Origin of the sequence: Pseudomonas sp. SWRI99, assembly GCF_014270125.1 — a bacterium.
In the GTDB taxonomy this organism is placed as follows: Bacteria; Pseudomonadota; Gammaproteobacteria; order Pseudomonadales; family Pseudomonadaceae; genus Aquipseudomonas; species Aquipseudomonas hamedanensis.
Map to the genome: position 1 here is coordinate 1 of NZ_JABWQR010000008.1, position 56035 is coordinate 56035.

Consider the following 56035-nt stretch of genomic DNA (forward strand, 5'->3'; position numbering starts at 1 on the left):
GTGCATCAGTCAACATAATTGCTATCTGTACCACCGCTTTCGCGAGCAGGCTCGCTCCCACAGGGGATTTGGGTCAGGCTCCGGATCGCGAAGCATGACCTAATCTGGTGCACAACGGCAGCCCTGTTTTATTTCAGGCTACCCGACAGAAACTGCTGCAAGCGCTCCGACTGCGGATTGACCAGCACTTCGCGCGGGTTGCCGCTTTCTTCGACGACGCCTTTGTGCAGGAACACCAGCTGGTTCGACACTTCACGGGCGAAGCCCATTTCGTGGGTCACCACAACCATGGTGCGGCCTTCCTGAGCCAGCGCCTGCATGACTTTCAGCACGTCGCCAACCAGTTCCGGGTCGAGGGCCGAGGTCGGCTCGTCGAAGAGCATCACTTCCGGTTCCATCGCCAGCGCACGGGCAATCGCCACGCGCTGTTGTTCGCCGCCGGACATGTGCCCCGGGAAGGCGTCCTTACGGTGAGCCACGCCCACTTTGTTCAAGTAGTACTCAGCCTTTTCGCGGGCTTCATACTTGGGTACGCCGAGCACATGCACTGGCGCTTCCATGATGTTTTCAATCGCGGTCATGTGCGACCACAGGTTGAAATGCTGGAACACCATCGACAGGCGCGAACGCATGCGTTGCAGCTGCTTCGGATCGGCAGCTTTCAACGCGCCGTCCTTGTTCGCCACCAGTTTCAGCTCTTCGTTGTTGAGCAGGATCTTGCCGGCGTGCGGCTGCTCGAGCAGGTTGATGCAGCGCAGGAAAGTACTTTTGCCGGAGCCACTGGAGCCGATGATGCTGATCACATCGCCGGCGGCCGCTTTCAGGGACACGCCCTTGAGCACTTCGTGACTGCCATAGCGTTTATGCAGGTCTTGGACTTCAAGTTTGTACATGCGGTCGGTTCTCACAAAAACAGTCAGTCAGTCGTTGAGCAAGCGCCCGTGACGCAGCGCTTCGCGCCCCGCCACCTTGGCCAGCCAGAAACCGGGTTGGGCATAGCGCAGCCGTTCAATGGCAAACAGCACCCCGGACGTACCAGCACACACCGTGCTGACCCGATCGGACACAGGGTCGATCACTTGAAAAATCTCGTCGCCCGCCTCGACCCATTCGCCGGGTTTGCGGGAAAAACTCACCACACCGGGGTGCGGTGCAAACAACAATTCGGTGCCTTCGAACGGCATGCCTTCGCACGGTTCGAAGGCCGGATTCGGCCACTCGCCGGTGATCAGGCCTTGCTCAGCGAGGAACGCCAGAATGCCTTCAGCATAGGCCTCGGCTTCGACGCGACCGGTGTCGGCCTGTCCGCCCAGTTCGATGGTGGTCGCCAGGCACGCCAGTGGAATCTGTGCATCCGGGAACTGCCGCGACAGGCGCAGCCACGGCAGCGAGCAGGCTTCGTCGAACGAACTGCCGCCGGAATCTTCCGCCAGCAAACCGACCTTGACGCTCAGATGCGCTGCCAGCGAACGCCACTGCGGCCAGTGCTGCGGCAACGCGTACATGTGCAGCGCGGCTTCGGCATCGCAGTGCAAGTCGAGCACGACGTCGGCGTTGCAGGCATGGCTGAGCAACACACGCTGCATGCCTTGCAACTGGCTGCTCGCCTCAGGCAATGCGGCCAGATGATCGGCCATGGCCTGACGGATCAGCCGCACATTGGCATGCGGATCATCACCGAGCTTGTCGCCCAGCGCCGCCGCAACCGGCGCACTGAGTTCGACGAAATCACGGTTGAAATTCTTGCCGCTGCCCGCCTCGAAACGACCCTGGAAATTGCCTTGCAACAATTGCCCAAGACCCAGCGGATTGGCGACCGGCACCAACTCGATCACGCCATTGAGCAGGCCTTGGGCTTCGAGTTCGCCCAAGCGCTTTTTCAGCTCCCAGGCGGTGCGCATGCCCGGCAACTCATCAGCGTGCAGACTGGCCTGGATATAGGCCTTGCGCTCGCCTTGTCCGAAGCGGAATACCGAAACCTTGCGTTCGCTGCCCAAGTGGCTCCAAGGCAATACATGATCGATGCGTTGCATATCAGTGCTTCCGTGGCGCGAGGTAGCTCAACCAGCGACGCTCGGCCAGCTTGAACAGCTTGACCAGAATAAAGGTCAGGCACAGGTAGAACACGCCGGCCGTGATGTAGGCCTCGAACGGCAGATAGAACTGCGCATTGACGGTACGCGCCGCGCCGGTGATGTCGATCAGGGTCACGATGGACGCCAGACTGGTGGTCTGCAGCATCATGATCACTTCGTTGCTGTACTGCGGCAGCGCCCGGCGCAGGGCCGACGGCAGCAGGATGCGCTTGTACAGTTTGAAGCGCGACATGCCCATGGCCTTGGCCGCTTCAATCTCACCGTTCGGCGTGGCCTTGAGGCTGCCGGCGATGATCTCGGCGGTGTAGGCGCTGGTGTTGACCGCAAAGGCCAGACACGCGCAGAACGTTGCGCTGGACAGCCACGGCCACAAGAAGCTTTCACGTACTGCTTCGAACTGCGCCAGACCGTAGTAGATCAGGAACAGCTGAACCAGCATCGGCGTGCCGCGAATCACGTAGGTGTACAGCCACGCGGCGCCGTTGACGATCGGGTTCTTGGACACGCGCATCAGGCCCAGCGGCAGTGCGGCGAGCAAACCGAAGAACAGCGACAGCGCGAGCAGTTTGAGGGTGGTCAGCAGCCCGCCGAAGTACAGCGGCAGCGCCTCCCAAATGACGTTGTAGTCGAAGATCATAGATCAGCCGCCCTTACGCCTACCGAGTAGCGCTTCTCAAGTTGACGCAGGATCAGCAACGACACGCTGGTGATCACCAGGTACATCGCCGCCACTGCGAGGAAGAAGGTAAAAGGCTCACGCGTGGCATCCGCCGCCTGCTTGGCCTTGAACATCATGTCTTGCAGACCGACCACGGAAATCAACGCGGTGGCCTTGGTCAGTACCAGCCAGTTGTTGGTGAAGCCGGGAATCGCCAGGCGAATCATCTGCGGCACCATCACCCGGAAGAACACCTGAAAACTGCTCATGCCGTACGCCACGCCCGCTTCGGCCTGGCCTTTGGGGATCGCCATGAACGCGCCACGGAAAGTCTCCGACAGGTACGCACCGAAGATGAAACCGAGGGTGCCGATACCGGCGGCCAGCGGGTTCAGGTCGATGTAGTCGTCATAGCCGAGCATCGGTGCGACGCGATTGAGCAGATCCTGACCGCCGTAGAAGATCAGCAGGATCAGCACCAGATCGGGAATCCCGCGGATCACCGTGGAATACAAATCGCCCAGCCACGCCAGCCAGCGCACCGGCGACAGGCGCAACGCGACACCGATCAGCCCGAGAACGATGGCCAGGGCCATGGACGACAAGGCGAGCTGAAGCGTCAGCCATGCGCCATCGAGGATGACAGCCCCGTAGCCTTTCAACATGATTCAGGTCCTCGAAAGTTGGGATGAAAAAATGGCGCAAACCGCAGAGATTCTGTTGCTTGCGCCATTTCGGACTTGTCGCAGAGACGTCTTACTTGCCGTAGATATCGAAGGCGAAGTACTTGTCCTGGATTGCTTTGTATTTGCCGTTTTCACGGATGGCCACGATGGCCGTGTTGATTTTCTCTTTCAGGGCGTCGCCCTTGCGCACTGCGATGCCAACGCCGTCGCCGAAGTATTTGACGTCGGTGAATGCCGGACCAACGAACGCGAAGCCTTTGCCAGCGTCGGTTTTCAGGAAGCCGTCGTCCAGCAGGGTAGCGTCAGCCACGGTGCCGTCGAGGCGACCGGCGGCGACGTCGAGGTAGATTTCGTTCTGCGAACCGTACGGCTTGATTTCGGCACCCAGCGGAGCCAGCACTTCGCGGGCGAAGCGCTCGTGGATCGAGCCGCGTTGTACGCCGATGTTCTTGCCTTTGAGCTCAGCCAGACCTTCGCTGACCTGAGTACCGGCCTTCATGACCAGACGTGCCGGGGTGTTGTAGTACTTGTTGGTGAAGTCGACCGACTTCTTGCGATCTTCGGTGATCGACATCGACGACAGGATCGCGTCGATCTTGCGCACTTTCAGTGCCGGGATCAGGCCGTCGAACTCTTGCTCGACCCACACGCACTTGACCTTCATTTCTTCGCACAGCGCGTTGCCGATGTCGTAGTCGAAACCGACGATGCTGCCGTCCGGCGCTTTCGAGGCGAACGGAGGGTAAGCCGCTTCGATACCGATTTTCACAGGCTTTTCGTCAGCGACGGCATTCAGCGAGAGCACGGACAGTGCCAGGGCGCCAAGCAGCACAAGTTTCTTCATCTTGGGACTCCATCGGTAAAGGGCAAAAACGGCAGAGTGAGCAACAGCCCAATATGCGAATGGTGAATCAGGAAATCGGTGCCGCATCGGTGGGAAATTTCCGATTGAAACCGAAGGAGGTTTCAACATCAGCCACGATGAGCGAGTGATCGGCATTCTAACGACAGGCCCGAAGCCGATATTTCTTCAATGCGACAACTAATTACAGATGCACCGAGAAAGCGACTTGAGCTCATTGACAGCCCTGCAATTTCATGCAAGAGCGAAAGACAGTGAACCGATCTATGCTGCAAATTGCGGGCCTATTATTCGCAAACCCTTCTAATCCGGCAAGCGTAGCGTTATGTCTAATTTTTCACCGGGAGGTTTAAGGCTCTAAAACGGGGCAATGCGTTTCCCTTTGCCCCGTTGCGGGGCGGGCGGTTACACATTGGGCCGTGCTGGGTAACAACGGGAAAGGTCCTGCAGCGCAGGTCGATAATTATTGGTTGGGCGGTTTCGGTTTCCTACAGGCGGCCACAGCGGTGTCTGACAGATTGCTATCGCGAGCAGGCTCACCCCTACAGTTGACGGCATTCCAACTGAAGAAACTCGATCCATTGTAGGAGTGAGCCTGCTCGCGATGAGGCCAGCCCAGCCACCATAAAACCCCCAGCCACAAAAAAGCCCCATCCAGCATCACCGGACAGGGCTTTTCTCCAAGCTACGATTTACGCCACATTCATCGTCTTGTGCGTATCAATCAAATGCTGCACCACACCCGGATCCGCCAGGGTCGAGATATCGCCCAACCCGTCGTATTCCGCCGTGGCAATCTTGCGCAGAATGCGCCGCATGATCTTGCCCGAACGGGTTTTCGGCAGCCCCGGCGCCCACTGGATCACGTCCGGCGAAGCGATCGGCCCGATCTCCTTGCGCACCCAGTTCTTCAGCTCCAGACGCAACTGCTCGGTCGGCTCCTCACCATTCTTCAAGGTCACATAGACATAAATGCCCTGCCCCTTGATGTCATGCGGCACGCCCACAACCGCTGCTTCGGCGACTTTCGGGTGCGCCACCATCGCGCTCTCGATCTCGGCCGTGCCCATGCGGTGGCCGGAGACGTTGAGCACGTCGTCCACACGCCCGGTGATCCAGTAGTAACCATCGGCATCACGACGCGCGCCGTCACCGGTGAAGTACATGCCACGGAAGGTCTTGAAGTAGGTATCGACGAAACGATCGTGATCGCCATACAGCGTACGTGCCTGGCCAGGCCACGAATCAAGAATCACCAGATTGCCTTCGGCCTCGCCCTCGATAATGTTACCGAGGTTGTCGACCAGCGCCGGCACCACACCGAAGAACGGCCGCGCCGCCGAACCCGGCTTCAGCGCGTGAGCACCCGGCAGCGGGCTCATCATGTTGCCGCCGGTCTCGGTCTGCCACCAGGTATCGACGATCGGGCAACGCGACTTTCCGACATTTTTGTAATACCAGTCCCAGGCTTCCGGGTTAATTGGCTCGCCCACCGAACCGAGCAGACGCAGGCTGCTGCCATCGGCGCCCTCAACGGCGGCCTGACCCGAAGCCATCATCGCGCGGATAGCGGTCGGCGCGGTGTAGAGGATGTTGACCTTGTGCTTGTCGATGATTTTCGCCACCCGGGTGATATCCGGATAGTTCGGCACGCCTTCGAACAACAGAGTAGTCGCGCCATTGGCCAGCGGGCCGTAGACGATGTAACTGTGGCCGGTGACCCAGCCGACGTCGGCGGTGCACCAGTAGATTTCGCCCGGGCGGTAGTCGAACACGCGCTCGTGGGTCATCGCGGCATACAGCAGATAACCGCCGGTGGTGTGCTGCACGCCCTTCGGCTTGCCGGTCGAGCCGGAGGTATAAAGGATGAACAGCGCTTCTTCGGCGCCCATCTCTTTCGGCGCGCAAACGGTGCCCGCAACTTTCATCAGGTCTTCGTACCAGATGTCGCGATGCTGGTTCCACTTGATGTCGCCACCGGTGCGCTTGCAGACAATGACTTTCTGGATGCTGCTGGTTTCCGGGTTGGTCAGCGCATCGTCGACGTTGGCCTTGAGGGAAATCTTCTTGCCGGCACGGATGCCTTCGTCAGCGGTGATCACCACTTTCGAACGGCAGTCGATGATGCGACCGGCCAGAGCTTCCGGGGAGAAACCGCCGAACACCACCGAGTGAATCGCGCCGATCCGGGTGCAGGCCAGCATGGCGACCACGGCTTCGGGGATCATCGGCATGTAAATGGTCACCACGTCGCCACGGTGCACGTCCTGACCGCGCAGGGCGTTGGCCAGTTTGCACACCTGTTCGTGCAGTTCGCGGTAGGTGATGTTGCGGCTTTCGGACGGGTCGTCACCTTCCCAGATGATCGCGACTTGATCGCCGCGCTCGGCCAGATGACGGTCGAGGCAATTGTAGGAAACGTTCAGGGTGCCGTCGGCAAACCACTTGATGTCGACATGGTGATCGTCGAACGAAGTCTGTTTCACCGTGGTGAAGGGCTTGATCCAGTCGAGACGCTTGGCCTGCTCGCGCCAGAAACCGTCAGGGTTGACGACCGACTGCTGGTACATGGCTTTGTAGGTCGCCTCGTCAGTCAGCGTGCTAGCCAGAACCTCGGGACGAACGGGATACAGAGAAGCCGCACTCATCTTTCCTACCTCGGTGTAATAGTTGTTTTTGTATAACCCCGTTGTAGCCGGGTGGGCCCCATAGAACCATTCGACGATGGTAGTAACAAGCCCCTACAAAATATCCAGACATCCACCTTTGCTGACTTGAAAGACCCTTTCGAGCCACACGCAATCCTGGTGGGAGCTTGCCTGCAAGCGATGCAAACGCCACGGCGTGTCAGACAAACCTACCCAGCCGATTATTACCAAATCTGCGAAAAGTGTTTATCAAAACCCGCTCTGTTTACCCTCGCCTCGTCCCCCTAAAATTCACCTCGCCAACAAGGCAAACGCGATTAACAACGTTACAGCCCCCACGAAGGCCGTTAATCCAGCTCTCCAAGTAACGCACCAACCATGAAGCTCCACACGCAACCCTAAAAAGGTTGCGTGACCCCACTCGACCTCAAAAAGGTGAATCAGAAATGAAAGCTTTATTAGTTCTGGCCCTCAGCAGTCTGTGCGCAACCGCCATGGCAGAAGAGGCCCAGACTGATGTCGCACAGCAACAGCCGGTTATCGAGCAATACACTTACTCCACACACCTGGACATCGCCAAAGTTGTATCGATGAGTGAAGTTCCGAATGTCTGCGAAGTAGTACCGGCAAAAATGGTATACGACGACCACAATGGCCAACGCCACATCCTGCGCTACAGCATCATGGGCAACGGCTGCACGAACTGAATCAGACTGCACCGAATCGGACCACTCAGCGCCACATTGAGGGTCGATTCCAGCCCGGCTTCGGTCGGGCTCAGTTGTGTCTGGAGTCGTTGAAAAGGCTTGCAAAACACAAGATATAGTGAAAAACGCGGTTTTTTGCTCATTTCTTGAACAACCGGGGCCCCACGAAAAAATTAATCAAAAAAATTTCTCAGTGGCCAATCCCAGTGAAAGCCCTGTAATCCCTCGCTCCGAGCAAAATCCCCCTGCCGCTTGACCGCCCTGCGCGCTTTCGCCCTCCCCCACACCCCCGATTTTTTCCCTATAATGCCGCCCTAATCGGGTCAGCAATATTCCCTTACAGGGAGGAAAAGCCAGTCTGAAGCCCCGCAGCCGCGTTTCACGTGATCTGCGCCCGTCAGAGGCTCTCGGAAAACCCGTACAAAATTCTGTTTTATTGCCTGCGTATAGCTGCTGCAAAAAACGATTCCTTAAGATCCAACGCGGTCTGTACGACCGTGTGAAAAACCAACCAATCAGGTTTCACACGGGCGACAGGCCCTCACGCAGGAGACGACACGTCATGCTGAGCTGGGACGAATTCGACAAAGAAGACAGTGAAGTAGCCGCAGTGAAAGGCGCCAACGCCGGCCACGCGAGCGAAGCCAACATGGACCGCCTCGACAACGCCGGCGGCGCCGCTGCGCTCGAAGCCCGCGCCGTGACCGCCGACGACTCGGCCGCCGTGGCCCGCGCCAAGGCTGCACTGAACTCCCTCGACGTCGCCGAAGGCCTCGCCGAACTCGAAGGCGCCTCCGCCCGTGTCGCCGTCGACGAAAAGCGCATGATCAACTGCCGCGCCGACCTCAACCAACTCGTGCCATTCAAGTACGACTGGGCCTGGCAGAAGTATCTGGACGGCTGCGCAAACCACTGGATGCCGCAAGAAGTCAACATGACCGCCGACATCGCCCTCTGGAAAAACCCGGAAGGCCTGACCGACGACGAGCGCCGCATCGTCATGCGCAACCTCGGCTTCTTCTCCACCGCCGACTCCCTGGTTGCCAACAACCTGGTCCTGGCCGTGTACCGCCTGATCACCAACCCGGAATGCCGCCAGTACATCCTGCGCCAGGCGTTCGAAGAGGCGATCCACACCCACGCCTACCAGTACTGCATCGAGTCCCTGGCCATGGATGAAGGCGAGATCTTCAACATGTACCACGAGATCCCATCGGTCGCAAAAAAAGCAGCCTGGGGCCTGAAATACACCCGCTCGATCTCCGATCCGAAGTTCGAAACCGGCACCCCGGACACCGACAAAGAACTGCTGCGCAACCTGATCGCCTACTACTGCGTTCTGGAAGGCATCTTCTTCTACTGCGGCTTCACCCAAATCCTCTCCATGGGCCGCCGCAACAAAATGACCGGCGTCGCCGAGCAGTTCCAGTACATCCTGCGCGACGAATCCATGCACCTGAACTTCGGCATCGACGTGATCAACCAGATCAAAATCGAAAACCCACACTTGTGGGATGCTGAAATGAAGGAAGAAGCGACCCAGATGATCCTGCAGGGGACTCAGCTGGAGATTGAATACGCACGAGATACCATGCCTCGCGGGGTGTTGGGGATGAATGCGGCGATGATGGAGGACTATCTGAAGTTCATTGCTAACCGTCGTTTGTCGCAGATTGGTTTGAAAGAGGAATATCCAGGGACGACGAATCCGTTCCCTTGGATGAGCGAGATTATGGACTTGAAGAAAGAGAAGAATTTCTTTGAGACACGGGTTATTGAGTATCAGACTGGTGGTGCGTTGAGCTGGGATTGAAATACCCTCACCTCTTTCTCATATCAAAAAGGCTGCCGTTCGGCGGCCTTTTTTTTGTCTCTCTGCATGCTACAAACAATGTCTTTGGATATTGATGCCATCATAATGGCATGATATAACCGATAAACCACTGATCCGGTAAGTAGGGATCTTATTTTTATTGCGACGGAGGCAGACTAGGTGGATCCATATAAATTCAAACCCCGAGCTCGCTTAATAAGAACAATTGGAGATAAATTAGTAAGTGGACCAATCGCAGCCGTCGTCGAGCTAGTAAAAAATGCTCATGATGCAGATGCAACACACTGCACAATAAAAATCATCTCCCAAAGAGATGAAGCTCCATGCGTTGAAATTTCAGATGACGGCCATGGCATGAGTTTTAACACCATAATAAACTCTTGGTTGGAACCCGCTACAGACCATAAGGTTGTAAGAAGCCACTCAACTCTAGGGAGGAAGTTGCTTGGATCAAAAGGGATTGGTAGATTCGCTGCGGCACGCCTTGGCGAACTGATGACACTGACTACGGCAGCAAGAGCAAAAGACAATACCAGCACAGAAGTAACAACTGTAAAAATTGATTGGAAAGATTTCGACGCTCAAAATTATCTAGAAGATGTCAGAGTTCAAATAAGAAGAAGCAGCAAACCAAATGACCATCCAACAGGAACCACCGTCCGAATAAAAGAGCTCAGAGACAACTGGATTTCAAAAGAAATAAGCGATTTAAACATAGAACTAAGAAGACTTATTTCGCCAATCAAAAAAGAAACAAAGTCCAACGAAGAGCAAATCAACAAGCAGGACGATTTCTCGATATTCCTTGACCTAAGTGAAAGCTTAGAAAGCTCGCGCCCCCTATCTTTCGATTATGATGCAACAGACAACATTCTTAAGGTAGAGCCAGCCCCAATACTCGATAGTGCAGACTATGAAGTAGTTGGCTCTTTCGATAATGAAGGTAATTTTAAGGGAGAAATGACTTTTCATTCGCTAGGGGAACCCTACTCTGAAACAATCAATGAATTTTTCCCAATTGATCTAAATCGCGGCGTGCTCCCATGTGGAGATTTAAAAGTGCGTCTTTTGATATTTGATAGAGAACCTGAGTCTATTGAGGCTTTGATAACACGGGCAGGCTTGCAAGGATATGGCAAAAGGGCAGCCAGACAAATTCTTGATGATATGACTGGTGTTGGCATTTATAGAGATGACTTCAGAATCCGTCCATATGGAGACAAGGATCAAGACTGGCTGGAACTTAGTAGACGCCGCGTTGACAACCCGTCAATGAGAATTGGATCCAACCAAATAGCCGGCTTCATAACTATTTCCGAGGAGAACAACAGCAATCTAATCGAGAGAAGTAGCCGAGAGGGCCTAGAATCAAATGGAAGTTATAAACGCTTACAGGAACTTATTACAAACCTCCTAGGCTCAGCAATTGAGCCCATGCGGAGAAAGGTAAGAGAAGGCACAGGTAAGGGAAAAAGAAAGCCTAGGCATGAGCAGTTTATTGAAGCTGCCGAATTCACTTGGAAAGAAAAAATACTCTCTGAAATTCCGGTACAAAAACGCGAAGCAGCGAGAATCACAATTGACCATGCGCAAGAAGAACTAAGAAAGCGAATTATCGAGCAAATTGAACACGAACGAATTCTTGAGGCGCGCGCCACGTTAGGAAAAATAATTGCGGAAGTTCTCCACGAATTAAGAAACCCTCTTAAATCGATGAGCAGCTTACTAAAACATCTAAAGTTTGATTGGAAAAAAATAACATCAACCGAACCTGAAAAAGACACCAAAGAAAAATATCTCTTTCGGACTGAAGAAAACATCAAGCAATCTGCAAGAATGGAAAAACTTTTATCTCAGCTTGATCCTTTAGCAACGAAAAGATCGGGACCACCCACAATACAAAATGCCTACAACCATATCATTTCGTCCATAGAAGTAATGAACAACAAGGCGGTTGATAATGGAATCTCAATTCATCTGGAAGGCGAAAAAAACCTAAACTATTTAGGCTATGGCGACGAGATACAAACAGCACTCATAAACTTAATCGACAACTCCATTTTCTGGCTAATAAAACAAGAAAATAGGACCCCGCGCATAAACATCACTACTTACAAGGAATCCGGCTACATTCTAATTCGGGTAGAAGACAATGGACCAGGGATCAAAGATAACTTTAAGGAATCAGTATTTGAGGCCGGCTTTACTACTAAAGTAAGCCATGGCCAAGGGCTTGGACTAGCAATTTCGAAAGAGTCACTCGCGAGAACTGGCGGCTCTTTAAAGCTAGTCAATGCAATCAACGGATGTACATTCGAAATAAAAATCAAGGAAGCCAGTACCCATGAATAACATCGTAAAAATACTCTACATTGAGGATGAGCAAAATCTTTGGGATGGCTTCCTTAAGGAGGCAGAAATTTACGGATCAGACGCCGAAAACAATATTTCTTTTGAAGTACAGTGCGTCTCTAGCATCCAAGAAGCAAAAGCAGCAATATCCTTTAAAAAATTCGACATAATTGTTACAGATCTCAAAATCGCGACCGGAATTCCTGGTAGTGATGCGGTGACAACGGGCAACCAATTCATAAGGGAGCTGAAAGAAATATCACCATGCCCTATTGCCATCTTGACAGGAAAACCAACTGACGTAGAAGACAAAACACTTGATCCAAGTTCGATGGCAAAATTCACTAAAGAAGCCGACGCTGAAACAAAAATTTTCGATTGGATCAAAACAAAACTTTTGCTAATCAAACTAATGCAGCAATCGTTTGAGCTATTAAACAAAGAATTGGCAACCTTATTTCATAGCGGGGTAGCAAGCCGTATATCCAAACTTGGCAATACGATACCTGCAGAGTCTTCGCTCAGAATGATTTTGGAGAACATTGCCGACCGAATACTAACCGTAAACAGCACTACGAAGTCACATCCACAAGAAAGCTATATCCACCCTGTTATCAGAACAAACATAATGACAGGAGACCTCATCAACATAGATAATTCTACTTGGGTAGTTCTGACACCTGCCTGCAACATAGTCAGATATAAAAAAGATGAGATTGTACTACTGGCCAAATGCAACGACCATCCAAAATACAAGCAATATTTGGCTCAAGCAGAAAAGGGCGACATCACCTCTCTAACGGGGCTAATCAATCAGGCCCACAATCTTTACACCCATTTCCTCCCTCCACTACATAAAGGAGAGCCTCCAAAGGTCGTAAACTTTGATGAATTGATAACAATTAAATACTCTGAATTAGATCCAACAAAAATCATTGCTGCAATTTCACCAAAATTTCTCCCAAACCTTATTCACCGTTTCTCGTCTTACATTGGTAGGCCTGGAGCGCCTGACATAGAGCCTAATCATTGCCTCCAGCATTCACTATAAACAAAACACGAGATAGTGCCACTCTGTGGCGCTATCTGTAAATTGCAACCATTACATGAGCAAAAAACTCCTAGACGACTTGATGAGTTTTTCGTCAAAAAATTCCTTAAAAGTTAAGACGTTGGTTTTTTTCTTATAACACGTACGATCGGAATCCTTCAAAGATTCTGGCACTACAAGAAAAATACCGTTATCTGACATATCAGCTATTGAATCAGAGGATACGCGATCATCTACAGTCGCAAGAAACAAACTACAGTTAAACTTCTCTAACGCCAGCTGCTTCCATCGTTCACGTAGAGTTGTTTTTGCTGACAGAACAATGGCCTCCTCAAACTTTCTTTTTTTGGAGCTCAAGACTACTCCATTAGGAACCACAAAATCAGGGCGCCGTCCTCCCGTTACGAACTGTTCCGAAAAATTCACTCCCGCATCGACAAACATCCTTGAGATATGTTTCTCAAAAGATCTTCCCGCTCGAGACTTGCGGTGCTGACTCGCGCTGAGAAAGGATGCATCAAGCATAGGAAATCCTCGAACTACGGAGGTTACAAGATCGTCACCACCGCCTTTAAGAATACGAACTATATCCGCAGCTCGGTGACGAAGCTCGGCTTGCTTGTACAAAGAAAACTCTATATCCCGGCTAATCTTCATTATAGCATCACCCGGATTCTGCATTATATACGGGTCAAGAGACTTCAATCCGTGCTCTTTTAAATATATAGCTTGCGCCCGACCTGCCAAAACCTCCGGACTTGGAAGCTTTGAAACTGAATTGACGAACTCCAATAACGAACCGTCTTGCAGCGCACGACCAAGCTCCAATATGAGCCTAGAGCTTTCGTCAATCTCATCAAAATGAATTAACTTTGGATCAAACAGCTCACACTGAAATTCTACATCCAACCCAAACTGTGTCTCTATCAACTCCGCCTCTTCCGAGACAGAATCTATAACTATAAACCAATGAAAAAAACCACCCTCGCTTTGTTTTAAAATACCACCTACCAATAAAGAAGCTGGCGAAAGACACGAAAACTCACTCTTCGGAATTCGCGTCATATGCGCTTCCGACCCTTTATTCGAAAAATGCTTTAATTTAGATAGCTTTACTTCGCCAGTGATCGGCCAGAATGTCGAGAATTCAGCTTCAAAAATATGAGGCTTTGAATTTCGCTGCTCAAGGGGAGGAAAGAAACCACTCATCCTTATATGGACGGGAATGTAAACGCCGCTCTGATGATTGTTCTTACAGTCTGCCCAACTACAATCGTTCCGAGATAACTTTTTAATGAGTACCTTTGAACTCTTGGCCATCCACTCTTGCAGCGAGTCCCACTGACTTACATCCTTCACCTTTCATCTCCGAGTTCAGCTTGAAACACTAACTTACTCTAATGCGCTTCGGAGTGCTAGGCCACTCCATGTATTTAAAATCGCCTTTTATAAAAACATCGATCTGACCGATATCATCTAAAGCATTTTTCGTGCCACACTCCCAAACAACTAGTACCCTCCATCCAAGCTCTAGCAGTTGGAGAACTTGAGATTCATCGCGCGCAGTATTTTTTGAAAACTTTAAAGACCAAAAGTCTTTTCTACTATTTGGTGCTGTAGCGTAAAAGCAATTTTTATGACGATGCCAAAAGCAACCGTGCACAAGAACTACCACTCCGTACCTTTTGAGTACGACATCGGGCCGCCCCGGTAGCTTATCTTCATGAATTCGAAACCTGAATCCCTTGGAATGAAGATATCGTCTCATCATTAATTCGGGCTTCGTATTCTTACCTTTTATTCCTGACATCATCCGTGACCTGGTAGCTTTGCTCACGATATCAATCAAAGAATCACCCTGAAATAATGCCTAAGACCCCACCAATTAAAGCGCAAAGCAAATATTTATGGATGGGACGGGGTTGATTCCCCATCCAACTCCGGAGCATCCAACTTCAAGATCAATTGATCAATGAAATTTCTAACTGTGCGCGCTCTTTGTTTTCATTTTTTTCTTTCGCAGCAATAATTCGGTCCTTCATAAGTCGTGCGACAGCTTCAAAAACGGGAACTGCTACCGAATTTCCAAACTGACGATATGCCTGAGTGTCAGATACGGGAATTATAAATTTGCTTTCCTTTGGTTTATCGAAGCCCATCAGACGTGAACATTCATGCGGAGTCAGCCGACGGGGGCGATTGAGTTGATTGAACTCACTGTTGAAGTCCAAGCTATCCAAAAACCCGCGATCAACGAGGATCTCCGAACCATCCTTGTGGTACCTAGCTGAAAGCGTACGGGCCACATCGTTAGGGCCTGTCAGGCCAAAACCAAAGCCATTCCCCTTCTCACGGTGCTTCGCGGCATAACGGTAAAGGTAGTCCCAAAGCTTCGGAGTTAGGATGTATTTTTCATCCACTTCTTTATCAAGCAGATCACCGAAGGTGGGTCGCTGCTTCGGTATGAGCTTGCTGATGTCGCTCAATGTGAATCCTTGGTGAACATTCAAGTCGCGACGAAAACCGACCAACACAATTCGCTCTCGATGCTGCGGCACAAAATGCTTCGCATCGATGACTTTGGGATCTGAGCCTTTTGGCGCATTAACATCTGCAACCTCATACCCCAGTTCATCCAGAGCTTCGCAAATGATCCGGAAAGTATTGCCCTTGTCATGGCTTTTCAGGTTTTTCACGTTTTCCAGCAAAAATGCGGCCGGGCGTTTTGCGGCGATAATCCGCGCCACGTCGAAAAACAGAGTGCCTTGGGTCTCGCACTCGAAACCGTGCTTACGCCCTAGGGAGTTCTTCTTGGAAACACCTGCAAGAGAAAACGGCTGGCATGGGAAACCTGCCAGCAGAACATCGTGGTCAGGAATTTCGCGATCAATGTTCCTGTAGGCTTCCTCGTCACTGATTTCTGGCTTGTCTGAAAGCGTGACCGAGCGGATATCCAGATTGAAGCGATGACGAGCAGGATCGCAGTAGTGGTTCGCCTTGTAAGTTTTAACGGCGTACTTGTTCCATTCGGATGTAAACAAGCACTCACCACCGATGGCTTCAAACCCTTTCCTGATTCCGCCAATGCCGGCAAAGAGATCGATAAAGGTAAATGAAGGTTTGTGGTTCAAACGCTTGGGCAAAAGATCCTTGAGACGAGTGAACTCAATATGGGAGAGCTTCGGGGAGGCCTTTCCCTTTATCCAGCGGTTGATGGTTTCGCGGCACCAGTGACTCGGGCTTACGTCGTTGAGAATTTCAGCCAGTTGCCCTTGGTCGTAGATTTCCAAGAGCTTGTGCAGCAGCGCTAGGTCAGTCAAGGGATGAGTATCAGGCTCGTACGAACCCGAGGTTGCTTCGCTCAAGGATTCAAAAGACGGTGTTTCAAAAAGATTCATGAGCCCGAAATTCCTCTGGGTCAAAGCTGTGACGAATGATCACCATTCTAGCCCACAAAACTTCAAAGTAAATGAAATTACCTGGATTCCGTGAGACGAGTCATGCCTACACGGAAGTGGGGAGCTGCGGGATTCGATGGCGACCAAACACTGGATATAAACACAGCGTAATTTACTCCGCGTCTTTGTCCAGGTTTCCTTTCGCCTCATGACCAGTAGGAAAAGTCGCTGGTTGACGACCATCCCTGATGCCCCTACCCTCAGCTCCGAGCCTAAGAAACTCTACAAACCAGAGCGGTCCTCCGCACCCGACAGTCATGCGGCTTTTTTTCGTCTGCGGTTTCCCTACGCCTGCGAAAAATCCCGTTATGTCGGGAGTGGGCGAATACAAGACCCGAAAGGGGAATATGTCCGGCCCGTCTCTGGTGGGTTTCTTAGCTCCCGACACCCTAACGAATGCCCTAAGAAAGCAGCCAGAGGTAAATGGAAATGCCTGGATATCAAACCTTCATGATGAAGGTAAATCGCTGTACTCGAACAACGCCCTCGTCGCTTCCGACCCCGGAGGCCTGCCATGTCTGATCCACTTCTACCGACTCGATTTTCTCGCAACAAAGCACACCTGCATGCCCTTCTGGTGGAGAACCAGGCTTGGTTCTGCGTCCCTGATCTGGGGCGATTGATGGGTAAACACCTTGATGCGCGCCAGTTGCGCAAACTCGACGCTGATCAGCGTCAGTTGATGTGCGTGGAGCTTTTCGGTGAAGCCGAAGAACAGTGGATGGTGAGTGAGTCCGGCGTGTACGCCTTGTTGATCTATCACTACTGTCCTGAGTACCGACAGCTTCGTGAGTGGGTGACGCTTCAGGTTGTGCCAACGCTGCGTGATGCTCGTCCGTCGAGCTCTGTAGAGCGGCCGACGTTGAGTGTTTTAAGCTGGCCGCAGATGTCGCTGAGTACTTTGCACTGGCAGGACGAGCCGTGGATTCGGTTGCGGGATATGCCTTGTTTGTTGGCGAGTGATCCGTTTAATCGTCCTGAGTCCTGGTGGCGTAAGGCTTCACGAATGTTGCGTGGGGGCTGACGGTTTAGAGTCCGCTGTTTGAGTTTTCAAGCAGCGGATTTTCTGTGTCTCCAAATGCTTGGGGCTGCTCCGCAGCCCAGCGGGAGCAAGCTCCCTCGCCACAGGGGCGATGTGTGGCCTGTATGGCGGGTAAGCATTGGAATCTGACACTCCCGCCGAGGATCACCAGCAGACTGCCTCCCACAGATTCCGCATCATCCTGAAAACAATCAGTGCAACCCACGCCACCTCCCGCTATTAATACCCCTCCCCCCACTCAAGGATCCGAGCCCCACCATGAAATTCGATCTCGCCTACTGCCTCAGCCTCGACGACAAGTTGTCGATCTATGACGTTCGCGATCTCAATTTCGATGAGACGGTGGCGTTTGACTCTGCGAAGGAACACTTCCAGTGCCCCAACGATGCCTGTCGTTCGGCGTTCGAGGCTTCCAACGAGTTGGGTACGTTCAACGCCAAGAACGTGAATTACGTGCGCACGCCGCACTTCAAGAATCTGCCCACTACGCAGCATGTGGCGGGTTGTCCGTACGCGAGTTTGAAGGCGTCGCCGTCTGGCGTTGATACGGCGGATGGCGAGGCGGATGACGCGCGTGAGGAACACTTTCCGTCAGAGCTGTTGCTTACCCGGCGTGAGTACGTGCGCAAGCCGGCTGCGCCAGCGGGGGCGGCAGATGTGTTGCGGGATGATCCGGTTCGGGTGGCGGCGGACGCGGGTAAAGAGTCGTCGGGGCGTGAGTCGGCGCCGGACAAGACCAGTGTGTTTGCCCATCCGGTGGAGTGTTTTGTTTCCAACTTCGCCGACAAGGATTTGCTCAAGCGCATGCCGTTGAAGATTGGCGAGCATACGGCGCCGTACAGTTCGTTCTTCAAGAAGATCGAGTATCTGACGGACAACAAGGGGCTGATTTACTGGGGGCGGATCAAGAAGATCGAGGATTTCCACAGTGCCAGTTTTCGTATCGATTTCGAGGACAAGGTCTGGTTCAAGAAGCCCGAGGACAGTAAGAAGAAGCCGTATCCGGTCAGCGTTTATCTGAACAAGAAGCTGATCGACAACTACCGCAAGCGCAAGGCGTTTCTGGAGGAGATCAAGCACGCGGTGGATAGCGACAAGGCGTTGTTCTGTTTCTTCTATGGGGTGACGCCGGAGTTGAAGCAGGTGCCGGGCAAGAAGAACCCCGAAAAGCCTTTCGAGGTCTTCAATGCCGATATCGAGAACCTGGATCACTTCATCATTCGTGAAGCGCCGGGTCTGGAGTGAGGGTTAGTTCAGGGCAGTTGCAGCTTGACGGCGCCGGGGTGTTGTTTGACCAGTGAGTACGGCAGGATTGACCAGTCGGGCGCGTCGCAGGCGCGGGCTACTCGGGCGAAATACGGGCTGAGATAGAGGCCGCTCTCGGTGAAGTACCAAGGTGAATACCCCCAAATGCTTTCATCGCTGTAGTCACAGGTGTTGTCATCGCCTTCTGTGGGCTTCTTCATTTCATTGGGGCGGAGTGTGGTGAACTGTTTGATCAGCCAAGGCACCAGCACTTCGCGCTGATACGTTGAGTAAGCATCGCTTTGCGCGGTGCTCAGCGGCTGGTCACCTGGGCTGTCGCGGTCGGCATGCAGAATTGGCGCGCCTTCTCCTGCCCATAACACGTCGCCCAGCGATAGCGGATGACCGGTTTTTACATCGATGTTGAGCGGTGAGTCACCAAAATCCGGATGCGCGCCACCGCAATAATAACTGGTGGAAACGTTCAGGCTGACCACTGCGGGGGAGATCAGTTTTGGTTCGACTTGCTGCAGGAAGTCGGTGTTGACGCCGCCTTGCATCAGGCAACCGTGATAACGGATAACCTCTTGCCAGAGTCTGGCGAGCAACTGTTGATTGACTTGCTGTCGCTCATCTTTGGGTAACCCGGACTCAATGCTGAACAGCGAGATCGTTGTTTCAGGTTCCGTCCACCACTGCAGTTCGTAACCCATGAAGTGCTCTTTCTTCGCGGCTTTGAGCTTGAGCCCCTGTAAGCGCAAATACTCGTACGGATTGCTGTGCTGCAACGTAGCAATGAACGGCAACGTTGTTGATGTCGGCGCAGGAACTTTGGCCTCGACCAACTTCACAGGGAGCTTCTTGCCCTTCGGACTTTGCCATTCGCCCTGCAAGCCATCGGCGGTCTCTTCCAGCTTTAACGTTGGCAGCGGCTGCTCTTCGCCATAGCGGTTTTCACCTTCTATCAGGCTCAGCGTGCCTTCATGCAAAGTGCCACTGAGGAGCAGGTCGCGATGGTATTTCTCGTAAAAGTAGCGACCGACGACTTCGTCCTGCTGCTGGGTATTGAGTTCGAGCACGATCGGCGTTTTTCCCAGCGTGCCGGTGAATACACGTTGACGGTCATCAGCGTGAGCGGTGTAAATCACCGAGAACAGCGCCGCGACGCAGAGCGCCTGGCGCCTCAATCCCTTGAGCATTGATCGATCCTTGAAAGAGGTAGGGCGGCCCCGACACTGGAACGTCGGGGCCGAAAATAAGGAAGCGGATTATGGCGAGGAGTTGTTCTGGAATCGAGCGCCATCACTCGATCAGTTCACACGCAACCCGTCCTCAAACGCACGAATCTCCCGCTTTGCTTCCGTGCGTCGAGCAAGCGCAGCCCGGACACCCGCGTCATCGACAGCACAGTACTGACGCAACCAGTGGGCGATCATTTCTTCATCCGGCCTGAAGTAACCCTTGCGCTCCTTGGTGTTTCGAATTTGCGCGTTCATTTGTGCATCGAAACCGATGGCAGCACGTTCGCCTTGGGGCAAACAGCCCCACTCCCCAGCGCAGTCCTCGAAAAACCAGGCGATTTGTTCGATGTGCTTTTGTGCACCGCGATGGCTGCGGCGATAAAAACGATGCTCTGCGCAGCTCGGCTCAAAACGGTCCGTCATCGACCCGGCATCAGCCCATTGCATGAGGTCATGATTGATCGCATCACGTATCAACCCTTCCCGCCAGCGCTCGATAAACCACGCCACAAACCCTTCGGCGTCAGCCCTTTTGGCATCGGCAAAGATCATGCAATAACGCGTTCTGACATGAATGACAAACAGCACATGCTTACGCTGGACGGTGATCGCGTGCACTAGCCACTGTTCGTCAAAGCTGTTCGGTTCATCGTCTTCTATAACTGGCGACGGCGGTTTAGCGCTCACCGGCGTGATTGTTTTGCCTTTATGGACACGGCTGAAAAACTTGCCGGCGGCTTCGGTGCAATTGAAGATCAACATACGGGTTCTCTTGGAAGCGCGGGTGGCACTGGGTCAGTCATCTCGAACAATCTCTTCTACCCATTCAATTTCGTATTGCCGACGTTCGATACCGGAGGTCAGTTTCTGCGTTTCTTCGCTCAGAATCGACAACTCCGCGTCGGTCAATAAGTCATGCGAGACAATGAGGGTCAGTTTCCACAACGCGGAGGAGCGAGCCAGGCCATCGAACATGCGAGCCATGTCGTGGTTTCGATCATTGATCAAGCCGTAAATCATGCCGTAACGGGCATGGGCCGACAGTGCACCGTGCTGGGTGATTGTCTTGGTGTCGGCGAGCACGCCCTGGCAAAAACGGTCGAGCGCGATCTTGCGCAATTGTTTGAATTTCTTCCAGTCACTCTCACTGATCGACATGAGTTTGCCCCCTGTTTTCTGTTTAACCTCGGGAATGGTTCCTCGGGTTAATGTTGAAATCAAGCGATAGCTCATCGTGTCCACATACCGAGCATCACTATAACCAGCAATCCAATATAGACCCGGGCATGTGTCCGGTCAGGTATCCGCCCTATCCACGGCGCAGCCAATTTGATGCCCAGTAACGAGCCAAGCGTCAGCGCCGCAAACGCCAGCGTGTCCACGTACCCGACATACCAGACACCCAGTTCAGGCCCGGTGAACCCGGCCAGCGCCATGTACGTCAACGTCCCGGCCAATGCCACCGGCACGCTCAGCGGATTGGCCATGGACGTGGCTTGCGACATGCTCAGCCCGCAACGGCGTAGCAGCGGCACGGTCATGACGCTTCCTCCTACGCCGAGGAACGTCGCGATGGCGCCGATGCCTACGCCGCCCGCGGATATTTCCGTTGCGCTCAATCGCCGTGGTACGACACCTTCGGACTGCGTTAGGAATCCGCGACGTAGCAAGCAGTCAACGATGGTCACGCTCAGGTAGGCGATGAAGGCATAGCGGATCACTGCACCGCTGACCCACATCGCGGCGATTGCACCGACGACTGCGCCCGCAGCGATGAAACCGCCCAAAGGCCACAGATAGTCAGCCATGAGATTACCCGCGCGGTGGTGTTTGCGCGTGGCGACCAGGGCGTTAACGGTCATCACACAGGTCGAGGTGGCAACGGCGATGTGCATCGCCGATTGCGCGATGGGGTCGTTGACGGCGTGGCTGGCGGTGAGCATCTGGTAGAGCAGCGGCACGACGACGAAGCCGCCGCCGAAACCGAACAGCACGGCGGAGATGCCGGTCAGGCAGCCAAAGAGCGTGAGCAAAAGATAGAACATGGTGAACGTCCGCGAATGGAGAGCGCACGACGATAGGCCGACAAGGGCTGGCCTGCTTCAGCAAGTCGGCCAATACTGTTTGCGTTTACGCCAATCGCTGGAAGCCGTTCGATGCGCAATATCTCTATCAATGAGTTGGACGACACGCCCCGCTCGGTCGTGGCAATCGGTACGGATTATTCCCACGGCCACCTACTCCCGTTTCATACGCATCGTCGGGCGCAATTGTTGTATGGCGCCAGCGGTGTGATGCAGGTCAGCACCCATGACGGTAACTGGTTGGTGCCGCCGCAGCGGGCGGTGTGGATTCCGCCGGGCATGGCCCATGAGGTGCTGATGCTCGGGGTGAGTACGCGCAGCTTGTACATCGAGCCTGAGACGGTGGATCTGGGTGGGCGTTGTCAGGTAGTTAGCGTGTCGCCGCTGCTGCGGCATTTGCTGATGGAAGCGGTTGAAGTGCCGTTGAACTATGACCTGGCGGGCCGCGACGGAGCGTTGATCAACCTGCTGTTACATGAGCTGAAGCGGAGTACGCCCCTGCCCTTGCACATTCCTATGCCGACCGAAGGAAAACTCCTCAGTCTGTGTCAGACCTTTCTGAACAAGCCCAGCGCCCATCAATCACCACAGCAATGGTCCGAGCAGTTACACATAAGCTTACGAACCTTTAACAGATTGTTTCGTCAGCAGACCGGGTTCAGCTTTCGCCAGTGGCGGCAACAAGCCTGCGTCGTGCAGGCGCTGGCACGGTTGGCGGCGGGCGAAGCGGTGACACGGATCGCGCTGGACTTCGGTTATGAAAGCCCGGCGGCGTTCTCGACGATGTTTCGACGGGTACTTGGTCAGGCGCCGTCCGTCTGGTTGGAGGCGGCGAATTAGGGCAAATCAAAAAATGCGTTTGATCCCGGCCAAAAACAACTGTACAAAAACACAGTACATTTTCAATCAGCACTTTTGAGCCCGGAGCACACCATGGCCTCTCTTGCGATGAACCACATTCTCGAACGCGTTGCCCTTTTCCAGTTCACCCCGACCCACTGTGTCCAGGCCCGAGCGATGCTGGGCTGGAGCGTGGAACAGCTATCGCGCGAGGCGCAGGTGCCGGTTGAAGACATTCAACGATTCGAGGCACAGCAGGAAGTCGCGGATGCAGCGCGGCTGGCGCTGGCCTATCGCTTCGAGGCGCTGGGGTTGGTGTTCTTTCCGGGATTTCGGCCGGGGCGTCGTGCAAGCTTGAACGAGGTGAATCCGGAATCAGTGGGGCGTGGAGAGTATGCGATGGCTGATTGAAAAGACGAGGTTGGTATTTATCCCTAAATAGGTATATTTTCGCATGAGTGCAAGGAAGCCGCTCTTGTGGGTCTGCAGTAGCAAGAAAGATCTCAAGCAGATGCCCACAGAGGTACAAGATGTTTTTGGTCACGCACTGGATCTGGCTCAATGTGGCTTGAGGTTTTCAGATGCAAAACCATTGAAAGGGTTTGGAGGTGCGGGTGTCCTGGAGTTGATAGAAGACTTCGACACTGACACCTACCGCGCCATTTATACGGTTCGTTTTGGCAGTGCTATCTACGTTTTGCACTGCTTTCAGAAAAAGTCGAAAAGCGGGATCAAAACCGCCCAGTCAGACATTGATCTGATCAAAAACAGACTTCGAGCCGCTCAGGAACATGCGAAAGGAACAGAAAACCATGGAGATTGAAGTAGGCAGCGCAAACGTCTATCAAGATCTGGACTTACCCAATGCAAGTGAAATGCAGGTCAAGTCGCAGCTCGCAGCAAAAATTGGCGCAATCATTAAGGCGCGTCATCTCACTCAGATTCAGGCGTCGGAAATTTTGGGGCTTCCACAACCCAAGCTTTCCGAAATGTTGCGTGGCAAATTTCGCGGAATCAGTGAGGCAAAAATGATGGAGTGCCTTTCTCGTCTCGGACGAGATGTGCAGATCGTCGTCAAATCGGCCCCCCGATCACGAAAAGAGGGCCGTATTGAGGTGGTATTCGCTTGAGGCGAACCCATCAGGCATTCTGAGCCACCACCTCACTTTCCCCTTCAACCGCCAACCACCAAGCGCTGCCGCGTTGCGGTTGAACAATGTTGAACGCCTCGCCCATCTGCGGCGTGGTGATGGCGACGCTGCGCTCCCACGCCAGTGCGAGGATGCGGTCGAACGGTTCATACCAGGCGTGCATCGCCAGGTCGAACGTGCCGTTGTGGATCGGGAAGAGCCAGCGGCCTCTAAGGTCGATGTGCGCTTGCAGGGTTTCTTCCGGCTGCATGTGCACGTGAGGCCATTCGACGTTGTAGGCGCCGGTTTCCATCAGGGTCAAGTCAAACGGGCCGTATTGTTCGCCGATGCGTTTGAAGCCGTCGAAGTAGCCGCTGTCGCCGCTGAAGAAGATGCGTGTGTCGGCGTCAATCATCACCCATGACGCCCACAAGGTGCTGTTGCCATCGAACAGGCCGCGGCCGGAGAAGTGCTGCGACGGCGTGGCGATGAAGCGGATGCCGGTGATTTCGGTGCCCTGCCACCAGTCGTACTGGCGCACCTTGCTGGCGTCGATGCCCCATTTGATCAGGGTGTCGCCGACGCCCAGCGGCGTCAGGAAGTAAGTCGTTTTGGCCGCGAGTTTGAGTACGGCCTCGTAGTCGAGGTGGTCGTAATGATTGTGCGAGAGGATCACCGCTTCGATCGGCGGCAGTTCATCAATGCTGATCGGTGGCTGATGGAAGCGTTTCGGGCCAGCCCATTGCACCGGCGAGGCACGCTCTGCAAAGACCGGATCGGTGATCCAGAATTTGTCGCGCATTTTCAGCAACAGGGTCGAGTGGCCGAGGCGATACACGCTGTGGTTTGGCGCTGCCAGCAGGTCTTCGCGGGTCAACGGCTGCACCGGGATCGCCGCAGCAGGTCGGGTGTTGTGTGGTTTGTGGAAGATCATGTTCCACAGAATCCGCAGCATTTTTCGCGCGCCTTCACGCTGCACGGGCGCGTGGTTGCGAAACGACCCCTGATCCTGACGAGAGGCTTCAGGCGTGGAAGTGTTATCCGGAACAGAGACTGGATTGGCCATGACTGAATGACTCCAGAAAAACCGTGTCACGCACGGTTTTTCACGCTGGGACGATAATAGGCCAAGCTGCACGCATCGGCCGAACTGCCCGGTTTTTAGACTGCTTGGATTAACGCAGCATTACACTGAGCGGTGTAGTTTCCTAGGTTGCATCAAAGCCGATGCCAAGTAAACTGCCAAGTGTAATTTCCTTTCCCCTGCCGAAGCCTGCTCATGACAGCCCCACAGCGACTCACCGACCGTAAACGCGAAGCCATCATTCAGGCAGCGATCAGCGAATTCCGCAGTCACGGGTTCGAAATCACCAGCATGGACAAGATCGCCGCCACCGCCGGTGTGTCCAAACGCACGGTGTACAACCACTTTCCCAGCAAGGAAGAGTTGTTCGCCGAGATCCTCAATCAGCTGTGGGCGCGGATCATTGCCGAGCCATCGGTCAGCTACAACCGCGAGCAGCCGTTGCGCGAGCAGTTGCGGCAAATGCTGCGAGAAAAAATGCAGATGATGGCCGATGAGAATTTCCTCACCCTGGCTCGGGTGGCGATTGCAGCGACCATTCATTCTCCGGAGCGCGCGCAAAACATGATCGAGCGCATGGGCGAACGTGAGGAAGGATTGACCGTCTGGATTCGCGCCGCTCAGGCCGATGGCCGCTTGCAGGCGGTCGATCCGGAGTTTGCCGCGCATCAGGTGCAGGGCTTACTCAAGACCTTCGCGTTCTGGCCGCAGGTGTCGATGGGGCGCGCGGTGCTTGATATCGAGATGCAGCACAGCGTGGCGGAATCGGCACTGGACATGTTCTTGGCGCGTTATCAGCGCTGAATCATTTTGTCGCCAAGGAAACGTCCAATGGTGTACAACTAAATTCGTAAAAAGTTATACAAGCTCGCGAAAAATTCCTTTCTTGTACAAGTTTATGAACTTTTGTATAAGTAGCCAACTGCCAGTAACGGAACGCTGGCATTGAGCAGTCATCGCCGAATGCCCTGTGCGCACTTCGGTCTGCCGGCGCAGGAATAGGGACTGAATCCTTCGATTTCCCCCACTTTCCGAGTATCGCAAGCATGTTTTTCAACCGTTACAAAGCCGCCCTCGAAGATCAGCAGCGCACCCTCACTGAGCAATCCGGACTGCTTGAAGCGATCAACCGCTCAATGGCGGTGATCGAATTCGATCTTGATGGCGTGGTGTTACGGGCCAATGACAATTTTCTCAAGACCATGGGTTACACCGCGGACCAAGCCATCGGTCAGCCGCACCGGCATTTCTGCACCCCGGAATTCGGACGCAGCGCCCAGTACAGTGAGTTGTGGTCTCGCCTGAAGAACGGTCAATTTCAGTCCGGCACGTTCGAGCGGGTCAACGGCAAAGGCCAGCCGATCTGGCTGGAAGCCAGTTACAACCCGATCAAGGATGCGGCAGGACGGGTGACGAAAGTGGTCAAGTACGCGATGGATGTCACCGCCAAGGTCCAGCAGGAAAACGAAGCCAATGCCAAGCTGCAGGCCATCGACCGGGCAATGGCGGTGATCGAATTCGACCTCGACGGCAATATCCTTACGGCGAATCAGAATTTTCTGACGCGCATGGGTTACACCCTGGCCGAACTCCGCGGCCAGCATCACCGCTTGTTCTGCCCAGCGGCAATGGTCAACAGCAGCGCCTACCAGGACTTCTGGCGGCGTTTGAATCTCGGCGAATTCTTCCACGGGCAATTCGAGCGCGTGGACAAACGCGGCCAGACCGTCTGGCTGGAGGCCAACTACAACCCGGTCTACGACGCCTCGGGGCGGCTGTACAAAGTGGTTAAATTCGCCTCCGACGTAACCACGCGCGTCGTCCAGCACGAACAGGACGCGCGCAGCGCCAGCGCCGCTTATCACATCTCGGTAGCGACCCGGAAAGTCGCCGAGCAAGGCACTCAGGTCATCCAGCAAGCCGCCAGCGAAATGCGCGAAATCGCCGACGACATCAGCCAGTCTTCAACCCTGATCGCGCAACTCGGCGAGCGCTCCGAGCAGATCACCGCCATCGTCAATACCATCCGCGCGATCGCCGACCAGACCAATCTGCTCGCCCTCAACGCGGCCATCGAAGCCGCGCGCGCCGGTGAACAGGGCCGTGGTTTTGCCGTCGTCGCCGATGAAGTGCGCCAACTGGCGGCGCGCACCAGCGGCTCCACGGCCGAGATATCCAGCATGATCGGCTTGATCCAGAGCGAAACCCGGCAGGCCATCAAAAGCATGGAAGGCACCCGCGAACGCGCGGCTGAAGGCGTGGCGCTGGCGAATCAGGCGGGTACGGTGATTCTGCAGATTCGCGATGGCGCCAGTGAGGCGGTGGATGCGGTGAGTATGTTTGCCAACGAGCGAGTGCCGGGCTGACGGGGCCTGGCTTGGGTTCGCAGGTGGGATCAAGAGGGTGGCCAGCGATGAACCGAGGTGCCGCCTTCGCGAGCAGGCTCGCTCCCACATGCGTTCACACATCCCCTGTGGGAGCTAGCCTGCTCGCGAAGAGGCCAGCATGAGCAACGCGCTTTATGGCAGGCGCAACGCCCGCCCCAGTTCATCAAACAGGGTCACCACCGAACGCAACGCCCGGCAATCGGGCCGAGTCAGCAGCCACAGCGCCGTGTCGTAACCGTGCAAGGGTTCGCTCAACGCCTGCAATCCGTCGTTGATCAGAAAGTCAGGCAATGCCGCCACGCCGAGGCCGGCGCGAACCAGTTGCGTCACGCTCAGCATGCTGTTGCAGCGATAAGCCGGCACCACCCCGGGCAGGTGCTGGCGCCGCCAGGCCACGGTTGGGTGATCCGGCAAGAACTCGTCCGGGGCAATCCAGGTAAGCGTCCTCAGATCCGCCCCCTCAACATTCTCCAGATAACGCTGACTGGCGCAGACCCGGTAGGAAATCTCCGCCAATTGCCGTCCGACCAGATGCTCCGGTGGCGTACGCGTCAAGCGCAAGGCAATGTCGGCATCGCGACGACTCAAGTTGGCGAAATCGTTTGAGGTACTCAATTCGATCGTCAGCGCCGGGTAGTTGGGCATGAACTGCGCCAGCGCCGGGAGCAACAAGCCTTGCAACACCGAATCGGTGCAGGTCAGGCGCACCGTGCCACTGACCACTTGCCCGCCCTGCTCAACCCCGATCCGCGCCGCTTCCAATGCCTGCTCGGCGCGTTCGGCCTGCTCGGCGAGCGCTTGCGCCAGGGTGGTCGGCAGGTAACCGGCGCGACTTTTTTCGAATAGTTGCTGGCCAAGCGCTGACTCCAGTCGGCGCACGGCGCGAAACACCGTCGACACGTCGACCCGCAGCAACTGGGAAGCGCGTGCCAGTGAGGTGCCGCGCACCAATGCGAGAATCAGCGCCAGATCGGCATAGTCGAGTCGATAGTGCGTCTGTGCATTGATCACTTGGGTAAACGCCAATATTGAGTGCGTGAGCGCCAATCTATAGTGAGCACCATCCATCAGCAAGCGCAGGGAAATCCCATGGAAAATCGCGCCATTCGCATCGCCCTGATTGGCGACTACGACCCGCAGGTCACCGCCCACCAAGCCATCCCGGTTGCTCTCGAACGGATCGCCGAAGATCTGCGGCGCACCGTGCAATTCGATTGGCTGGCCACCGATCAGATCCACGCCGACACAGCACTCGATCTCTACGACGGTTTTTGGTGCGTGCCGGCCAGCCCCTACAAAAGTGAACAAGGCGCACTGCGCGCCATTCGCTTTGCCCGCGAACAAGGGCGTCATTTCCTCGGCACCTGCGGCGGTTTTCAGCACGCGATTCTGGAATATTCGCGCAATGTTCTGGGTTGGACCGATGCGGTACACGGCGAAACATCGCCAAAATCAGATCGCGCCGTACTTACGCCGCTGGCCTGCTCGCTGGTCGAAGCCGTGGACAGCATCCATCTGCGGCCCGGTTCGTTGATCGCCAAGGCGTACGAAACGTCTGAAATCGAGGAAGGCTATCGCTGTCGCTACGGTGTGAATCCACAGTTCGAACAAACATTGTTGAGCGATCGGCTACATGCGGTCGGCCATGATTCAGCAGGTGATCTGCGCGCTGTCGAACTGAAAGATCATCCGTTCTTCGTCGCTACGCTGTTCCAGCCGGAACGCGCAGCACTGCCGGGACAAGTGCCGCCGCTGGTTCGGGCGTTTGTCGAAGCCTGCGGGCAGCTACGTTGATGACCGCTTGCTTTGCGGTGATTTTCACCTCGACCCGCACCGAGGGTGACAACGGTTATGCCGCAGCGGCGCAGCGCATGGCTGAGTTGGTGCGCGAGCAGCCGGGTTTTCTTGGCGTGGAATCGGTTCGAGGCGCGGACGGCCATGGCATCACCGTGTCGTATTGGCAGAGCGAGGCGGCCATTCTGGCGTGGCGGGATCATCCCGAGCATCAGGCGATTCAGGCGCGTGGGCGCTCGCACTGGTATTCGGCGTTTCATACGCGGGTGTGCCGGGTTGAGCGGGAATATGCATCCGGACAGTGAGGATGGCGGCGCCAACCAAGCCGCCTTCGCGAGCAGGCTCGCTCCCACAGGGATTGTGTGAACGCCACAGATCCAATGTGGGAGCGAGCCTGCTCGCGAAGAGGCCCGCATCCGCGCTACAAAACCTCAGCCTCGCACCAGACTGCGCACCGCAACGATCTGCGGCACCTCGACTTTGCTCATGTAAACCCGCAACGGCTCGGTGATGTTGATCCGGTCGTCGATGTGTTGGTCCAGCAATAACTGAATCAACTCACGCTTCAACGTCATGGTCGATGCCGAAACGGGCGCCCAGACAAATTCACTGGCCGCAATGATGCCGTCATCGGCCACGTCCATGCCGAACGAATCCTCGCTGAAGCGCACGATGTACTGGCCGGTCTTGCGGTTGAGGCCGACGAAGCCCTTGAGATCGTCGGCGGCCTGGCAGATGAGTTGGGAGGTGATGCGCATGGTAAACCTCACGAAAGATGATCGATGGTTTACACGCAGGGCAACTGCGGCGCGCCCTCTGCCGGGGCGTCTGCCGAGGCCAAGCGTACTGCAAACGGCACCACAAAAGTGCAGGAAAAATCGCTTTTAATACGTTTATGTCGGTCCTGCGCTAGCACGCCATCGATTCAGTTGTTAAAACGTACGTCTTGAAAAAACCTGCGAAAGGAACTCGACCATGCCTGCCACTTTTACCCAAAGCGCCTTGGTGCTGAGTCTGTTGCTCGGCCTCGGTCAGGCGCACGCCGACACCCATCCCGAACCCAAGGCCATCGCTGCGGCGCATGGCATCCCGCACCCGGCGGTCATCGCCCATCGTGGCGCGTCCTTTGATGCTCCGGAGTCCACCGCGGCCGCCTACCGGCTGGCTCGCGACCTCGGCGCTGACTATCTGGAGCTGGATTTGCAGCGCAGCAAGGACGGCGTGCTTTTCGCCCTGCACGACGACAACCTGCAACGCACCACTGACGTCGCCAGCAAGTTTCCAGAACGCAAGGACAGCCCGGCCACGGCCTTCACCATGGCCGAACTGAAAACCCTCGATGCTGGCAGTTGGTTCAACACCAAGTACCCGGATCGCGCGCGTGCGTCCTACGCCGGGCTGAAAATCCTCACCCTCGATGAAATCATCGACATCGCCCGCGCCAATCCGCAGCACAAGCCGGGCCTGTACATCGAAACCAAAGAGCCGCAACTGTTCCCCGGCATCGAACATGACCTGAAGGAAAAGCTGCAGGATCGCGGCTGGCTCAGCCCGGCTGGGTCCAAACTGGCGAAAAGCGCATTGGGCGTCGGTCAGGGCAAAGGCAAGGTGATCCTGCAGACCTTCGACAAGTCCAGCCTCGAACTGCTGGAAAAAGAAATGCCGCAAGTGCCGAAAATCCTCCTGCTGTGGGTCGGCGAAGGCAGCATCGAGCCGAAATCCAGCGTGACTTTTGCCGCGTCCGGCGAAAAGGACAAAAACGCGTTCTACGGCAAGCAGGAGCCGAAATCCGAAGCCGAGTTCAAGCAATGGATCGATTACGCCAAGGCCCAGGGCGCCATCGGCACCGGCCCGTCGGCGAAGCTGACCCATGGCGGCGATCAGAGCTACTCCGATCTGGTGCAACCGTGGATGAACCAGTACACCCATGACCAAGGCCTGCTGGTGCATGTCTACACGGTTGACGAGCCGGTGGACTTCGAGAAAGTCATGGCCGCCGGCGTCGACGGCATCTTTACTAATCGCGCCAGCGAACTGTTGAAGTTTTATAAGCGTCCCGCGTTTAGCAGTGTTGATCAGGTATTGAAGAACAACGGTTTCTGATCAGCAATCGAGTTGCCTGTTTTCGCGAGCAGGCTCGCTCCCACAAGAGCAAGTTGCTCGCGATGCCGGGATTAAGGGTGAATTAAGTTGCGCTGGTTAATCTGAACCCACTTACACAGATCAACCACTTCAACGCACAACCAAGGAATGACCCGATGAAAACTTTGACTGCCCTGTTTACTGCCGCTGCCCTGACCCTCACCGCCGGCCTGGCTCAGGCTGATGTTCGCATCGACCAAGTGCCGCAACTGGTCAAGGACGGCAAAATCAAATCGCTGGAATCGATGAACACCGAAGCGCTGAAACTGCACCCGGGCGCAACGATTACCGACACCGATATCGATAACCATTTCAACGGTTATGAGTACGAAGTTGAACTGAAAACCGCTGACGGCAAAGAGTTCGACGTGGACTTTGATGCCACCACCGGTAAAGTGCTGAGCGACAAGCAAGACACTTGATAGATCGCTGATAAAGAGCCGCACGATTTAATGATCGTGCGGCTTTTTTATGGCCGGCAAAAATCATTGTAGGAGTGAGCCTGCTCGCGATTGCGGTGGAACAGTCAATATTGATGTCGCTCAATTACCGCTATCGCGAGCAGGCTCACTCCTACAAAGGGTTGCGCAGATGCTTAGACTCGCAATCAAGCACTCAACCGCGCCGTCACCTCATTCAACTGCCCCGACAAACCGTGCAGATTCTGACTGGCACTCTCGGTGCGCTGCACGTTGTCCAGGTTAGTGCTGGCAATCGCGGTGATTTCAGTCAGGTTGCGCGAGATGTCCTCGGCCACCGAAGTCTGCTCTTCTGCCGCCGTGGCGATTTGACGGTTCATGTCGCGAATCGCTTCCACCGCCAGGGTGATGCGCTCCAGCATCGCTCCGGCCTGCGTCACCTGCTCGACGCTTTCATCGCTGCGCGACTGGCCGCTTTCAATTGCCTGCGCGGCGTCCACCGCCCCCGTCTGCACGTTCTGAATGATCTGGTTGATCTCAATGATCGACTCGGCGGTGCGCTGCGCCAGGTTGCGCACTTCATCGGCGACCACGGCGAAACCACGCCCGGCCTCACCGGCCCGTGCCGCTTCAATCGCCGCGTTGAGCGCCAGCAAATTGGTCTGCTCGGCGATGCCGCGAATCACTTCAAGCACCTTGCCGATACGGCCGCTGTCGGCTTCCAGACGACGGATGACCGTCGCGGTGTTGGCGATCTCGCCACGCATCTGTGTGATAGAGCGAATGGTGGTTTGCATGACCTTTTCACCCTGCTGCGCCGACTGATCGGCATCGTCAGCGGCACGCGCGGCATCGGCGGCGTGACGGGCAACCTCCTGGGCCGTGGCGGACATTTCGTTCATCGCCGTGGCCACTTGATCGGTGCGGTTGAACTGCTCGTTGGTGCCGCCGGCCATGGTCGTGGCGATCGCGTTCAACTCGCCGCTGGCGCTGTCCAGCTCGCTGGCGCTGCGCTGCAATCGACTGAAGGTATCCGCCAGGAAATCACGCAGGGTGTTCGCGGCGGCAGCGAGATTCCCCAGCTCATCGCGACGCTCGCTGACCACCCGTTCGGCCAGTTCGCCACGGCTCAATCGGCTGACGTAATCAATCAGTTTGCCGATCGGCTCGATCAGATTGCGGTTAATCAGCCACAGGCTCAGCAAACCGATCAGCAGACCCGACGCCAGCATCACCAGCAGCCCCAGCCACACCGTGCGATCAGCGTTGGCACTGATCAGTGCCGACTGCGCGGTGCCTTGCTTACGCAACTCGGCGACCAGTTCGCTCATTTGCTCGCTGGTGGCGCGGTCGAGGCCTTTGACAGCAGCGTCGCCGGCCGCCGCTTCACCACCGGCCGCCACGTAGGCGTCACGGCCCTTCTGGTAAGCGCCGCCCAACTGATGGTGCTCGTCACGCAGACGTTCGATGCGCGTTTTCAGGCTTGGGTCGATGCCCTTCTGGCTGGCGAGTTCGCCGAGCAGGTTCTGCACATCGCGCTGGCGTTCTTCGAACTGGCCCCAATATTTGGCCAGGTCCGCCGGCTGCTTGCCGCGCAACAAAACGTTTTTCCATTCCTGCACCTGCACCTTGAATTGCAGGTTGGCCTCATCGATGAGCTGCGAGGTGTGCAACGGTCCAGCGATCAACTGGCTATAGCTGTGTACGCCGCTGGACAGGAAATGAAAACAGGCCAGCGCGATCAACAGCACCGCCAACAGGCTACCGCTCAGCAGGGCGAGAATTTGCGCTCTCAGGGATTTTTGCAGCATTGCAAGGTACTCAAGACAGGGATGAGACACGCTTCGAACGGGCGTGAAAAAGGGCCGGACTTCCCTGTCGACGAACCTTGGCGAAAGCCAATGGCGCGCAACCTAACGCACCTGAAGTCGGCGCGCCAGAGCGCTTCTTGAGAAACTTCCGACAGTCGGTAACGCTTTGATTTGACGTCATTTTGTTGTCATGAAACGGTCATGTCAGGTTGCGATGATGCCGCACGGGTGAACCTGAAAATCCCGCACCAGACACCCTTCTCGCAGCGAGCCGCCATGAACCACAGCCTCGACATCAGCCATCGCGATCCGGACCTGTTTGGCTTGTTGTACGGCTTTCGTTTTTTGCCCGGCGAGCGTGGCCGTGAAATCGATTCGGCGACCGCGCTGCGCTGCTTGCAGGACGACAACGACCACGACAACGGCGAATTTCTCTGGCTACACCTGAACCTGGCCCATGCCGCGTGTGAGCGCTGGATGAAAAGCCATCTGCAATTGCCAGAGGAGTTCTTCGAAGCGCTGCACGAAGGGTCGCGTTCGACGCGCATCGAGCATGTCGACTCGGCCTTGCTCGCGGTGGTCAATGACGTGGTGTTCAACCTCAGCAGCATGGTCTCCTCGGACGTCTCGACGCTGTGGGTCTGTGTGCGCAGCAAGCTGATTGTCAGCGCGCGCCTGCAACCGCTGCACTCGGTGGACAAATTGCGTTCGTCGGTGAAGGCCGGCGAGTGCTTCCGTTCGCCATCCGAACTGCTCGTGCACCTGTTGCGCGATCAGGGTGAAGTGCTGACGCAGATCGTGCGCAAGACCAGCCTCAGCGTCGATCAGGTCGAAGACGAGTTGCTCTCCTCGCGCCTGTCGACCAACCGCGCCGAACTTGGCGCCAACCGCCGCGTGCTGGTGCGCCTGCAACGGCTGCTGGCGCTGGAGCCGGGTTCATTGCTGCGCCTGCTCAATCGCCCGCCGCCCTGGTTGCAGAAGGAGGACGTCAAGGAACTGCGCAAATCCACCGAGGAGTTCGCGCTGATCATCAACGACCTCACCGCCCTCGGCGAGCGGATCAAACTGTTGCAGGAAGAAATCGCCGCCAACCTCAACGAACAGAGCAACCGCACGCTGTTCACCCTGACCGTGGTGACGGTGCTGGCCTTGCCGATCAACATCATTGCCGGTTTCTTCGGCATGAATGTTGGCGGCGTGCCGCTGTCGCAGGATCCGCACGGGTTCTGGGTGCTGGTTGCGCTGGTGGCGACGTTCACGGTAATTGCCGGGCGCTGGGCGTTTCGCAAGCGTGGGGATTACTAGGGCAAAAACTGGCCTCTGTGGCGAGGGAGCTTGCTCCCGCCGGGGTGCGAAGCGCCCCCAAAAATACTATTTATCGGAAAAACCGTATTGGCTGGTTTTGCGACTGCTGCGCAGTCGAGCGGGAGCAAGCTCCCCGCCACAGGGGCATTCCCTTCAGATCAATGGTCAGACTAATCAGGCAAACACTGACCTGACGCAGTCTCTCTGTAACATTCTGCAACGATCATGGGCGACATTCCTTCCCTCGCTCAGGATTGTCCGCGCATGGCTACTCCCTCCCTGACCGCCAGCCCCGCCGCCAGCGGCAGGCCGGTCCTCGACAAGAAACCCGGTCCGTTCACCTATGTGGTGTTTTTCGCCGTGCTCGCCATGGGCATGCTGTTTACCGCTTACAGCCTGATGCACGACGTGCACGAACTGGGCACGGTGGTCACCACCTGGACGCCGTTTCTGCTGCTCGGTGTGGCGTTGCTGATTGCGCTGGGCTTTGAGTTCGTCAACGGTTTCCACGACACCGCCAACGCCGTGGCAACGGTGATCTACACCCACTCGCTGCCGCCGAATGTTGCCGTGGTCTGGTCGGGGTTCTTCAACTTTCTCGGGGTGCTGCTGTCGAGCGGTGCGGTGGCGTTCGGCATCATCGCGCTGCTGCCGGTGGAGCTGATTCTGCAGGTCGGTTCGTCCGCCGGTTTCGCGATGATTTTCGCCCTGCTGATCGCGGCGATCCTGTGGAATCTCGGCACTTGGTGGCTGGGCTTGCCGGCGTCGTCTTCGCACACCTTGATCGGCTCGATCATCGGCGTCGGCGTGGCGAATGCCCTGATGCATGGCCGCGACGGCACCAGCGGCGTGGACTGGGCGCAGGCGACCAAAATCGGCTACGCGCTGCTGCTGTCGCCGCTGGTGGGTTTCGGCTGCGCGGCGCTGTTGCTGCTGGCGTTGCGTGCGTTTGTGAAGAATCGCGCGCTGTACAAGGCCCCCGAAGGCAACACGCCGCCGCCGTGGTGGATTCGCGGTTTGCTGATCGTCACGTGTACTGGTGTGTCGTTCGCCCACGGGTCCAACGACGGCCAGAAAGGCATGGGCCTGATCATGCTGATTCTGGTCGGCACGCTGCCAATGGCCTACGCATTGAACCGAACCATGCCGGAAGAACAATCGCTGCAATTTGCCGCCGTGGCGCAAGTCACCCAACAAGCGCTGGTGAAAAGTGCCCCGCTGCCGGCGCCTGCCGATCCGCGTCCGATTCTCTCCGATTACGTACGCAGCAAGGAGCCCACGCCGCAACTGATCCCCGCCCTCGCCGCCCTGACCGGTCACATCGGCGAAGAAGTCAAAGGCTATGGTTCGCTGGCGAAAGTCCCGGCCGAAGCCATGGGCAACGTGCGCAACGACATGTACTTGGCGAGCGAAAGCATTCGCCTGATGGACAAAAACAAGGTCGGTAACTTCGACGCCGACACCGCCAACAAGCTGCAACTGTTCAAACAACAGATCGATAACGCCACGCGGTTTATTCCGCTGTGGGTGAAAATCGCCGTGGCCATCGCGCTGGGGCTCGGCACCATGGTTGGCTGGAAGCGCATTGTCGTGACCGTCGGCGAGAAGATCGGCAAGACCCACCTGACCTATGCGCAAGGTGCATCGGCGGAAACCGTGGCGATGCTGACCATTGGTGCGGCGGACATGTTCGGTTTGCCGGTGTCGACTACGCACGTGTTGTCTTCGGGTGTAGCGGGAACCATGGTTGCCAATGGCGGCGGCTTGCAGATGCGCACGATCCGCAATTTGTTGATGGCGTGGGTGTTGACGCTGCCGGCTGCGATTCTGTTGTCGGGCAGCTTGTACTGGCTGTTCACCCAGATTTTCTGACCCGGCGCCGGCCCCCTGTAGGAGTGAGCCTGCTCGCGATAGCGGTGTGTCAGACAAATTAATGTTGACTGACACACCGCTATCGCGAGCAGGCTCACTCCTACAATGGATTCACGTTGTTGATTAGAGCGTCGAACGAACGACATCGCTCAGCCAATCCATGAACACCCGCACCCGCAACGGCAAATGCCGTTGCCGCGCATACAGCAGCGAGATCGCCATCGGCGGCGCGGTGTATTGCGCCAGCACGCTCAGCAATTCGCCGTTCTCCAGATGCGGCTGCATGCCGGTGCGCGGCACCTGCGTCAGGCCGAAACCGCCCAGGCAGGCCGCTTCGTAGGCGTCGGTGCTGTTGACCGTGATGCTGCCGGCCATTGCCACCCGCCGCACCTCGCCCCCCGCCTCGTAGACGAAGCCTTCAGAACGTGAACCCAGCACGCCGACGTAATGCACCAACCGATGCTGCGCCAGGTCTTCCAGGGTCTGCGGCACGCCGTAGCGCTCCAGATACCCGGGGCTGGCGCAGTTGACCATCGGGAAATCGCCAAGATGCCGGGCGACGACGGATTGGTCAGGCTGCGCGCCGATGCGTAACACGCAATCGAAGCCCTCAGCGAGCAGATCCACGCGGCGATCGGTGCTGCTGATTTCCAGTTGCAGGTTCGGGTGACGGTCCATGAATTGCGGCAGGCGCGGCATGATCAACCGACGCGCGAGAATGTTCGGCATGTCGACGCGAATGCGTCCGGTCAATGAAGCTTCGTCCTGACGGAACAGCCCTTCGATCTCGTCCATGTGCGAGAGCAAATCCTTGCTGCGCTCATACAGCACCAAACCGTCCTGAGTCGCCTGCACCTTGCGCGTGGTGCGTTGCAGCAGACGCGTGCCGAGCAAGGTTTCGAGTGCCTGCACCTGCTCGGACACCGTGGAGCGCGGCAGGCCGAGGCTTTCGCCGGCCAGGGTAAAACTCGACAGTTCGCTGACCCGCACGAAGGTGCGCAGCAGTTCCAGTTTGTTCATGTGGGCCTCGGTGATTGTTCGGCCGAGCCGATCAGTGATTCCGCTTTCGCTGTGTTTATCACCTCAGGGCGGATAAATAAACTTCTTCCCATCGCCACTCACACTCGAGGAAGTCAGCATGAATCGCAAAATTGCATTGATCACCGGCGCCAGTCGTGGCTTGGGCCGAAGCGCCGCCCTGCACCTCGCCGCCCAAGGCATCGACATCATCGGCACTTACCACAGCCGCGCCGACGAGGCCCAGGCGCTGGTTGCGCAATTGCAGGCGCTCGGCGCCAGCGCGGCGATGCTGCAACTGGACGTCGGCCACAGCGAACACTTCGCCGCGTTTGCCGCACAGGTTGAAAAGACACTGGAGCAAACTTTCCAGCGTCAGCGCTTCGATTTCCTGATCAACAATGCCGGCATCGGCGTGCACGCGTTGTTCAGCGAAACCACCCCGGAGCAGTTCGACTTGCTGATGAACGTTCAGTTGAAAGGGCCGTTCTTCCTGACCCAGCAACTGCTTCCGCTGATCAATGATGGCGGCCGGATTATCAATATTTCCAGCGGCCTGACCCGCTTCAGCCTGCCCGGTTACGGCGCCTACGCGGCGATGAAGGGGGCGATGGAAGTGCTGACCCGGTATCAGGCCAAGGAATTGGGCGCGCGGCAGATTGGCGTGAATATCCTTGCGCCGGGCGCGATTGAAACCGACTTTGGCGGCGGTACAGTGCGCGATAACAGCGCCGTGAACGCGATGGTCGCCAGCAATACCGCGCTGGGTCGCGTGGGGCAGCCGGACGATATTGGCGGCGCACTGGCGTTGTTGTTGTCGCCGGGCGGACAGTGGATCAATGGCCAGCGGGTCGAAGCGTCCGGCGGCATGTTTCTCTGACTTTATGCACGATGACTAACCTTTGTGGCAAGGGGATTTATCCCCTCGCCACAGGTTTACCTCAGCTTTCACAAGCGCGGCGTGCCATGAAGCGCTCACGCAGCACGTCATAGCCCCAGTGATAGACATAGGTGTACGGCAGGAAAAACAGCAGCACGCCGATGTCGAGCAAAAACGCCTGCCACAGGCTGACCGACAGCCATGCGGCAATCAGCGGCACGCCCATCACGATCAACCCGCCTTCAAACAGTAACGCGTGGACCACGCGGACCCAGGCGTTATGCGCCACGTTCATACGCGCCAGCGCGCGGTCGAAAAAGCGGTTGAACACCACGTTCCAGGCCAGCGCCAGCAGGGCGATCAACACAGTCACCGCGCCCATGTCGAGCAACGGCTTTTGCATGATCCACGCCAGCAACGGGGTGCAGATGAGGATCGCGAGAAACTCGAAACCAACCGCCTGGAAAACACGTTCGGTGAGGGACTTTTGGGCAGTCATTGCCTGACTCCTTGCTGGAAGATGGTTGCCATGATCCACCCCTACCTCGATACTTCATAACCAATAACCATCGATCAAGGCGATAGTTCATGGCTTCGCAAGAAGTGCTGTTGGCGTTTGTGCAAGCGGCGACGCAAGGCTCGTTCTCCGCAGCGGCGCGTAAATTGGGGCGCAGCCAGTCGACCATCAGCGCGGCGGTCGCGAGCCTTGAGATCGATCTGGATTTGCAGCTGTTCGATCGCAGCAGCCGCAAGCCGACCCTGACGCCGGCCGGCCATGTGATGCTGCAAAAAGCCGAGGCGATTCTGGACGCCACCAATCGCCTGAAGATGAGCGCACGGCAGCTGTCTCAAGGCGTAGAGCCAAAACTCACCGTGGCGATTTCCGACACCTATCAGTCGTACCGCTTTGAGGCGGCACTGGTGGATTTCGAGCAGCGTTATCCGGAGCTTGAACTGGAATGTCTGATTGCCGAATGCGATGACTTGATCGAACTGGTCCAGCGCGGCCGCGCGCATCTGGCCTTTGCCGAGATGCAGGACAACTACCCGCCCGATCTGGTGACCTCGACGGTGGCCGAGCGCACGGAGATCGCCTTGTTCGTCAATCGCGAGCATCCGTTGGCGCGGCTTGAGCAGGTCGATCAACAGACCCTTGAGCAACATCGCGAGCTGCGCCTGGCGACCATCGTCAACCCCTACGACAGTCGCGGCAAAGGCCGTGTGTGGTCGGCGCCGAGCTATCTGATGTTGCTGGAAATGGCGGAAAAAGGCTTTGGCTGGGCGCCGTTGCCGAGGTGGCTGGTGCAGCGTTACGCCAACGATTTGCTGATAGAGCTCGATGTGCGCGGCTGGCCGAAACCGGTGTTTGTCGATGCCTTGTGGTCGCGGCTGTATCCGCCGGGGCCGGCGGGAAGCTGGTTGCTCAGCAAGATGCTTGAATGAGCGGCGCTGCCATTCGCGAGCAGGCTCGCTCCCACCCTTGAGTGCGATCACCAGTGGGAGCGAGCCTCCCAAAATTGAAATGCGATCAACTGTGGGAGCGGGCTTGCTCGCGAAGAGGCCGGCCCTGCAGTTAAAGAATTCAGATCAATCCAGTTCCCTCAGTCGCCCCTCGATAAACCGCCGCTCCGGCTCCAGCCGAGTCAGCTGCAACGCCCGCTGATACGCCGCCCGCGCCTCTTCCACCCGCCCCAACTGTCGACAAAACTCCGCCCGCGCCGAATGCGCCAGGTGATAATCCTGCAATTCTCCGCGTCCCAGAATCCCTTCAATCAACAACAACCCGGCCAACGCCCCATCACGCTTGGCCACCGCCACCGCCCGGTTCAATTCGATAACTGGCGACGGCAGCGCGCGCAGCAACACGTCATACAGCCCGACGATCTGCTGCCAGTCGGTTTGCGCCGCCGAAGACGCTTCGGCATGCACCGCAGCGATTGCCGCCTGCAAGCAATACGGCCCGAACCGCCGCGTGCTCAGTGCCCGTTCAACCAGTGCACAACCTTCAGCGATCAACCCGGCATCCCAGCGCGACCTGTCCTGGTCGTCCAGCAGCACCAGCTCGCCACTGGGTGAAGTGCGCGCCGGGCGACGCGATTCGTGCAACAGCATCAACGCCAGCAGCCCCATCACTTCCGGTTCTGGCAGCAGCTCCATGAGCAAGCGCCCCAGCCGAATGGCTTCGCGAGTCAGCTCATCGCGGGTCAGTTCGGCGCCGACCGACGCCGAATAGCCTTCGTTGAACACCAGATAAATCACCCGTAACACACTGTCGAGACGCTCCGGCAGTTCGCTCAGGCCGGGGACTTGATAAGGGATTTTCGCGTCGCGAATCTTGGCTTTCGCACGGACGATGCGCTGGGCAATCGCCGCCGGTGCCGAGAGGAAAGCCCGGGCAATTTCTTCGGTGGTCAGGTCGCAGACTTCGCGCAAGGTCAGCGGCACCTGCGCATCCGCCGCCAGCGCCGGGTGGCAGCAGGTGAAGATCAGCCGCAAGCGATCGTCTTCCACATCCTCACCACTCCAGTCGGCCTGTTCGAGCTCTTCCAGTTGCGCCAGCAACAACGGCTGCGAAGCCTTGAACCGCGCCCGCCGACGCAACACATCAATGGCCTTGAACCGTCCCGTGGAGACCAGCCAGGTACGCGGATTATCCGGCACGCCGTCGCGCTGCCAACGTTCGACCGCGACGAAGAACGCCTCGTGCAAGGCCTCTTCAGCAAGGTCGAAATCACCGAGCAGGCGAATCAGTGTCGCCAGAATCCGCCGCGAGTCTTGGCGATAGACCTGCTCGACTCGCGCCCGGACCTCAGACATTCAACTGCCGCACCGGGCGTACTTCAACGCTGCCGACCCGGGCCGCCGGAATGTTGCCGGCGACCTGGATGGCTTCGTTGAGATCCTTGGCGTCGATCAGGTAGAAACCGGCCAATTGCTCCTTGGTTTCGGCGAACGGGCCATCGGTGATCGACAGCTTGCCGTTACGCATCCGTACCGTGGTCGCGGTCTGCACCGACTCCAGCGCTTCGGCGGCGATCATCCGCCCGCTGCCCTGGATCGACTCGGCATAGGCCCAGCACTCGGCGTCTTCCGGGCTGTCGGGCGAGGTGTGCAGCAGGCGCTCGTCACTGTAGACCAGGCATAGGTATTTCATGGCGTTCTCCTGATTCGAACGGATCAACTATGGCTGAAGATCAGGGTTGCACATCGAACAGCGTCGCGCCGCTCATCGGATCGAACGGTGCCGACCAGTGCTCATGGACGATTTTCCACGCTCCGCCAACCTGCCGATAACAGGCGGTGACGCGCATCCAGCAGCTCTGGGTTTCGCCCTTGTCGTTGGTGCCGCCGCAGTTGGCGACCCAATGGGCGAAGGCGATGTTATCGGCGCTCTCGATCGCCATTTCGTGGAACTCGAAAACGTGCGGGCCGGGGCACATTTCCATGCAATCGACCCAGTGCGCGCGATAGGCCGCCTTGCCCTTGAATTGCAGGGCCTTGATCGCGTCGAACGAAACGATGTCGTCGGCGTATAGGGCCATGACTTTTTCCACGTCCTTGGCCATCACCGCTTCGCGGTACGTATCGATCAGGGTCTGGATTTCGGTGTGTGCGCTCATGGTGTTCTCCGTGGTTTTTGTTGGGAAGACACCCTTAGTCGTTTGCCCTTCTTGCGGATCGACAGGCCAAACAAAATAAATTCGCGCGGGACAAAATCGCTAGAATCCGAGGCTCACTCTCTGTAGGAAAAAGGAAATTCCCGTGTCAGCCCAACTCGTGCCCTACGACAGCCTCAGCCCGTTACAGCGTCAGCAAGTCGAGGCGATTGAAATCCACGCCGAGCAGATCAAATTTTCCGGCGATATCCACGGCGCCTTACACACGCTGCTGTCGAAACCCGGCCCCGGCGTGAAAGGTTTTGCCTTGTTGGCAGAAGACGTGCCGGTGGCCTTTCTGCTGCTCAAGCGCCCGCCAGTGTTACCGGAATGGGCCAACGAGCACAGCGCCACATTGCATGCGTTGCAGGTCGATCGCCGGGCGCAGGGCAAGGGCTATGGCAAGGCCTGCCTGCAAGCGCTGCCCGAGGTTGCGCGCGCCGCGTGGCCGGAGATCAAAGGACTGGAATTGTCGGTAGACGCCGACAACGAAGCGGCGATTGCGCTGTACGCCAAGCACGGCTACGTCGACAGCGGCGAAGCGTACAAGGGGCGAGTCGGTTATGAACGGCGCATGGGCCTGTTTTTCCCTGCCGTCGAGGGAGGCGCGGATGATTGATTCGATTCAAGCGCTGGAAGCCATTTACGGCTTGCCGCATGAGCGGGCGATGCGCAAGCAGATCGGTTTTCTCAACGAGGATTATCAGGCGATGGTGCGGCTGTCGCCGCTGGTGATCGTCAGTTCAGTGGGGGCCGACGGCCTGGACAATTCGCCACGCGGCGACAAGCCCGGTTTTGTCCGGATCCTTGATGAGCGCACGCTGGCCCTGCCGGACCGCCCGGGCAACAACCGCATCGATACCCTGCGCAATGTGCTGCACGATCCGCGCGTGTCGTTGCTGTTCATCATTCCGGGAATCGGCGAAACGTTGCGGGTCAATGGCACGGCCGTGATCAGCGATGATCCGGCATTGCTTGAGAGCTTTGCAGTGAACGGCAAACCGGCAAAAACCGTGTTGCTGGTGACGGTGGAAGCGGCATTCTTTCATTGCTCGAAAGCGTTTGTGCGCTCGGATGCGTGGAATCCCGAGACGCACGTACCACGCTCCGCCCTGCCCTCTGCCGGCGCGTTTCACAAGCGCCTTAATGACGGCGAGTTCGACGCAGAAAGCTACGACCGGGAAGCGCCGAAACGGGTTATCGACTCCCTTTACTGACCCACCACAATCCCTTGTAGGAGTGAGCCTGCTCGCGATAGCGGGGTGTCAGTCAACATTGATTTGTCTGGCACCCCGCTATCGCGAGCAGGCTCACTCCTACAGTTTTGGAGCGGCGCTGTGGTTCAGAGGGTCAGGATCATCTCATGCCACGCCATGCCGCCATGCTCGGACTCGGAGGGTTTGATGTAGGCAAAGCCGAACCCGGCATACAACGGAATATGCTGTTCCTTGCACATCAAATGAATCGTCGCTTTATCCATCCCGCGCATGCGCTCGATGAACTCGGCCAGCAAACGCTTGGCCAGACCTTGCCCTTGATAATCCGGATGCACCACGACGGACATGATCACCACGTTCGGGCCTTTCGGGTCGTGGCCGATCAGCTCCTTGAACGCCTCGTCGGACATCTGCACATCAAACGCCGCGCCTGAATTGATAAAACCAGCCACCACGCCGTCCACTTCGGCGACGATAAAACCGTCCGGCCAAGTGGCAATGCGTGTGGCGATCTTTTCGCGGGTGGCAGCTTCGTCGCCTTCGTAGGCGACGGTTTCGATGGCGTAGCAGCGGTCCAGGTCGGCGGCGCTGACGTTGCGGATAACGGTGTTCATGGCAACTCGAAAATCGGCGAAGTTAAGACTGCCAAGCATAAAGCAGAATAACCGGGGCGGACATGATCCGCCTCGATTCGCGCTTCCATCAGGCCTTGATCGGCAACCAGATTTCCAGGGTGCCGGTGTTGAGTTTCGGGTTGAAGTCTTCGCTGTAACGCTCGAACTCCGGCGCGTCTGCCGCTTCCTGCCCCGACTGCGGCAGCCAGGTATTCCAGATGTACTGGAAGGTGTCGGGGAGTTGCGTCAGTGGCCCTTTGTGCTCGAACACCGCATATTTTTGCGGCTGAATTTCAACCCAACGGTATTTCTCGGGCAGATCGTCGAGCTTGTCGATTTGCACACCGGCGATGTATTCGAATCCGCCCTCGCCGTCCGCGTTGCAACACACGCCGTAGGTCACTTCACCGACCTGGGCGGGGATTCTCCCCAGATGCGGAATCAGCTTTTCCCACAACGCCGGGATGTCTTCGGTGGTGTCTTGGGTAAATCGTCCACCGAACCCGGCGATCAGCAGAAACTGACCATGTTCGAAACGAGGTTCGGCCACTTCGACGCGTGTTTGCTCATCCATGACGCGACTCCTTTGTTCAGAAAAGTGGATTCGGCTGGGAGTATAGAAAGCCGAAGCCGTTTCGCACGGTTACAGCGAATGCAACTGCTCGACGGCGCCTGAGCCGACAAACTCGTTATAGCCCGATACGATCACGTACACCGCGAAATAGCAGAAGATCGCCGCTGATGCCAGATAGGAATAGCGCAGCAGCTTATCGCCCAGCAACTTGCCGCCGTGGCTCGCGGCAAAGCACAAACCGGCCGACCACAGCAGACCCGCGCAGAGAAAACCACCGAGAAACAGCGCCGAACTCAACGGGCCACCGCCACCGGAACGTGCAATCAACGTACCGCCGACAGCGGCAAACCAGAGGATCGCGCTCGGCGACGACATGGCGAGAAAAATGCCGCGAAAGAACTCCTTGCGATGGGAGTTCTGCCCCACTTCCGCCGTTTCCGCCAGCAGCGCTTCATGATGAATCGCCGAATAGATCATCTTCGCTGCAAAGTAGATCAGCAGCGCCGAACCACCGATCCACAGCACCCAGCGTACGCTTTCGTATTGCAGGAGGACGGTCATGCCGGCCAGCGCCAGCACCGCGTAGATCAGGTCCCCGACGCAAGTGCCGAGGCCCAGTGCGAAGCCCTGAAAATAGCCGCGCTGCATCGCCAGGGTGATCATCGCAATGTTGGCCACGCCGATGTCCAGGCACAGCGAAAGGCTCAGCAAGAAGCCGCTGGTGAATTCCATTGACCGATTTCCTTCGGAGAAAAATGTTTAAAAGCGCGCTGGACAGTATGCCATCACCACCGCTATCTTCCGCCACAGGTCACCGCAGTGACCAGCGTCGCTCGGACGGTTCCGGGCGCTTACGTTATCCGAGGCAACAATGGCCGAACAAGGTTCGCCGCGCCGCTTTGCGCGCATTGATCGACTCCCCCCTTACGTTTTCAACATCACCGCCGAGCTGAAGATGGCCGCGCGACGTCGTGGTGAAGACATCATCGACCTGAGCATGGGCAACCCCGACGGCGCCACGCCGCCGCACATTGTCGAAAAACTCGTACAAGTTGCTCAACGCGAAGACACCCACGGTTACTCGACGTCCAAGGGCATTCCGCGCCTGCGCCGGGCGATTTCCAACTGGTACAAGCAGCGCTACGAGGTCGACATCGACCCGGAAAGCGAAGCCATTGTCACCATCGGCTCCAAGGAAGGCCTGGCGCACTTGATGCTGGCGACCCTGGACCAGGGCGACACGGTGCTGGTGCCGAACCCGAGCTATCCGATTCATATCTACGGCGCAGTGATCGCCGGCGCCCAGGTGCGTTCAGTGCCGCTGGTGCCTGGCGTGGATTTCTTTGACGAACTGGAACGCGCCATTCGCGGCTCGATCCCCAAGCCGAAAATGATGATCCTCGGTTTCCCGTCGAACCCGACCGCGCAATGCGTGGAGCTGGATTTCTTCGAACGGGTGATCGCCCTCGCCAAGCAATACGACGTGCTGGTCATTCACGACCTGGCTTACGCCGACATCGTCTACGACGGCTGGAAAGCCCCGTCGATCATGCAGGTGCCCGGGGCCAAGGACATTGCGGTGGAGTTTTTCACCCTGTCCAAGAGCTACAACATGGCCGGCTGGCGCATCGGTTTCATGGTCGGTAATCCGGAGCTGGTCAGCGCCCTGGCGCGGATCAAGAGCTACCACGACTACGGCACCTTCACCCCGCTGCAAGTGGCGGCGATTGCCGCACTGGAAGGCGATCAGCAGTGCGTGCGCGACATCGCCGAGCAGTATCGTCAGCGCCGCAATGTGCTGGTCAAAGGCCTGCATGAACTGGGCTGGATGGTCGAAAACCCGAAGGCGTCGATGTATGTCTGGGCAAAAATTCCCGAGGCTTATGCTCACTTGGGTTCGCTGGAATTTGCCAAGAAACTGCTGGCCGAAGCCAAGGTCTGCGTCTCGCCGGGTGTGGGCTTCGGCGAGTATGGCGACGATCACGTGCGCTTTGCGCTGATCGAAAACCAGGACCGGATTCGCCAGGCCGTGCGCGGGATTCGCGGGATGTTCAGGGCGGATGGCTTCAACCCGAAATCCAACTGACACACTGCACAACTGTGGCGAGGGAGCTTGCTCCCGCTCGGCTGCGCAGCAGTCGAAAATCCGGCTCACTCGGTTTACCTGAACATTGGCGCGGGATGGTTTTGGGTCTGCTTCGCAGCCCTGCGGGAGCAAGCTCCCTCGCCACAGTAAACCGCGCAACCACGTAATGTTCACCCACAAAAAAACCGCATCGCTGCGGTTTTTTTGTGTCTGCAACGTGCCGCTTAAACGAACAGCGACAGCAGCAAGATAAAGCCCAACGCGACGATGGACAGGATGGTTTCCATCGCGGTCCAGGTCTTGAACGTCTCGGCCACGGTCATGTTGAAGTACTGCTTGACCAGCCAGAAACCGGCGTCGTTGACGTGGGACAGGATCAGCGAACCGGCACCGGTGGCGAGCACCAGCAGTTCACGGTTGACGCCCGGAATCATGCCAACGACCGGCACAACAATACCGGCGCCAGTGATGGTCGCCACGGTGGCAGAACCGGTCGCGATACGGATCACCGCCGCCACCAGCCACGCCAGGAGGATCGGCGAGATCTGCGCGCTGACCGCCATGTGGCCGATCACGTCGCCCACGCCGCTGGTCACCAGCATCTGCTTGAAGCCACCGCCGGCACCGATGATCAGAATGATCGCTGCGGTTGGCGCCAGGCTTGCGTCCAGCCATTTGAGCATCTGGTTGGAGCCGATGCCCTGCTTGTAGCCAAAGGTGTACAGCGACAGCAGCAACGCCAGCAGCAGTGCGGAGATCGGGTGACCGATCATGTCCATCCACAGGCGGAAGAAATTGCCGTCCGGCAGCGCCACGTCAGCGAAGGTTTTCAGCAGCATCAGGAACACCGGCAGCAGCACGGTCACCAGGGTAATGCTGAAGCTCGGCAGGATGGCCGAATCGTTTTCGCGGGCCAGTTGATCGACCAGTTCCTGATTCGGGTGACCGGGAATATGCTTGGCAATGAAGGTACCGAAGATCGGACCGGCAATGATGGCAGTCGGCAACGCGACGATCAGACCGTAGAGAATGGTCTTGCCGATGTCAGCGCCGAACACGCCGATGGCCAGCAGCGGACCCGGATGCGGTGGCACCAGACCGTGCACGGCAGACAAGCCGGCGAGCAGCGGGATACCGATCTTGATGATCGACACACCGGTGCGGCGCGCAACGATGAACACCAACGGAATCAGCAACACGAAACCAATTTCGAAGAACAGCGGAATGCCCACCAGGAACGCGGCGAACATCATCGCCCACTGAACCTTGTCTTTACCGAAGGCGCGGATCAGGGTCTGGGCGATCTGATCGGCCCCGCCCGATTCGGCCATCATTTTGCCGAGCATGGTGCCCAGCGCGAGGATGATGCCGACGAAACCGAGCACGCCACCGAAGCCATCCTGGAACGCCTTGATGATGGTGTTGATCGGCATGCCGGAAGTCAGGCCGAGGAACGCAGCGGCGATGGTCAGGGCAATGAAAGGGTGAATCTTGAATTTGGTGATCAGGATAATCAGGCCGATTACCGTGACCACTGCATCGAGCAGCAGGAACGTCTCGTGGGACATGCCAAACATGGGGGGTGTCTCCTGGATTGTTGTTGTTATTAAAGCGGGTTGAACAGAAGTCGGGAGGACAGCGCTGTCTTTTTCAACATACTCATACCGCCTGTTTCAGGCCGTGGGCCTGCCACCAGACGTGAGCCTGCAAGGCCAATTCCTCAACGCTGTGTACCGAGGCGTTGAGCGCAAGGGTCAGCGGCTCGCCCTTGGGCGATTCGAGGGTGGCGAACTGGCTTTCGATCAACGTCGCCGGCATGAAGTGGCCCGGGCGGTGCGATACACGCTCGGCGGCAACTTCCGGGGTCAATTCAAGAAACACGAAGCCCAGGCCCGGCAAGGCACTGCGCAGACGCTCGCGATAACTGTGTTTAAGCGCCGAGCAGGTCAGCACAGGGCGTTGACCGTCGGCATCGACACGACGCAGTTCATCGCACAGGCTGTCGAGCCAGCCGGCACGGTCGTCGTCGTTCAGGGGGATCCCCGCGCTCATCTTTTCGATGTTCGCGGCCGGATGAAAAGTATCGCCTTCAATGGCAGTGGCGCCGCTCAAATGGCACAGGGCCTGGCTGACGCACGTCTTGCCGCAACCGGCAACGCCCATGATGACCAGGGCGGTGATGGGATGACTCATATAACACCTCAGCGCGCAGACAGCGCTACCTTTGCTAGCTATGACTCTAGTGCACAGGCAGAAGTTGCCGACGCCTTCTTGTCGTTTTTTTGGGTTGCAGCAGGTTTTGTTCCCGATGCCAAAAAGCGAAGATCAGGCAGGACCTCGCTCACGCATTTGCAGCTGCATCAGGACAGCGCTACCTTAGTGCCTTGATTTTTGTTTGGCAAGCCACCCGATGACCACCCCTAAAAACGATAAAAATACCCGCACCACTGGCCGCCCCACCCTCAACGAAGTCGCCCGCCTGGCCGGTGTCAGCCCGATTACCGCCTCGCGCGCCTTGCGCGGCGTCAGCACCGTGGCCACCGAACTGGTGGAGAAAGTGCAAAAAGCCGCGCTCGAACTCAACTATGTAGTCAACCCTGCCGCGCGCGCGCTGGCCTCGGCGCAGAGCCATTCGGTGGTCGTACTGGTGCCGTCGCTCTCCAACCTGCTGTTCATCGACACGCTGGAAGCCATTCATCGGGTGTTGACGCCCAAGGGCTTCGAAGTGCTGATCGGCAACTTCCATTACTCGCGCGACGAAGAAGAAAACCTGCTGCGCAATTACATGGCTTATCACCCGCGCGGGTTTCTGCTGACCGGGTTTGATCGCACGGAAAGTTCGCGGCGAATGATCGAGGCGAGCAATATTCCCTGCGTGTACATGATGGAGCTGGACAGCGCTGCCGGGGTCAATTGCGTGGGCTTTTCGCAGCTCAGCGCCGGAGAAACGGCGGCCGAGCATTTGCTCTCCCGTGGACGCAAACGTCTGGCCTATATCGGCGCACAGCTCGATCAGCGCACCCTGCTGCGCGGTGAAGGGTTTCGCAAAGCGTTGCAGAAGGCCGGCCGCTACGACCCGGATCTGGAAGTGCTGACGCCGCGTTCTTCGTCGGTGGGATTGGGTGGCGAATTGTTTTTGCAATTGCTGGCCGCGCATCCGGACGTCGACGCGATCTTCTTTGGTAACGACGACCTCGCCCAGGGTGCGCTGCTGGAGGCCTTGCGCAATGGCATCAAGATTCCCGAGCAAGTGGCGATTCTCGGGTTCAACGATTTGCCGATGTCCGAACACATGGTGCCGCGTTTGAGCAGCATCAACACCCCGCGCGAAGCGATTGGTCGGCGGGCGGCGGAACAGATGCTGACGTTGATGGCCGGCAACAAAGTGGCGCGGCCGGTTGAGGACATGGGGTTTGAGCTGAAGGTTCGCGAGAGTACCTGACCCGAGATTCCTGTGGTGTTCATAAATGCTGGTTGAAACACTCCCCCTGTGGGAGCGGGCTTGCCCGCGAAGGCGTCGTGTCAGTTGGCATTCGCTTATCTGACACACCGCCTTCGCGAGCAAGCCCGCTCCCACAGGGAATCCCTACCAAATTCAGTGGCTGAGCAAGTCAACCAAGGCCTGCGCGCCCTTCTGCAACGGCTGGCTCTTGAGCCACACCGCATGCACCGGCATGACCAGCCCATTTTCAATGTTGCGAAAACTCAGCCGTTTCAACCGCCCGGCCTCCAGCCATGGCTGCACCACCGACAGCGGAAAGTTTCCCCAGCCCAACCCCGCCTCGACCATTTCCATCGCCGTCTCCAGGCTGTCCGTGCGCCAATACGATTCAGCCACCAACGGCCGGGTTTCACTGATCGGCAAGTCACGGCTGGCGACGATGATCTGCCGCACTTGAACCAGATCCTCCAGAAACACATCCCGCCCCTGCAACAGCGGACTGTCCGCCGCCAGTGTGGCGATCATGCGTTCGCTGCCGACGAACTGGAACTGCTCCAACACATTCACACTCAACCCGGCAAAGGCCAGGCACACACTGACCCGGCCGCTGTGCAACATCGCCAGCACATCATCTTGCGGGGCAGTCAGCACTTCGATGTCGAGCAACGGATGACGCTCGGCGATCAACTTGATCGCGAGCAGCAACCGCCGCCGATCAATGTCCGCAACCACGCCAATCGACAACTTGCTTTCCAGCCCCAGCGACAACTCCACCGCATGCACTCGCAACTGCTTGAGCTGCTCGGCGATCAATCGTGCGTGAGGCACCAGTGATTGCGCCATGGCGGTGGGCTGGGGTTCGCGATGGCTGCGGTCGAACAAGGCGTAGCCAAGCTCGGCCTCCAGGTTGGCGATGCCCATGCTCACCGCCGACGGCACTTTGCCCAGCTGCCGCGCGGCAGCGGAAAACGAGCCGCGTTCAATCACGGCGAGGAACAATTCGATGCTGTCGCTGTTGAAGCTCACACTCACCACCTATCAATAAAACTGAAAGCTACCGACTTTTTCTGTCAGCGCTATTGAAGCTATCTTTCGTCGCCTCCGCCAGCCCGGCTGGCCAAATATTCAGCAAGAAAGAGGCAAACCTGCATGCAAGGCGTGAAACGCAAACTGGTCTACGTGTCGCTCTACGAAGTGATCGGCATGACCTTCTCGGCCCTCGGCCTGGCGTTGTTGTCGGGCACATCGCCGGGCAGCACCGGGCCACTGGCGGTGATCATCACCACTATCGCCGTCACCTGGAATTTCATCTACACCTCGTTGTTCGAACACTGGGAAAGCCGCCAGATCTCACGCACCCGCACGGTGAAACGGCGTATCGCCCACGCCGTCGGTTTCCAACTGACCTTGATCGTGTTCCTGATTCCGTTGATTGCGTGGTGGATGAACATCAGTCTGGTGCAAGCGTTCCTGCTGGACCTGGCGCTGATCATTTTCATCCCGTGCTACACGTTTGCGTTCAACTGGCTGTTTGACCGGGTTTTCGGATTGCCCGCCTCGGCGCTGCCGGATGAGGCGGCTGCGGCCTGATGACCGGCAGGCACGACCAGGCGGCCGGTCTTGAGCACCTGCGGCCAACGGCTGCCGCAGGCGGCAAGCGCCGCCTCCCCCCGGCAGCCCTCTGCAGCTCCATAAGCTATTGAAATAAAAGACGTTGCGCATCAGGCACAGTAATTGCTCCGCAACTGCCACCCGCAATTACCTACAGGTCTACTCCTATGTTGGTCAGTGCCAAACAACAACAAATCATTCACCTGCCCAAAGCGTTGAACGACGATGCAACGTCCACGGCGGCGGCCGGTCTGCAAGGTGGTTTGCATGGGGCCATGCTGCAAACCCTGCAAAACCAGATACAGACACAAAACACCGAAACCAGCACCAAAGTGCAGGACTCGGCCACGCAGATCGCCACACAGCAAGTCAGTGAAGCCACGCGAATCAGCGACAACGTCGACGAAGCATTCGCCAAGACCCGCGTTGGCCTGCAATCGACTGACACTACGGTTGCCGCACGAACCGCGACTGATGAATTCAAGGATTACATGAGCAAGACGCCGGAACAGCGGCTGCGCGACAGCATCCTGCAAGAGTTGGGACTGACCGAAGACGATATCAAAGCCATGCCGCCAGAGAAGCAATTGGCGATCGGTAAAGAGATCGCCGAGCGCGTGCAGGATAAGATGAAGTTGGCACAAGCGGAAAAAGACAATGACGTGAAGGACAGTGACAAGCAGGCGGACAAGTTTCTGGCTGCGCTTTGATCTTTGAGTAAACCTTGAATCAATTGTGAGAGCGAGCCTGCTCGCCAACGTGCTGGATCAATCAACGTTGGTGTTGAATGCGCCGCCGTTTTCGCGAGCAGGCTCGCTCCCACAGGTTCTTCGCCGATCGGTAAGGATCAGTTCAACTGCAACGTCTCATTGAACTGACTGATCGCATCCACCACGTGCCGCGATCCCTGCTGGATCTCCAGAATCACCTCCCCCGCCTCGTTCGCCAGCTCCACGCCCAGCCCGGTGCGGCTCAGGCTCGATTGCATGCTCGACACGGCGCTCAGCGACAAGTCATGGTTCCTGCGTACCACATCGACAATTTCCAGGGTGGCCTGACTGGTTCGCGCCGCCAGGCTGCGCACCTCATCGGCCACGACGGCGAAACCGCGCCCGTGCTCACCGGCCCGCGCGGCTTCAATCGCAGCGTTGAGCGCCAGCAAATTGGTCTGATCGGCAATGCCGCGAATGGTCTGGACGATGCTGCCGATGATGTCCGACTGTTTGCTCACCGCATCAATGCTCACCGCCGCTTCATTCAGATCGCGGGAAATGTCCTGAATGATCTGTACGGTCTGCTGCACGACCTGTGAGCCTTTTTGCGCGCAGGCGTCGTTTTGTACCGAGGTGCTGTGGGCCGATTCCGCAGCATTCTGCAACGTGGTCATTTGCTGGGTGATGTCACTGGCGAACTTCACTACTTTGTACAACCGGCCCTTGGCGTCGAACAACGGGTTGTAAGACGCTTCGAGATAAACCATCTGCCCGGCCTTGTTCTTGCGCTCGAAGCGGTGCGAGTGATATTCGCCGCGGTTGAGCGAGGCCCAGAACGCCTTGTAGTGCGCTGATTCGGCTTCGGCGCGATGGCAAAACAGACTGTGGTGCTGGTCGACGATTTCGTTGAGCGAGTACTGCATGGTTTGCAAAAAGTTGTCGTTGGCCGTGATGACATTGCCTTGCGGGGTGAACTCGATGACGGCCATCGAGCGGCCGATCGCCGCGAGCATGGCTTCCTCTTCGTGTTGTTTGTTGATTCGCGCGGTAATGTCCGCTGCGACCTTGATCACACTTCTGACTTGCTTGTCGGGGCCATAGACCGGCATGTAACTGGCCTCAAGCCAGATTTCCCTGCCGCTCTTGTTCAAGCGCAGAAAAGTCCCGCTGAGTGGCTCGCCGCGGGCCAGATCGCGCCACAACCGGGCATAGTCTTCACTGCGATAAAACCCTTCTTCGCAGAATATCCGGTGGTGTTTGCCGCGCACTTCTTCGGCGCTGTAACCCATGGTCTTGCAGAAGTTTTCATTGGCATCCAGAACGATGCCTTCAGGGGTGAATTCGATCATCGCCATGGAACGGCTGATCGCCTCCAGCTTGGCGTTGGCCTCGGTCAAGGCGCAACTGAAGCGTTCAATCTGCTGCAAGTCAGCCTTGTGATGTAGGTTGAACATGGTTCTATCACCTTTCGCGCGATCTTTGGTTTGATGAAAGTGCGGGTCTTTCAAGATCTACCACTACGTTCCACAGAACAGGCACACGCCTTCCTCCACGGGGAGGAAGTTGTCAGGTGATAAATGATGATCAATCGGAGAGTCCATGCAGCGACGCTCTAATCAAGACATCCTTTTCTTGATAGCCCGCACGCGGGCCAGCCCTAACGCGTTGAAGAACTTCCATGTCAGAACCGCTCCTTGTTGGTTCAGTGTCGGTGCCTTGATTGCGCACTCTGCCAGCATGAATTCACACCAACCTGCGCACATGGCATGCCATGACGGTCGACATGGTTAGTTACCAGCAAGCATAGCCAGCCCGACGCCGGGCGCAAGGCCACTAGTCGGCCACTATCTGGCACTTTTTGCACAAGAAACGGTTCAGCGCAGCGGAGAAAAGGCTGCCGGGGCAGGCGCTTTCGCGAGCAGGCTCGCTCCCACAGGGGAAACGCATTCCGAATGTGGGAGCGAGCCTGCTCGCGAAGGCGCCATAAGAAGCGCTAGAAAAGATCAGAAACAACCTACAAGCCTGCAGTCACCCTGGCCGCCACTTCCCCCGGCACCCAAGCCGTCCAGACCTGCGGCTGATCACGCAAAAACGCCTCGGCCACCGCGCGCGGCTGCAATCGTTTTTCGCTCATTTTCGCCAAAGTCTGGTTCAACAGATCAATCGGCAGGTCGACTTTCTCGAAGACCGCGACCAACTCCGGGTACTGCGCCTTGAACGGTGCCGATACGCCAATCGCCAGGCTGGCCGGCATCGACCGCGTGCCCCGTGGATGGGGGTGGTTGGCATCGGCCAGGGTTTTCCACGCCTCGGCGTCGAAGGGCGGTTCCTCCAGCTTCACCAATTTGAACCGACCGAGCAGCGGCGTCGGTGACCAGTAATAGAACAGCACCGGTTTGCCGCGCTTGATCGACGATGCCACTTCGGCATCCAATGCCGCGCCGGAACCGGTGCGGAAGTTGACGTAACTGTCGGTCAGGGCATACGCCTTGAGTTTCTGGCTGTTGACGATTTCCGACGTCCAGCCGGTCGGGCTGTTGAGAAAACGCCCGCGTGAGGGATCTTCCGGGTCGCGGAACACGTCCTTGTAGCGCGGCAGATCAGCCACCGATTTCAGCTCTGGCGCGAGCGCTTTGATGCCGCGTTCGGGGTCGCCCTTGATCACGTACTCCGGCACCCACCAGCCTTCGGTGGCGCCTTTGACCGTGTCACCGAGGCCAAACACCTTGCCCTCGGCGGCCGCTTTGACCCACGCCGGACTGCGCCCGGCCCACTCCTCGCCGATCACCTGGATATCGTTTTTGGCCAGGGCCGCCTCGAGGCTGACGGTACTGCCGGGCAGCGTATCGGTCGGATAGCCGTAGCCTTTTTCGACGATCAGACGCAGCACTTCGGTAATGAAACTGCCGCTCTCCCAGGTGATATCGCCGAAGTGGATCGGCGCGTTTTTGTCTGCCGCTGAAACAGCGCCGACACTCAGGCTCAGCGCCAGCAGCGTACGGCCAAGCAGGGTTTTGATCGATCTCATGCGGACCTCTTTTCTTCCAGGAATTGATTGGTGCTGTGCCGGTCGCACAGCGCTTGAGAACGGGCCATGTACACGCTGACCGAACGCTGCGAGATGCCCAGTTCGGCAGCGATTTGCGGGTAGGTCAGGCCATCGATGCGCGCCAATAGAAAGGTCGAACGGACCTTGGCCGGCAAGCGATGCAGGCTGCGGTCGAGACGATCAAAGGTTTGCGAAAGTTGCACGAGGTCTTCAGGCGACTGGGCGAAATCGATATCAATCTGCTGCCGATACCGTCGCTCCAGCGCCGCACGCCGCCAGCGCTGATAAAGCAGGCGTTGGGCGATGGTTGTCAGCAAGGCGCGGGGTTCGCGAATCGCCGTCAGCGTCGGCGCTTCAAGCAATTGCGCGAAGGTCTCCGCGGCAATGTCTTCAACGCTGGCGGCGTCCGGCAGATGCCGGCGCAAAAA

Annotated in this window: 57 protein-coding genes (1 of these 57 cut by a window edge); 26 read left to right on the plus strand and 31 right to left on the minus strand. The window is 57.1% G+C overall.

Annotated features, from left to right (window positions below; all coding sequences use genetic code 11):
- Positions 1 to 128: 128 nt before the first annotated feature.
- From HU743_RS08385 to acs, 6 genes are all read right to left on the minus strand, one after another.
- Positions 129 to 893 (minus strand): ATP-binding cassette domain-containing protein, encoded by a 765-nt coding sequence (locus HU743_RS08385; RefSeq protein WP_007912705.1) that lies wholly within the window; start codon positions 891 to 893, stop codon positions 129 to 131.
- Positions 894 to 920: 27 nt separating this feature from the next.
- Entirely contained in the window at positions 921 to 2033 is a 1113-nt protein-coding gene (locus HU743_RS08390) for a succinylglutamate desuccinylase/aspartoacylase family protein (RefSeq protein WP_186648071.1), read from the minus strand.
- A gap of 1 nt (position 2034) precedes the next feature.
- On the minus strand, positions 2035 to 2733 hold the full coding sequence (locus HU743_RS08395; RefSeq protein ID WP_101155916.1) for an ABC transporter permease: 699 nt from the start codon (positions 2731 to 2733) through the stop codon (positions 2035 to 2037).
- On the minus strand, positions 2730 to 3419 hold the full coding sequence (locus HU743_RS08400; protein WP_186551461.1) for an ABC transporter permease: 690 nt from the start codon (positions 3417 to 3419) through the stop codon (positions 2730 to 2732). The genes HU743_RS08395 and HU743_RS08400 overlap by 4 nt, the downstream gene beginning before the upstream one ends.
- Before the next feature lie 91 nt (positions 3420 to 3510).
- A complete protein-coding gene (locus tag HU743_RS08405) occupies positions 3511 to 4284 on the minus strand; it encodes an ABC transporter substrate-binding protein (RefSeq protein WP_186551462.1) in 774 nt (257 codons plus the stop codon).
- Positions 4285 to 4994: 710 nt separating this feature from the next.
- Positions 4995 to 6950, minus strand: coding sequence for an acetate--CoA ligase (acs, locus tag HU743_RS08410; protein WP_186648072.1), 1956 nt, complete (start codon positions 6948 to 6950; stop codon positions 4995 to 4997).
- A gap of 446 nt (positions 6951 to 7396) precedes the next feature.
- On the opposite strand from acs, the gene HU743_RS08415 reads away from it, so the two are divergent.
- The 4 genes from HU743_RS08415 to HU743_RS08430 all read left to right on the plus strand — a co-directional run bounded on the left by HU743_RS08415 (position 7397) and on the right by HU743_RS08430 (position 12894).
- Positions 7397 to 7657 (plus strand): DUF2790 domain-containing protein, encoded by a 261-nt coding sequence (locus HU743_RS08415; RefSeq protein WP_186622125.1) that lies wholly within the window; start codon positions 7397 to 7399, stop codon positions 7655 to 7657.
- Positions 7658 to 8219: 562 nt separating this feature from the next.
- The gene (locus HU743_RS08420; RefSeq protein WP_095126160.1) at positions 8220 to 9470 is read left to right on the plus strand and encodes a ribonucleotide-diphosphate reductase subunit beta; all 1251 of its coding nucleotides are present in this window, start codon (positions 8220 to 8222) and stop codon (positions 9468 to 9470) included.
- A 180-nt stretch (positions 9471 to 9650) separates the two neighbouring features.
- Entirely contained in the window at positions 9651 to 11843 is a 2193-nt protein-coding gene (locus HU743_RS27445; RefSeq protein WP_186648074.1) for an ATP-binding protein, read from the plus strand.
- Entirely contained in the window at positions 11836 to 12894 is a 1059-nt protein-coding gene (locus HU743_RS08430; RefSeq protein ID WP_186648076.1) for a response regulator, read from the plus strand. The genes HU743_RS27445 and HU743_RS08430 overlap by 8 nt, the downstream gene beginning before the upstream one ends.
- A gap of 51 nt (positions 12895 to 12945) precedes the next feature.
- Here HU743_RS08430 and HU743_RS08435 read toward each other — a convergent pair whose 3' ends face one another.
- The 3 genes from HU743_RS08435 to dcm all read right to left on the minus strand — a co-directional run bounded on the left by HU743_RS08435 (position 12946) and on the right by dcm (position 16292).
- Positions 12946 to 14253, minus strand: coding sequence for a type II restriction endonuclease (locus HU743_RS08435; RefSeq protein WP_186648077.1), 1308 nt, complete (start codon positions 14251 to 14253; stop codon positions 12946 to 12948).
- Positions 14254 to 14281: 28 nt separating this feature from the next.
- Entirely contained in the window at positions 14282 to 14731 is a 450-nt protein-coding gene (locus tag HU743_RS08440; RefSeq protein ID WP_346656513.1) for a very short patch repair endonuclease, read from the minus strand.
- A 124-nt stretch (positions 14732 to 14855) separates the two neighbouring features.
- On the minus strand, positions 14856 to 16292 hold the full coding sequence (gene dcm, locus HU743_RS08445; protein ID WP_186648079.1) for a DNA (cytosine-5-)-methyltransferase: 1437 nt from the start codon (positions 16290 to 16292) through the stop codon (positions 14856 to 14858).
- A gap of 574 nt (positions 16293 to 16866) precedes the next feature.
- Here dcm and HU743_RS08450 point away from each other — a divergent pair.
- A complete protein-coding gene (locus HU743_RS08450; protein ID WP_186648080.1) occupies positions 16867 to 17376 on the plus strand; it encodes a Bro-N domain-containing protein in 510 nt (169 codons plus the stop codon).
- A 276-nt stretch (positions 17377 to 17652) separates the two neighbouring features.
- Positions 17653 to 18639: a hypothetical protein gene (locus tag HU743_RS08455; RefSeq protein WP_186648081.1), complete on the plus strand. Its 987-nt coding sequence runs from the start codon at positions 17653 to 17655 to the stop codon at positions 18637 to 18639.
- A gap of 8 nt (positions 18640 to 18647) precedes the next feature.
- Here the strand turns inward: HU743_RS08455 and HU743_RS08460 are convergent, their stop codons facing one another.
- The 4 genes from HU743_RS08460 to HU743_RS08475 form a co-directional block, all read right to left on the minus strand.
- Entirely contained in the window at positions 18648 to 19838 is a 1191-nt protein-coding gene (locus tag HU743_RS08460) for a hypothetical protein (protein WP_186648082.1), read from the minus strand.
- 111 nt (positions 19839 to 19949) lie between these two features.
- Positions 19950 to 20642, minus strand: a complete 693-nt coding sequence (locus HU743_RS08465) for a hypothetical protein (protein ID WP_186648083.1) — start codon at positions 20640 to 20642, stop codon at positions 19950 to 19952.
- A gap of 33 nt (positions 20643 to 20675) precedes the next feature.
- Complete coding sequence (locus tag HU743_RS08470; RefSeq protein WP_186551471.1) at positions 20676 to 21038, minus strand: hypothetical protein; 363 nt, start codon at positions 21036 to 21038, stop codon at positions 20676 to 20678.
- 71 nt (positions 21039 to 21109) lie between these two features.
- Complete coding sequence (locus HU743_RS08475; RefSeq protein WP_186648084.1) at positions 21110 to 21925, minus strand: sulfite exporter TauE/SafE family protein; 816 nt, start codon at positions 21923 to 21925, stop codon at positions 21110 to 21112.
- A gap of 111 nt (positions 21926 to 22036) precedes the next feature.
- Here HU743_RS08475 and HU743_RS08480 point away from each other — a divergent pair, with 111 nt between their 5' ends.
- From HU743_RS08480 to HU743_RS08495, 4 genes are all read left to right on the plus strand, one after another.
- On the plus strand, positions 22037 to 22804 hold the full coding sequence (locus HU743_RS08480) for a helix-turn-helix transcriptional regulator (RefSeq protein WP_186648086.1): 768 nt from the start codon (positions 22037 to 22039) through the stop codon (positions 22802 to 22804).
- Positions 22805 to 22897: 93 nt separating this feature from the next.
- Positions 22898 to 23215, plus strand: a complete 318-nt coding sequence (locus HU743_RS08485) for an XRE family transcriptional regulator (RefSeq protein WP_186648088.1) — start codon at positions 22898 to 22900, stop codon at positions 23213 to 23215.
- A 43-nt stretch (positions 23216 to 23258) separates the two neighbouring features.
- Entirely contained in the window at positions 23259 to 23627 is a 369-nt protein-coding gene (locus HU743_RS08490; RefSeq protein WP_186648090.1) for a type II toxin-antitoxin system RelE/ParE family toxin, read from the plus strand.
- The gene (locus tag HU743_RS08495; RefSeq protein WP_186634828.1) at positions 23617 to 23934 is read left to right on the plus strand and encodes a helix-turn-helix transcriptional regulator; all 318 of its coding nucleotides are present in this window, start codon (positions 23617 to 23619) and stop codon (positions 23932 to 23934) included. Before HU743_RS08490 ends, HU743_RS08495 begins: the two co-directional genes overlap by 11 nt.
- Before the next feature lie 10 nt (positions 23935 to 23944).
- Here the strand turns inward: HU743_RS08495 and HU743_RS08500 are convergent, their stop codons facing one another.
- Complete coding sequence (locus HU743_RS08500; RefSeq protein ID WP_186648092.1) at positions 23945 to 25000, minus strand: MBL fold metallo-hydrolase; 1056 nt, start codon at positions 24998 to 25000, stop codon at positions 23945 to 23947.
- 213 nt (positions 25001 to 25213) lie between these two features.
- On the opposite strand from HU743_RS08500, the gene HU743_RS08505 reads away from it, so the two are divergent.
- Entirely contained in the window at positions 25214 to 25822 is a 609-nt protein-coding gene (locus HU743_RS08505) for a TetR/AcrR family transcriptional regulator (RefSeq protein ID WP_186551478.1), read from the plus strand.
- A gap of 242 nt (positions 25823 to 26064) precedes the next feature.
- The gene (locus HU743_RS08510) at positions 26065 to 27384 is read left to right on the plus strand and encodes a PAS domain-containing methyl-accepting chemotaxis protein (protein ID WP_186648093.1); all 1320 of its coding nucleotides are present in this window, start codon (positions 26065 to 26067) and stop codon (positions 27382 to 27384) included.
- A 153-nt stretch (positions 27385 to 27537) separates the two neighbouring features.
- Here the strand turns inward: HU743_RS08510 and HU743_RS08515 are convergent, their stop codons facing one another.
- A complete protein-coding gene (locus HU743_RS08515) occupies positions 27538 to 28479 on the minus strand; it encodes a LysR family transcriptional regulator (protein ID WP_186648212.1) in 942 nt (313 codons plus the stop codon).
- A gap of 15 nt (positions 28480 to 28494) precedes the next feature.
- Between HU743_RS08515 and HU743_RS08520 the strand changes: the two genes are divergently transcribed.
- Entirely contained in the window at positions 28495 to 29199 is a 705-nt protein-coding gene (locus HU743_RS08520) for a CTP synthase (protein WP_186648094.1), read from the plus strand.
- Positions 29199 to 29504 (plus strand): antibiotic biosynthesis monooxygenase, encoded by a 306-nt coding sequence (locus HU743_RS08525; protein WP_186648095.1) that lies wholly within the window; start codon positions 29199 to 29201, stop codon positions 29502 to 29504. The genes HU743_RS08520 and HU743_RS08525 overlap by 1 nt, the downstream gene beginning before the upstream one ends.
- 126 nt (positions 29505 to 29630) lie before the next feature.
- Here the strand turns inward: HU743_RS08525 and HU743_RS08530 are convergent, their stop codons facing one another.
- On the minus strand, positions 29631 to 29957 hold the full coding sequence (locus tag HU743_RS08530) for a DUF2025 family protein (protein ID WP_186648096.1): 327 nt from the start codon (positions 29955 to 29957) through the stop codon (positions 29631 to 29633).
- A 217-nt stretch (positions 29958 to 30174) separates the two neighbouring features.
- Here HU743_RS08530 and HU743_RS08535 point away from each other — a divergent pair, with 217 nt between their 5' ends.
- The gene (locus HU743_RS08535; protein ID WP_186648097.1) at positions 30175 to 31302 is read left to right on the plus strand and encodes a glycerophosphodiester phosphodiesterase; all 1128 of its coding nucleotides are present in this window, start codon (positions 30175 to 30177) and stop codon (positions 31300 to 31302) included.
- 155 nt (positions 31303 to 31457) lie between these two features.
- The gene (locus HU743_RS08540; protein WP_186648098.1) at positions 31458 to 31763 is read left to right on the plus strand and encodes a PepSY domain-containing protein; all 306 of its coding nucleotides are present in this window, start codon (positions 31458 to 31460) and stop codon (positions 31761 to 31763) included.
- A 185-nt stretch (positions 31764 to 31948) separates the two neighbouring features.
- On the opposite strand, the gene HU743_RS08545 is transcribed toward HU743_RS08540, so the two are convergent.
- Positions 31949 to 33571, minus strand: a complete 1623-nt coding sequence (locus HU743_RS08545; protein WP_186648100.1) for a methyl-accepting chemotaxis protein — start codon at positions 33569 to 33571, stop codon at positions 31949 to 31951.
- A gap of 276 nt (positions 33572 to 33847) precedes the next feature.
- On the opposite strand from HU743_RS08545, the gene HU743_RS08550 reads away from it, so the two are divergent.
- Both HU743_RS08550 and HU743_RS08555 read left to right on the plus strand, forming a co-directional pair.
- Complete coding sequence (locus HU743_RS08550) at positions 33848 to 34876, plus strand: transporter (protein ID WP_186551504.1); 1029 nt, start codon at positions 33848 to 33850, stop codon at positions 34874 to 34876.
- A gap of 264 nt (positions 34877 to 35140) precedes the next feature.
- The gene (locus HU743_RS08555; RefSeq protein ID WP_186648102.1) at positions 35141 to 36748 is read left to right on the plus strand and encodes an inorganic phosphate transporter; all 1608 of its coding nucleotides are present in this window, start codon (positions 35141 to 35143) and stop codon (positions 36746 to 36748) included.
- 123 nt (positions 36749 to 36871) lie between these two features.
- Here the strand turns inward: HU743_RS08555 and HU743_RS08560 are convergent, their stop codons facing one another.
- Positions 36872 to 37768: a LysR family transcriptional regulator gene (locus tag HU743_RS08560; RefSeq protein WP_186551488.1), complete on the minus strand. Its 897-nt coding sequence runs from the start codon at positions 37766 to 37768 to the stop codon at positions 36872 to 36874.
- Between the two features lie 118 nt (positions 37769 to 37886).
- On the opposite strand from HU743_RS08560, the gene HU743_RS08565 reads away from it, so the two are divergent.
- A complete protein-coding gene (locus HU743_RS08565; protein WP_186634802.1) occupies positions 37887 to 38645 on the plus strand; it encodes an SDR family oxidoreductase in 759 nt (252 codons plus the stop codon).
- A gap of 61 nt (positions 38646 to 38706) precedes the next feature.
- Here the strand turns inward: HU743_RS08565 and HU743_RS08570 are convergent, their stop codons facing one another.
- A complete protein-coding gene (locus HU743_RS08570) occupies positions 38707 to 39144 on the minus strand; it encodes a multidrug/biocide efflux PACE transporter (RefSeq protein ID WP_186551490.1) in 438 nt (145 codons plus the stop codon).
- A gap of 89 nt (positions 39145 to 39233) precedes the next feature.
- On the opposite strand from HU743_RS08570, the gene HU743_RS08575 reads away from it, so the two are divergent.
- A complete protein-coding gene (locus HU743_RS08575; RefSeq protein WP_186648104.1) occupies positions 39234 to 40088 on the plus strand; it encodes a LysR family transcriptional regulator in 855 nt (284 codons plus the stop codon).
- 144 nt (positions 40089 to 40232) lie between these two features.
- Here HU743_RS08575 and HU743_RS08580 read toward each other — a convergent pair whose 3' ends face one another.
- From HU743_RS08580 to HU743_RS08590, 3 genes are read right to left on the minus strand one after another with little or no spacing between them, the layout of a single operon-like run.
- Entirely contained in the window at positions 40233 to 41462 is a 1230-nt protein-coding gene (locus tag HU743_RS08580; protein ID WP_186648106.1) for an RNA polymerase sigma factor, read from the minus strand.
- A complete protein-coding gene (locus HU743_RS08585) occupies positions 41455 to 41799 on the minus strand; it encodes a YciI family protein (protein ID WP_095181502.1) in 345 nt (114 codons plus the stop codon). Before HU743_RS08585 ends, HU743_RS08580 begins: the two co-directional genes overlap by 8 nt.
- A gap of 40 nt (positions 41800 to 41839) precedes the next feature.
- The gene (locus HU743_RS08590; protein WP_186648108.1) at positions 41840 to 42265 is read right to left on the minus strand and encodes a nuclear transport factor 2 family protein; all 426 of its coding nucleotides are present in this window, start codon (positions 42263 to 42265) and stop codon (positions 41840 to 41842) included.
- 142 nt (positions 42266 to 42407) lie between these two features.
- On the opposite strand from HU743_RS08590, the gene HU743_RS08595 reads away from it, so the two are divergent.
- Both HU743_RS08595 and HU743_RS08600 read left to right on the plus strand, forming a co-directional pair.
- Positions 42408 to 42920, plus strand: a complete 513-nt coding sequence (locus HU743_RS08595; RefSeq protein WP_186648109.1) for a GNAT family N-acetyltransferase — start codon at positions 42408 to 42410, stop codon at positions 42918 to 42920.
- Complete coding sequence (locus HU743_RS08600; RefSeq protein WP_186648111.1) at positions 42913 to 43518, plus strand: pyridoxamine 5'-phosphate oxidase family protein; 606 nt, start codon at positions 42913 to 42915, stop codon at positions 43516 to 43518. Before HU743_RS08595 ends, HU743_RS08600 begins: the two co-directional genes overlap by 8 nt.
- 125 nt (positions 43519 to 43643) lie before the next feature.
- Here HU743_RS08600 and HU743_RS08605 read toward each other — a convergent pair whose 3' ends face one another.
- From HU743_RS08605 to HU743_RS08615, 3 genes are all read right to left on the minus strand, one after another.
- Entirely contained in the window at positions 43644 to 44132 is a 489-nt protein-coding gene (locus HU743_RS08605; protein WP_186648113.1) for a GNAT family N-acetyltransferase, read from the minus strand.
- Positions 44133 to 44220: 88 nt separating this feature from the next.
- Positions 44221 to 44706 carry a GyrI-like domain-containing protein gene (locus HU743_RS08610; protein WP_186648115.1) on the minus strand — a complete coding sequence of 162 codons (486 nt, stop codon included), beginning with the start codon at positions 44704 to 44706 and terminating at the stop codon, positions 44221 to 44223.
- 69 nt (positions 44707 to 44775) lie between these two features.
- Positions 44776 to 45438 (minus strand): LysE family translocator, encoded by a 663-nt coding sequence (locus HU743_RS08615; RefSeq protein WP_186550664.1) that lies wholly within the window; start codon positions 45436 to 45438, stop codon positions 44776 to 44778.
- Between the two features lie 139 nt (positions 45439 to 45577).
- On the opposite strand from HU743_RS08615, the gene alaC reads away from it, so the two are divergent.
- Positions 45578 to 46792, plus strand: coding sequence for an alanine transaminase (gene alaC / locus HU743_RS08620; RefSeq protein ID WP_186648117.1), 1215 nt, complete (start codon positions 45578 to 45580; stop codon positions 46790 to 46792).
- Positions 46793 to 47016: 224 nt separating this feature from the next.
- Here the strand turns inward: alaC and HU743_RS08625 are convergent, their stop codons facing one another.
- Both HU743_RS08625 and HU743_RS08630 read right to left on the minus strand, forming a co-directional pair.
- Complete coding sequence (locus HU743_RS08625) at positions 47017 to 48369, minus strand: GntP family permease (RefSeq protein ID WP_186550660.1); 1353 nt, start codon at positions 48367 to 48369, stop codon at positions 47017 to 47019.
- Between the two features lie 82 nt (positions 48370 to 48451).
- Positions 48452 to 48985 (minus strand): gluconokinase, encoded by a 534-nt coding sequence (locus HU743_RS08630; RefSeq protein ID WP_186623921.1) that lies wholly within the window; start codon positions 48983 to 48985, stop codon positions 48452 to 48454.
- Between the two features lie 217 nt (positions 48986 to 49202).
- Here HU743_RS08630 and HU743_RS08635 point away from each other — a divergent pair, with 217 nt between their 5' ends.
- Positions 49203 to 50234, plus strand: coding sequence for a LacI family DNA-binding transcriptional regulator (locus HU743_RS08635; protein ID WP_186648119.1), 1032 nt, complete (start codon positions 49203 to 49205; stop codon positions 50232 to 50234).
- 153 nt (positions 50235 to 50387) lie between these two features.
- Here the strand turns inward: HU743_RS08635 and HU743_RS08640 are convergent, their stop codons facing one another.
- Complete coding sequence (locus HU743_RS08640) at positions 50388 to 51260, minus strand: LysR substrate-binding domain-containing protein (protein ID WP_186634767.1); 873 nt, start codon at positions 51258 to 51260, stop codon at positions 50388 to 50390.
- A 123-nt stretch (positions 51261 to 51383) separates the two neighbouring features.
- Between HU743_RS08640 and HU743_RS08645 the strand changes: the two genes are divergently transcribed.
- Entirely contained in the window at positions 51384 to 51824 is a 441-nt protein-coding gene (locus HU743_RS08645; protein ID WP_186648121.1) for a PACE efflux transporter, read from the plus strand.
- 188 nt (positions 51825 to 52012) lie between these two features.
- Positions 52013 to 52555 (plus strand): hypothetical protein, encoded by a 543-nt coding sequence (locus HU743_RS08650; RefSeq protein WP_186648123.1) that lies wholly within the window; start codon positions 52013 to 52015, stop codon positions 52553 to 52555.
- 137 nt (positions 52556 to 52692) lie between these two features.
- Here HU743_RS08650 and HU743_RS08655 read toward each other — a convergent pair whose 3' ends face one another.
- The 3 genes from HU743_RS08655 to HU743_RS08665 form a co-directional block, all read right to left on the minus strand.
- Positions 52693 to 54012: a methyl-accepting chemotaxis protein gene (locus HU743_RS08655; RefSeq protein ID WP_186648125.1), complete on the minus strand. Its 1320-nt coding sequence runs from the start codon at positions 54010 to 54012 to the stop codon at positions 52693 to 52695.
- 560 nt (positions 54013 to 54572) lie between these two features.
- Entirely contained in the window at positions 54573 to 55586 is a 1014-nt protein-coding gene (locus tag HU743_RS08660; protein WP_186648127.1) for an ABC transporter substrate-binding protein, read from the minus strand.
- Positions 55583 to 56035, minus strand: the 3' portion of a protein-coding gene (locus tag HU743_RS08665) for a sigma-70 family RNA polymerase sigma factor (protein ID WP_186648129.1). The gene runs 75 nt beyond the window's last position; the window shows 453 of its 528 coding nt (coding positions 76-528); its start codon lies beyond the right edge, outside the window; it ends in the stop codon at positions 55583 to 55585. The genes HU743_RS08660 and HU743_RS08665 overlap by 4 nt, the downstream gene beginning before the upstream one ends.

What these genes read in the sequence shown, in the direction of transcription:
- HU743_RS08385 (WP_007912705.1), bottom strand. Translation starts at nt 893, where the DNA reads ATGTACAAACTTGAAGTCCAAGACCTGCATAAACGCTATGGCAGTCAC.
- HU743_RS08390 (WP_186648071.1), bottom strand. Translation starts at nt 2,033, where the DNA reads ATGCAACGCATCGATCATGTATTGCCTTGGAGCCACTTGGGCAGCGAA.
- HU743_RS08395 (WP_101155916.1), bottom strand. Translation starts at nt 2,733, where the DNA reads ATGATCTTCGACTACAACGTCATTTGGGAGGCGCTGCCGCTGTACTTC.
- HU743_RS08400 (WP_186551461.1), bottom strand. Translation starts at nt 3,419, where the DNA reads ATGTTGAAAGGCTACGGGGCTGTCATCCTCGATGGCGCATGGCTGACG.
- HU743_RS08405 (WP_186551462.1), bottom strand. Translation starts at nt 4,284, where the DNA reads ATGAAGAAACTTGTGCTGCTTGGCGCCCTGGCACTGTCCGTGCTCTCG.
- acs (WP_186648072.1), bottom strand. Translation starts at nt 6,950, where the DNA reads ATGAGTGCGGCTTCTCTGTATCCCGTTCGTCCCGAGGTTCTGGCTAGC.
- HU743_RS08415 (WP_186622125.1), top strand. Translation starts at nt 7,397, where the DNA reads ATGAAAGCTTTATTAGTTCTGGCCCTCAGCAGTCTGTGCGCAACCGCC.
- HU743_RS08420 (WP_095126160.1), top strand. Translation starts at nt 8,220, where the DNA reads ATGCTGAGCTGGGACGAATTCGACAAAGAAGACAGTGAAGTAGCCGCA.
- HU743_RS08430 (WP_186648076.1), top strand. Translation starts at nt 11,836, where the DNA reads ATGAATAACATCGTAAAAATACTCTACATTGAGGATGAGCAAAATCTT.
- dcm (WP_186648079.1), bottom strand. Translation starts at nt 16,292, where the DNA reads ATGAATCTTTTTGAAACACCGTCTTTTGAATCCTTGAGCGAAGCAACC.
- HU743_RS08450 (WP_186648080.1), top strand. Translation starts at nt 16,867, where the DNA reads ATGTCTGATCCACTTCTACCGACTCGATTTTCTCGCAACAAAGCACAC.
- HU743_RS08455 (WP_186648081.1), top strand. Translation starts at nt 17,653, where the DNA reads ATGAAATTCGATCTCGCCTACTGCCTCAGCCTCGACGACAAGTTGTCG.
- HU743_RS08460 (WP_186648082.1), bottom strand. Translation starts at nt 19,838, where the DNA reads ATGCTCAAGGGATTGAGGCGCCAGGCGCTCTGCGTCGCGGCGCTGTTC.
- HU743_RS08465 (WP_186648083.1), bottom strand. Translation starts at nt 20,642, where the DNA reads ATGTTGATCTTCAATTGCACCGAAGCCGCCGGCAAGTTTTTCAGCCGT.
- HU743_RS08470 (WP_186551471.1), bottom strand. Translation starts at nt 21,038, where the DNA reads ATGTCGATCAGTGAGAGTGACTGGAAGAAATTCAAACAATTGCGCAAG.
- HU743_RS08475 (WP_186648084.1), bottom strand. Translation starts at nt 21,925, where the DNA reads ATGTTCTATCTTTTGCTCACGCTCTTTGGCTGCCTGACCGGCATCTCC.
- HU743_RS08480 (WP_186648086.1), top strand. Translation starts at nt 22,037, where the DNA reads ATGCGCAATATCTCTATCAATGAGTTGGACGACACGCCCCGCTCGGTC.
- HU743_RS08485 (WP_186648088.1), top strand. Translation starts at nt 22,898, where the DNA reads ATGGCCTCTCTTGCGATGAACCACATTCTCGAACGCGTTGCCCTTTTC.
- HU743_RS08490 (WP_186648090.1), top strand. Translation starts at nt 23,259, where the DNA reads ATGAGTGCAAGGAAGCCGCTCTTGTGGGTCTGCAGTAGCAAGAAAGAT.
- HU743_RS08495 (WP_186634828.1), top strand. Translation starts at nt 23,617, where the DNA reads ATGGAGATTGAAGTAGGCAGCGCAAACGTCTATCAAGATCTGGACTTA.
- HU743_RS08500 (WP_186648092.1), bottom strand. Translation starts at nt 25,000, where the DNA reads ATGGCCAATCCAGTCTCTGTTCCGGATAACACTTCCACGCCTGAAGCC.
- HU743_RS08505 (WP_186551478.1), top strand. Translation starts at nt 25,214, where the DNA reads ATGACAGCCCCACAGCGACTCACCGACCGTAAACGCGAAGCCATCATT.
- HU743_RS08510 (WP_186648093.1), top strand. Translation starts at nt 26,065, where the DNA reads ATGTTTTTCAACCGTTACAAAGCCGCCCTCGAAGATCAGCAGCGCACC.
- HU743_RS08520 (WP_186648094.1), top strand. Translation starts at nt 28,495, where the DNA reads ATGGAAAATCGCGCCATTCGCATCGCCCTGATTGGCGACTACGACCCG.
- HU743_RS08525 (WP_186648095.1), top strand. Translation starts at nt 29,199, where the DNA reads ATGACCGCTTGCTTTGCGGTGATTTTCACCTCGACCCGCACCGAGGGT.
- HU743_RS08530 (WP_186648096.1), bottom strand. Translation starts at nt 29,957, where the DNA reads ATGCGCATCACCTCCCAACTCATCTGCCAGGCCGCCGACGATCTCAAG.
- HU743_RS08535 (WP_186648097.1), top strand. Translation starts at nt 30,175, where the DNA reads ATGCCTGCCACTTTTACCCAAAGCGCCTTGGTGCTGAGTCTGTTGCTC.
- HU743_RS08540 (WP_186648098.1), top strand. Translation starts at nt 31,458, where the DNA reads ATGAAAACTTTGACTGCCCTGTTTACTGCCGCTGCCCTGACCCTCACC.
- HU743_RS08545 (WP_186648100.1), bottom strand. Translation starts at nt 33,571, where the DNA reads ATGCTGCAAAAATCCCTGAGAGCGCAAATTCTCGCCCTGCTGAGCGGT.
- HU743_RS08550 (WP_186551504.1), top strand. Translation starts at nt 33,848, where the DNA reads ATGAACCACAGCCTCGACATCAGCCATCGCGATCCGGACCTGTTTGGC.
- HU743_RS08555 (WP_186648102.1), top strand. Translation starts at nt 35,141, where the DNA reads ATGGCTACTCCCTCCCTGACCGCCAGCCCCGCCGCCAGCGGCAGGCCG.
- HU743_RS08560 (WP_186551488.1), bottom strand. Translation starts at nt 37,768, where the DNA reads ATGAACAAACTGGAACTGCTGCGCACCTTCGTGCGGGTCAGCGAACTG.
- HU743_RS08565 (WP_186634802.1), top strand. Translation starts at nt 37,887, where the DNA reads ATGAATCGCAAAATTGCATTGATCACCGGCGCCAGTCGTGGCTTGGGC.
- HU743_RS08570 (WP_186551490.1), bottom strand. Translation starts at nt 39,144, where the DNA reads ATGACTGCCCAAAAGTCCCTCACCGAACGTGTTTTCCAGGCGGTTGGT.
- HU743_RS08575 (WP_186648104.1), top strand. Translation starts at nt 39,234, where the DNA reads ATGGCTTCGCAAGAAGTGCTGTTGGCGTTTGTGCAAGCGGCGACGCAA.
- HU743_RS08580 (WP_186648106.1), bottom strand. Translation starts at nt 41,462, where the DNA reads ATGTCTGAGGTCCGGGCGCGAGTCGAGCAGGTCTATCGCCAAGACTCG.
- HU743_RS08585 (WP_095181502.1), bottom strand. Translation starts at nt 41,799, where the DNA reads ATGAAATACCTATGCCTGGTCTACAGTGACGAGCGCCTGCTGCACACC.
- HU743_RS08590 (WP_186648108.1), bottom strand. Translation starts at nt 42,265, where the DNA reads ATGAGCGCACACACCGAAATCCAGACCCTGATCGATACGTACCGCGAA.
- HU743_RS08600 (WP_186648111.1), top strand. Translation starts at nt 42,913, where the DNA reads ATGATTGATTCGATTCAAGCGCTGGAAGCCATTTACGGCTTGCCGCAT.
- HU743_RS08605 (WP_186648113.1), bottom strand. Translation starts at nt 44,132, where the DNA reads ATGAACACCGTTATCCGCAACGTCAGCGCCGCCGACCTGGACCGCTGC.
- HU743_RS08610 (WP_186648115.1), bottom strand. Translation starts at nt 44,706, where the DNA reads ATGGATGAGCAAACACGCGTCGAAGTGGCCGAACCTCGTTTCGAACAT.
- HU743_RS08615 (WP_186550664.1), bottom strand. Translation starts at nt 45,438, where the DNA reads ATGGAATTCACCAGCGGCTTCTTGCTGAGCCTTTCGCTGTGCCTGGAC.
- alaC (WP_186648117.1), top strand. Translation starts at nt 45,578, where the DNA reads ATGGCCGAACAAGGTTCGCCGCGCCGCTTTGCGCGCATTGATCGACTC.
- HU743_RS08625 (WP_186550660.1), bottom strand. Translation starts at nt 48,369, where the DNA reads ATGTTTGGCATGTCCCACGAGACGTTCCTGCTGCTCGATGCAGTGGTC.
- HU743_RS08630 (WP_186623921.1), bottom strand. Translation starts at nt 48,985, where the DNA reads ATGAGTCATCCCATCACCGCCCTGGTCATCATGGGCGTTGCCGGTTGC.
- HU743_RS08635 (WP_186648119.1), top strand. Translation starts at nt 49,203, where the DNA reads ATGACCACCCCTAAAAACGATAAAAATACCCGCACCACTGGCCGCCCC.
- HU743_RS08645 (WP_186648121.1), top strand. Translation starts at nt 51,384, where the DNA reads ATGCAAGGCGTGAAACGCAAACTGGTCTACGTGTCGCTCTACGAAGTG.
- HU743_RS08650 (WP_186648123.1), top strand. Translation starts at nt 52,013, where the DNA reads ATGTTGGTCAGTGCCAAACAACAACAAATCATTCACCTGCCCAAAGCG.
- HU743_RS08655 (WP_186648125.1), bottom strand. Translation starts at nt 54,012, where the DNA reads ATGTTCAACCTACATCACAAGGCTGACTTGCAGCAGATTGAACGCTTC.
- HU743_RS08660 (WP_186648127.1), bottom strand. Translation starts at nt 55,586, where the DNA reads ATGAGATCGATCAAAACCCTGCTTGGCCGTACGCTGCTGGCGCTGAGC.